We start from the raw sequence: 49,208 nt of genomic DNA, 5'->3' as shown, positions 1-49,208 counted from the left end.
GCGGTTACCGCGCGGGACGCGTGGCCGCCACCAACTCCCGCCGAGCCGCTCCTACCTGGTGCCAGTGGCCTGCTGTCCGCTTCGGTGCGGAGCCCGAGCTGCGCAGGGATCAAGCCTGACCGCCCGGAGCAGCTCGGGCTCCGGCGAAAACCCACGGCCGCAACCAAGAACAAGCTCAGAGAACGAGCCGAGCCTTCTGGAAAGCCTCCGCCTCCTCCTCCGAACCGACCTTGCCGTACATGCCGACCATCAGCAGCACCAGGGCGACGGTCATCACGACGATGACCGTGACGATGCTGAAGTTGAGGACGTTGGCGTCGGTCCGGATGAAGGCGAGGCTGGCCAGGCTGATCACCATCAGGGCGTACGACAGCCACTGGTTGATCGCCACGTCGATGTTGCGGCCGAGCGCGGTGCCGACCAGCACGACGAGCCCGAGCAGCACGCTGAGCAGACCGAAGCCGAGGTTCGTGCCCTGGCCGAGGACCCGGGTGTCGTCCTGGGCGAGGATCTCGTTGCCGGTGCTCGCGATGATGCCGAGCACACCGAAGACCACCAGGTACAGACCGGTCAGCCCGCCGATCGCCCGGTAGATCGGCCGCGCGGGGTGGTTGACGGGGGTGTGGGCCATGTCTGAGTCTCCAACGCCGTGGGGTAGGTGTCGCCGACGATTGTCCCGCATGTGGCGGTGTGACGCCGCACACGGCCCCCGGACCGGTGCGTCCGGCCCGGTCAGCTCTCCGGAAGCTCCTCGGCGAGCGTCATCCAGGTCTCCTCGATCCGCTCCCGCTCGGCGCGCAGATCCTTGAGCTGGGTGTCCAGCTCGGCTACCCGGGCGTAGTCGGTGGCGTCCGCGGCGAGTTGGTCGAGCAGCGTGGTCTCGCGCTGGTCGAGCTTGCCGAGCTGCCGTTCCAGCCGGGTCAGCTCCTTGCGGGCCTGGCGCACCTCGGCGGCGGACATGCCGCCTCCCGAGGCGGCGGGCGCGGAGGACGACGTGCCGCCCGCCCGAGGAAGGCCCGCCCGTTCCGCGGTCCGGGCGAGGTATTCGTCCACACCGCCGGGCAGGTGCACCAGCCGGCCGTCGCCGAACATCCCGTACGCCGTGTCGGTGACCCGCTCGATGAGGTAGCGGTCGTGGCTCGCCACGATGATCGTGCCCGGCCACGAGTCGAGCAGGTCTTCCAGCGCGGCGAGGGTGTCGGTGTCCAGGTCGTTCGTGGGCTCGTCGAAGAGCAGCACGTTGGGCTCGCCGGCCAGCAACCGCAGCATCTGCAACCGGCGCCGTTCCCCACCGGAGAGGTCGCTGACCGGGGTCCAGAGCCGGCGGTCGTCGAAGCCGAACACCTCGGCGAGCTGCGCGGCGGAGACCTCCCGGTCGCCGAGCTGGACCCGACGGGCGACCTCCTCGACGGCTTCGAGCACCCGCAGGTGCCCGGGCAGCTCGCTGAGCTCCTGGGAGAGGAACGCGGGCCGCACCGTGGAGCCGGTGCCGAGACGACCGCCGTCGGGGCGGGTGATGCCGGCCAGCATCCGCAACAGCGTGGTCTTGCCGGCGCCGTTGGCGCCGAGGATGGCGATCCGGTCACCGGGGCCGACCAGCCAGGTGACGTCGCGCAGGATCTCCTTGGGGCCGGCGTGCAGCTCGACGTTCTCCAGGTCGTACACCTGCTTGCCGAGCCGGGAGGTGGCCATGCGCTGTAGCGACATGGTGTCGCGCGCCGGCGGCACGTCGGCGATCAGCGCGTTCGCGGCGTCGATGCGGAACTGCGGCTTGGAGGTCCGGGCCGGCGGCCCACGGCGCAGCCAGGCGATCTCCTTGCGGAGCAGGTTCTGCCGGCGGGCCTCGGTCGCGGCGGCGACGCGTTCGCGTTCGGCGCGGGCGAGGGTCCAGGCGGCGAAACCACCCTCGTAGGCGCGGACGGTCTGGTCGGCGACCTCCCAGGTGTTGGTGCAGACCGCGTCCAGGAACCACCTGTCGTGGGTGACCACGACCAGGGCGCCCTTGCGCCCGACCAGGTGCCGGGCCAGCCAGTCGACACCGCCGACGTCGAGGTGGTTGGTGGGCTCGTCGAGGATGAGCAGGTCGGAGTCGCGCACGAGCAGCGCCGCGAGCGCCACCCGGCGCCGTTCACCACCGGACATCGGGCCGACCGGTTGGTCCAGGCCGAGGTGCGGCATGCCGAGGCCGTCGAGGATGGCCCGCACCCCGGCGTCGCCGGCCCACTCGTGCTCGGCGCCCATGCCCTCGGCCAGCCAGGCGGTGCCGAGCACCACATCCCGGACGGTGGCGTCGGGAGCGAGGGTGAGCTGCTGGGGCAGCCAGAGCACGCGCAGGTCACGGCGGTGGGTGACCCGGCCGTCGTCGGGGTCCTCCTGCTTGGTGAGCAGCCGCAGCAGGGTGGACTTGCCGGCGCCGTTGAGACCGACCACGCCGATCCGGTCGGCGTCGTCCAGGCCGAGCGAGACGTCCGTGAGCAGCCGCCCTGCCGCGCCGTACCCCTTGGACACCCGGTCCAGATTGACGATGTTCGCCACGTTCCACCCTTCATGATCAAGGCGTCCGGGTGCCGGCGGGCACCTGGACGCCTGACCCAAGGGTACGCGGACGCCCGCGCTGCCCGTGCCGCGCGCCCACCGGCCCGCCGGGAGGTGCGGTCAGCCGACGCGAGCGCCGGCGACCGGACCGTGCGCGACCCGGGCCTGACGGCACACACCAGCAGCGGTCAGCTCGGCGGCGATCCGCTCCGCGTCGGCCGCGTCGGCGGCGAGGAACACGCAGGTCGGCCCGGAGCCGGAGACGATGCCGGTGAGCGCGCCGGCCGCCTCGCCGGCCTTGAGGGTGTCGGCAAGCGCCGGGCGCATGGCCAACGCGGCGTCCTGGAGGTCGTTGCCGAGCGTCCGGGCCAGCACCCGGGGGTCGCGTTGGCGCAGCGCGCCCAGCAACGCGTCGGTGCTGCCCAGCGGGGCACCGGCGGCACCGGAGTCGCGCAGCCGGTCCAGCTCCCGGTACGCGGCCGGGGTGGACAGGCCGCCGTCGGCGATCGCCACCACCCAGTGCCAGGAGGTGGGGCGGACCAGCACCGGGCTGACCGCCTCGCCCCGGCCGGTGCCCAGCGCGGTGCCGCCGTAGATCAGGAACGGCACGTCGGAGCCGAGGTCGCCCGCGATCTCGGCCAGCTCGTCGCGGGACAGCCCGGTGCCCCAGAGTGCGTCGCAGGCCACCAGGGCGGCTGCCGCGTCGGCGCTGCCACCGGCCAGCCCACCGGCGAGCGGAATCTGCTTGCGCAGGTGCAGTCGGGCGTGTGGCAGCACGCCCGCGTACCCGGCGAGGGCATGCGCGGCCCGGATCACCAGGTTGGTGTCGTCGAGCGCCAACTCGCCGGTGCCCTCGCCCTCCATGGTCAGGGCGAGCGTGTCGCCCCGGCGGGCCGTCAGCTCGTCGTAGATCGAGATGGCGTGGTAGACGGTGTTCAGCTCGTGGTAGCCGTCCCGGCGCAGCGGGCCCACCCCGAGGTGCAGGTTGACCTTCGCGGGCACCCGGACCTTCACCGGCCCGATGGCACCGCGTCGCTCGTCCTCGTCGTCCGGTCGCCAGGCCTCGGTCACTGGGTGATGTCCCGCACGCGCAGGCGGATGTCGAACGGCTTGGCCACGATCAGCTCCTCGGCGTCCTCGGCGGGCACGGCGTCAGCCTACTTCGCGGCCCGCGTACCGGCCGGAGCCGACGCGGCGATGGCGGCGAACTGCTCGACGGTCAGCGACTCCCCCCGGGCGCCGGGGTCGACACCGGCCGCGGTGAGCGCGGCGGCGGCCCGGTCCGGACCACCGGCCCAGCCGGCCAAGGCGGCGCGCAGCGTCTTGCGGCGCTGCGCGAACGCCGCGTCGACCACGGCGAAGACCTGCTCTCGGGGTACGTCGGTGCGGGGCGGTTCGTGGCAGGTGAAGGCGACCAAACCGGAGTCGACGTTGGGCACCGGCCAGAACACGTTCGGCGGCACCTTGCCGGCGCTTCGGGCCTGGGCGTACCAGGCGAGCTTGACCGACGGGATGCCGTACACCTTGGAGCCGGGACCGGCGACGAGCCGGTCGGCGACCTCCTTCTGCACCATCACCAGGCCGTGCCGCAGGGTGGGCAGCACGGCGAGCAGGTGCAGCACCACAGGCACCGCCACGTTGTAGGGCAGGTTCGCGACGAGCGCGGTGGGTGGCGGGTCGGCCAGCTCGGCGGCGTCGACGCGCAGCGCGTCGGCGCGGTGCACGGTGAGCCGGTCGGCGTCCGTGCCGGCGTGCCGGGCGACGGTCTCCGGGAGCGCCCCGGCGAGCACCGGGTCGATCTCCACCGCGTGCACGTGCCCGGCGACCGGCAACAACCCCAGGGTCAGCGAACCGAGACCGGGGCCGACCTCCAGGGCCACGTCGTCGGGGGTCAGGCCGGCGGCGGTGACGATCCGGCGCACCGTGTTCGGATCGTGCACGAAGTTCTGGCCCAGCTTCTTGGTGGGCGCGACGCCCAGCCGGGCGGCCAGCTCCCGGATCTCCGCCGGGCCGAGGAGACCGGTCATGCCGGGCAGCCTAGCGACGGGGTCGGTGCCGACCGTCGGGCCGGGCTCACCACGGGCCGAAGGCCCGGTCACCGGTGGCGGAGATGGCCGCGCACAGCTCGTCCAGGTCGGTGCCGGTGGTCGCGGCGAGCGCGCGGACGGTGAGCGGGATCAGGTACGACGCGTTCGGCCGGCCCCGGTGCGGCGTCGGCGTGAGGTACGGGGCGTCGGTCTCCACCAGGATCTGGTCCACCGGGGTGAGTGCGGCGGCCTCGCGCAACGCGGCGGCGCTGCCGAAGGTGACGGTGCCGGCGAAGCTGAGCAGGTAATCCCGACGAACGCACTCGCGGGCGAACTCGGCGTCACCGGAGAAGCAGTGCAGCACCACAGTGTCCGGGGCACCCTCGTCGTCGAGGATCCGCAGCACGTCGGCGTGCGCGTCCCGGTCGTGGATGACGAGCGTCCTGCCGTACCGCTTGGCGATGGCGATGTGCGCCCGGAAGCTCGCCTCCTGCGCGGCACGCCCCTCGTCGCCCGTGCGGAAGAAGTCCATTCCGGTCTCGCCGATCCCCCGGACCCGGTCGCGGGCGGCGAGGGACTCGATCTCCCGCAGCGCCTCGTCGAGGTCGGTCAGCCGGGGCGCCTCGTTGGGGTGCAGCGCCACGGTGGCCAGCACGGCGGGATACGCCTCGGCGATGTCCGCGCCCCAGCGCGAGGAGGCGACATCCACCCCCACTTGGACCAGCCGGTCCACGCCGACAGTGGTGGCCAACGCGATCGCCACGGCGACCGGGTCGTCGGCCGGCCCGCCACCTGGCACACCCGCCTCACTGACCGTGATGTCCAGGTGGGTGTGGCTGTCCAGCACCGGCCGGGGCAGCGGCTCGGGGGCGGGCGGAAACTCTCCGGCCCGCCGGGCGGCACGCTCACGACGGAATTCAGTGGGCTCGCTCATCAGCGACAGCATCACACACCGGGCCTGTCCATCCGCCCGCCACCCGACGTTCACCTCGACTACGCCGCGCGACTCTACCGTCGCCGCGTGAGCGAGCGCAGCGAGCGAACCATGAGGCGCAGCAGCATGGCGTCTCACGCCGCTGCCGAGCGGAGCGAGGCTGTGGCGTGAGCGTCACCCCCCAGGCCGGAGGGGCCGCCGGCGAACGCACCGGGCTGCACGTGGCGTTCGGCGGTGGCGTCTACCCGGCCGAGGAGATCGCCAGAGGCGCCGCGTACGAGCTGTTCAGCGCCGACGAGGTGGCCGGCTTCGAGTGGGCGCCCCGACCGGGCAGCGCCCTGCCGTGGCGGCGGTTCGCGCACGTCACCGAGGTGACAGCGGTGCACGGCGCCGGCGAGCCCTCCGACGAGCCGGAGACACCGCTGATGGTGCCTGCACACCGCGAGCGGGGTTGGGCGTACCTGCACCAGCTCAGCCAGCAGCCGGCCGCCGCGGGGGACCCGACGCTGACCGCGGCACGGGCGTCGGCGGTGGTGCGGCGCGGCACCCGGATGGTGAAGGTGCTCTCCGCCCAGCAGGTCGCCGGGTACCTGCGGGGCTGGCTGCCGCACGGCTTCTGCTACCGCGAACACGACGTGGCGCATCTGCGTACGCCGGCGACGACGGCGGTGCTGCGCACCGACGGTGAGGTCGGCCGGGACGGCCCGGAGGTGGCGTACGCGTTGCGCTGGCGGGCGTCCGACCCGGGCGACTACGACGTGCCCGCGGGCGAGGCGCACCTCGGTCTGAGCGCGTTGGCCGCCCGGGACCGGCTCGGTGCGCCGGTGCTGGGTACGGGCTTCGTGCCGAGTAACGCGCAGCTCATCCCGGAGTTCGTCACCCGCGACTTCGCCGACCTGCCGATGCCGGCGAACGCCACACTGCTCGCCTACCCGGCCCAGGGGGAAGAGGTGGTGCTCTACACCTACCAGGCCGAGCAGCGCGGGTGGCTGCGGATGGTGGGCCCGCAGTGGCGGCACCTGCTGGCCGCGGTGCCGGGCCTCTCCCCGGACCAGGAGTACGTGCCGAACGCCGACGCGCCGCGCTCCACCCAGTTGGTGGGGCTCTACGGCGACACCGAGTACGAGGCGGTGGCCGACCTGCCCGGCGGGTTCCGGGTGTTGGCGATGACCCGGGCGGCCCGTTACCCGGTCAGTGCGGTGGCCCGCCGGGTCCGGTTCGCCAGGTGGCGGGGTGTGCCGTGCCTGGTGCTGCGGGAGGAGGCCGGTTGGTTGCGGGTGCGGCTGCGCCACCCGAACCCGGACGCGGTGCTGACGACCGGCGCGCAGTGCCACGAACGTGGCGTCTACGAGGCCTGGGCACCGGGCGCCGAGGTCACCGACGACCAGGTGATGGACACCCGGTACGCGATGTGACGACCCCTGGGGCGGCAGGATGCCCTGCCGCCCGGGGCGTCGGGCGTTCAGTCGGCCAGCCGGGCCAACTCCTCGTCGACGATCGACGGGTCGAGCTTGCGGAACACCGGTTTCGGCGCGGCCAGCGGCCGGCCCGCCTCGATCGACACCGACTCCCAGCGCGCGCCGACCGTGTAGTCCCCGGTCAGCACCGGGTACGACGGGCCACCGTCGAGGTCGTCGACCTGCTCGATGACCGGCATCGGCGCGTGTACGCCGGTGCCGCCGAGCAGCTCGTGCACCTGCTGCGCGGAGTGCGGCAGGAACGGGGTGAGCAGCGTGTTGGCGTCGCTGATCACCTGGAGGGCGACGTGCAGGATGGTGCCCATCCGGGGCTTGTCCGCCTCGTCCTTGAGCTTCCACGGCGCCTGCTCGGACAGGTACCTGTTGGCCTCGGCGACCACCTTCATGGCCTCGCCGATGGCCTGCTTCTGCCGGTGCCGGCCGATCAGGTCACCGACAGTCGTGAAGCCGGTGCGGGCCACCGCGAGCAGCGCCGCGTCGGCCTCGGTGAGCCCGGCCGGGTCGACCGGCGGGATCACGCCGAAGTTCTTCGCCGCCATCGAGACGCACCTGTTGACCAGGTTGCCCCAGCCGGCGACCAGCTCGTCGTTGTTGCGGCGCAGGAACTCGGCCCAGGTGAAGTCGGTGTCGTTGCTCTCCGGGCCGGCGGCGGCGATGAAGTAGCGCAGCGCGTCGGCGTCGTAGCGCTCCAGGAAGTCGCGGACGTAGATGACCACCTTGCGGGACGAGGAGAACTTGCGCCCCTCCATGGTCAGGTATTCGCTGGAGACCACCTCGGTGGGCAGGTTGAGCCGGCCCAGCTCGCCCGGCTCACCGTCGCGGGAGCCCTCTCCGGAGTATCCGGAGAGCAGCGCCGGCCAGATCACCGAGTGGAAGACGATGTTGTCCTTGCCCATGAAGTAGTAGGAGCGGGCGTCCTTGCCCTCCCCGTCGGCGGACCACCACTTTCGCCACGCCTCCGGGTCGCCGGAGCGGCGGGCCCACTCGATGGAGGCGGACAGGTAGCCGATCACCGCGTCGAACCAGACGTAGATCCGCTTGTCCGGCCGGTCGCGCCAGCCGTCCAGCGGGATCGGCACGCCCCACTCCAGGTCACGGGTGATCGCCCGGGGCTGGAGGTCGTCGAGCAGGTTGCGGGAGAACCGCAGCACGTTGGGCCGCCACCCGTCCCTGGTGTCCAGCCACTGCCGCAGCACCTCGGCCAGGGCGGGCAGGTCCAGGAAGAAGTGCTCGGTCTCGACGAACTTCGGAGTCTCCCCGTTGATCCGCGACTTCGGGTCGATCAGGTCGATCGGGTCGAGCTGGTTGCCGCAGTTGTCGCACTGGTCGCCGCGGGCGCTGTCGTACCCGCAGATCGGGCAGGTGCCCTCGATGTAGCGGTCGGGCAGGGTGCGCCCGGTGGACGGCGAGATCGCGCCCATGGTGGTCTTCGGCACGATGTAGCCGTTGCGGTACATCCCCTCGAACAACTCCTGCACCACGGCGTAGTGGTTGCGGGTGGTGGTGCGGGTGAACAGGTCGTAGGAGAGGCCGAGGCCGTGCAGGTCCTCGACGATCACCCTGTTGTACCGGTCGGCCAGCTCGCGCGGGGTCACCCCGTCGGCGTCGGCCTGCACCTGGATCGGGGTGCCGTGCTCGTCGGTGCCGGAGACCATGAGCACGTCGTGGCCGGCCATCCGCATGTACCGGGCGAAGACGTCGGAGGGAACGCCGAAACCGGAGACGTGGCCGATGTGGCGGGGGCCGTTGGCGTACGGCCAGGCCACTGCCGCGAGAACGTGACTCATGAGCAGCAAGCCTAGTGACCCGGCCGGGGCGTCCGCGAACCAATAGGGGGTGCCCGGCCGGCGGACCGGACCAACCACCCCGGCCTTTGGTCCGATTTGTCGCCGACACGCGGCTCAACTGCCCGTTCCGCCCTCCCGGTCGGTGTGCAATGAACCTCGTGACTGGCAGACGAGCGGCGTGGGACCACGAGGACCGTCCCAGCGGCGCGGCGGTCGGCGGCGATCCCGGCAGCGAGCCTGCCCCGCCCCGCGGTGCCGGGGTCGCGCCGCAACCCCGGCTGGTGCCCGGCGTCGACCCCGGTGCGCAGCGCCCCACACCGGCGGGCAGGGCCGGTCCACCAGCCCGCCCCACGCCGGCAGCGCCGACGCCCACTCCGGTCCGTCCGACCCCGGCCGCACCGGTGCCCAGCCCAGCCCGACCCGGTCCAGCGGGCCCCCCGGTCGGCACGGCCACCGGCACGGCACCCGCCTCGGAGGCCGTCGAGGTGGAGCCGACCACCGGGGCGCCGGTGGACGCCGTGCCGAGTCGCGTGCCCGTCCGGCAGCAGAGCCGCCGGCACCGGGGCCGCCAGCCCGACAGCGACCCGCCGGACGACGACGGCGCCTTCTGGGCCCCGATCGAGCAGGTGCACTGGGACGGCACCCCGGTCCGGGAGGATCCGCCACCGGAGCGCGACCGCGGCTCACGACCGGCGGGGCGCCGGGCACCCGGCCGTGCCGTCCCACCGCCGGATCCGCTGCCCGGACTCGCCGCGCTGGTGGCACTGACACTGGTCACGGCCTTCTTCGCGTGGGTCAGCGCCGGCCCGTTCTGGCTCGCGGTCGGGCACGCCCGGCCGGGCACTGTGGTGATCACCGACTGCACCGGCGGCGGGCTCACCCAGCGGTGCCGGGGGATCTTCACGGCCGAGGACGGCCGGTTCGTCGCACACGGTGTGCGGGTCGGCGGCGTGCCCGCCGGAGGGGACGCCACGGGTACGCCGTTGTCGGCGCGGATGACCGGCCCCGACGGCGGCACCGCGTACGCGGACACCGGAGTGGGCCGACACCTGCGCTGGCTGCCCGGCCTGCTGGTGATGCTGGGCTGCACCGTCGGCATCGTGCGGTGGACCGGGTCGGCGCGGCTGCCCGGCCGCCGGCACCGCCGCTGGGCCGTGGCCGTCGCCGTCGCCGGGCCGACGCTGATCACCGTCGGTTTCCTGGCCGCCGCCTGGTGAGCCCGGGGGCCCCGCGCGACTCGGGAGCCTCGGTCAGCTGTGCACGATCGTGTAGACGTCCCGGCGGCGCAGCGCGTACTCGGTGGCGACGTCGGTGATGGCGTCGCGGCGCGACCGGCCGGCGGCCTCCCGCTCGGCGACCGCCGCGCGCAGGTTGTCGTCGTCGGGGCGTTCCGGGGCGGTCACCGGTGCCCCGGCCACGACCAGGGTGATCTCACCGCGCGGGTCTCCCTCGGTGGCCCACCGGGCCAGCTCGCCGAGGGGACGGCGGAGCACCTCCTCGTAGGTCTTGGTGAGCTCGCGGCAGAGCGCGGCCGGCCGTTCCGCGCCGAACGTGTCGGCCAGGTCGGTGAGCGCCGCGCCGATCCGGTGCGGCGCTTCGAAGAAGACGAGCGTGCGCTCCTCGGCGGCGAGCGCGCGCAGCCGGGATCGGCGGGCGCCGGGAGTGCGGGGCAGGAAGCCCTCGAAGCAGAACCTGTCGCAGGGCAGCCCGGACACCGCCAGCGCGGTGGTGACCGCGCTCGGCCCGGGAGCGACGGTGACCGGCGCACCGACGTCCAACGCGGCCCGGACCAGCCGGTAGCCGGGGTCGGAGACGCTCGGCATCCCCCCGTCGGTCACCAGGGCCACCACGTACCCGCCGAGGATGACCTCGACCAGCTCGGGCGTACGCCGTTCCTCGTTGCCCTCGAAGTAGGAGACGATTCGACCGCCGACGGTGATGTCGAGATCGCGGGCCAGCCGGGTGAGCCGGCGAGTGTCCTCGGCCGCCACCACGTCGGCGCTGAGGAGCACCTCCCGGAACCGGGCCGAGGCGTCGGCGGGGTTGCCGAGCGGGGCACCGAGCAGGATCAGGCGCCCAGCTTCGGACATTTCACCCACGAATTCGTCTCCTTCATCGACAGTTGATACCGGTATCGGGGACGACGGGCGCCACCGAGCACCTTGGCAGCCTACGATCGCCGGGTGACGAGTGCGTCGACAGCGCAGAGCCCGAGCGCCGATCCTGCCAAGATGGTCGAGGTGACGGGCGAGCCCAGCCCCAACCAGGAGCCGATGGCACCGCCCGCCGGCGCCGGCGGTGCGCCCGAGAAGATCCGGCGACGGTTCGCCACCGTCGACACCCAACTGGACCGGTTCTCCTGGGCGGCCACAGCGGTGGTGGTGGCCATCGCGGCGATCCTGCGTTTCGTCGGGTTGACGAACATCAAGGGCAAGATCTTCGACGAGACGTACTACGCCAAGGACGGCTACGGGCTGATCAGCCGGGGCGTCGAATGGAACTACAAGGACAACGGCCCGTCGTACGTCGTGCACCCGCCGCTGGGCAAGTGGCTGATCGGCCTCGGCGAGTGGGCCTTCGGCTACCAGGACGCCGACTCGAAGGTCTCCGTTCCCGGGCACCTGGTCACCGCCGCACCGGAGCTCGGCTGGCGGTTCTCGGCGGCCGTGATCGGCACCCTGTCGGTGTTGCTGCTGGTCCGCATCGGTCGGCGGTTGTTCCGCTCGACGGTGCTCGGCTGCGCGGCCGGCCTGCTGCTCGCCCTGGACGGCTTCCACCTGGTGCTGTCCCGCACGGCGCTGCTCGACATCTTCCTGCTGTTCTTCGTGCTGGCCGCGTTCGGCGCGTTGGTGCTCGACCGGGACGCCCGGCGGCGCCGCTGGGCGCGGGCACTCGACGACGGGCTCGACCCGAGCCAGCCGGGCCGGGCCGGGCGCCCGCCGACCGGTTGGCGCACCTGGCCGTGGTGGCGGCTGGCCGCCGGGGTCCTGATCGGGTGCGCCTGCGCGGTGAAGTGGAGCGCACTGTATTTCGTCCCGGCCTTCGCGCTGCTGGTCCTCCTCTGGGAGGTCGGCGTCCGCCGCTCGGCGGGGACCCGCCGACCCTGGCGGGACGCCCTGCTGGACGAGCTGCCCTGGCTGCTGCTGGCCGGTGTGCTCATGATCGGCACCTATCTCGCCACCTGGTCGGGTTGGCTGATCACCGACGACGGCTACTACCGGCTCGCGTCGGCCTACCCGGCCGCCCATCTCAGTGACCGCCCGGTGATCGGCCCACTGATCAACCTCTTCGAGTACCACCGGGCGGCGTACGGCTTCCATGCCCAGCTCGACGACGCGCACAAATACCAGTCGTGGCCGTGGCAGTGGTTGTTGCTCGGCCGCCCGGTCGCGTTCCACTGGTCCGGTGACGTCGGCTGCGGCGCGCCGTCCTGTGCCTCCGAGATCCTGCTGCTGGGCACCCCGCTGCTCTGGTGGTCGTTCCTGCCCGCCCTGGCGGCGCTGGCCTGGCTGGGGTTGGCCCGGCGTGACTGGCGGGCCGGCGCGATCCTGCTCAGCGTGGCCGCCGGGCTGCTGCCGTGGTTCTGGTTCGCGCTCGACGGCCGGACGATGTTCTCGTTCTACACCGCTCCGGCGCTGCCCTTCCTGGTGCTGGCCGTGGTCTACGTGCTGGGCGCGATGATCGCTCCCGCCGGGGGTGACGTGGGCACCGTGACGCCGCTGGTGCCCGGCGAGCCGGCTTACGAACGCCGACTGGTGGGCAGCGTCGCGGCCGGGGCGTACGTGCTGCTGGTCGGGCTCTGCTTCGCGTACTTCTATCCGATCTTCGTGGGCAAGAACATCCCGTACGCGGACTGGTTGTCGCGGATGTGGCTCGACGGTCGGTGGATATAAGCACCGACAGGCGACGCGCCGCACAGCGCGACGGAGAAGGGCCCGCACGCCGAAGCGTGCGGGCCCTTCTGCCATAGACGCGCGCCCCGATCGCCTGCCACGGGGGAAGCGGGCGATTGGGGCGCGCATGAAGAGCTTAACCACCGGGCACCACCGGCACAACGGGTCAACTTAAGTCAGATTTCTGACCGATGGCGCCCGAACCAATGCTTGCCATCGGGCAGTTGACCGAGGGTGACCCGGCGTGGACCCAGAGCGCGAAGTCGATCGGCCAGTGGTGGCCGTCGCCTCGGGCGGGACCGACCGGACTGGAACCCACACCCACCCCAGTGATCATCCAAAGTGGATCTCACTACACTGCGGGCCGTGATCAACTTCAGACGATCGGCGGCTGTCCTTCTCGGACTGTTGGCGACCACCGCGCTGACCGGGCCGGTCCCGGCGCAGGCAGACGAGGAACAGGCGCCGGAGCCTCCCCGGGTCGAGCTCGTGCTCGACGTCAGCGGCTCGATGCGGGCCGCCGACATCGACGGACGCAGTCGGATCTCGGTCGCACAGCAGGCCTTCAACGAGGTCGTGGACGCGCTGCCGGGGGAGACCCAGCTCGGCATCCGGGTGCTCGGGGCGACCTACCGCGGTCAGGACAAGAAGGTCGGCTGCCAGGACACCCAGCAGATCGTGCCGGTCGGTCCGGTGGACCGTCCCGCTGCCAAGGCCGCGGTGGCGACACTGCGGCCGACCGGGTTCACGCCTGTCGGCCTCGCGCTGCGCTCGGCCGCCCAGGACCTGGGCACCGGTGCCACCACCCGGCGGATCGTGCTGATCACCGACGGCGAGGACACCTGCGCCCCGCCGGACCCGTGCGAGGTGGCCCGGGAGCTGGCCGCCCAGGGCACCAGCCTGGTCGTCGACACCCTCGGCCTGGCCCCCGACGAGAAGGTCCGGCGGCAACTGCTCTGCATCGCCAGCGCGACCGGCGGCACCTACACCGCCGCCCAGAGCGCCGAGGAGCTGACCGGCCGGATCAAGCAGCTCGTCGAGCGGGCCGGTGACACCCACACCCGGGCACCGACGGTCGTCGGCGGCGCGAACGCCTGCGACTCGGCGCCACTACTCGCCCCCGGCGTCTACGCCGACCGGGAGGCGTTCTCCGAGCACCGCTACTACCGGGTGCCGGTACGCCCCGGCCAGGAGCTGCGCGCGTCGGTCAGCATGGCGCTGGACCGGCCCGTGAACCGGGACTACGGGGTGTTGCTGCGGGCCACCGCGGCGGACGGCCGGGAACTGGTCCGCGGCGCGGACGCCGGAAGCGGGCGGGCCGACGTGCTCTCCGCCGGGTTGCGCTGGTCCGCCACCGCCGACGACGAGGATGCCGCGCAGGCCGAGGAGACCGCCAACCCGGTCGCCGAACCCACCACCGTCTGCCTGGTGGTGAGCAACTCGTTCGCCCCGCGCCCCGGCACCGCGGCGACCCCGGGCATGCCCGTGGAGTTGACAGTCGACGTGGTCGCCGCCGCCCCCGCGCCGGACGGACCGGACCTCGGCCGGGGTTGGGTGCTGCTCGCCCTGCTCACCGTCGCCGGGCTGCTCACCGGTCTACTCGCCGGCCTGCTCACCCGCTGGTGGGTCGCCACCTGGAGGGAGAACTGATGCGTACCCCACTGCTGCGGTCGCTGGCGGCGCTGCTCGCCGCCGGCGGAGCCGCGCTGCTCCCTGCCACTGCCCTCGCCGCACCGACCCCCTCCCCCGGAGCCACACCGGTGAACCGGGCCGGTACGTCGTTCCTCGGCGCCACCCCGATCTCCGCCGGGCAACCGGTGCGGGTGGACGCGTCGATCGGCGACCACCTCTACTGGTCGTTGCCGGCGACCGCCGGTCAGGTGCGGGAGGTCACCGCCACCGTCACCTTCCCGAAGGGACGCAGCGGCCCCTCCACCTGGACCGTCGACGTCTTCGACGGGTTGCGGCGTCGCCAGGCGTGCACCGCCGGCGCGCAGACCCCGACTGTGGACGCCAAGGCGACGAGCGTGACGCTGGGCTGCACGCTGCGCGAGGTACGGCCGTGGGCCGAGCCCTGGTCGGCCGACCCGCTGCCCGGCACGTACGTCGTCCGGCTCTCCGTGATCGATCTGCCGGAGCCGGATCTGGGTGCGCCGATCGACGTGGACCTGCTGGTCGGCACCATCGCCGACCGGGGTTCCTCGGCCGACGACGGTGAGTTGGCCGCACCGCTGGTGCCGAACACCAAGGCGGGCACCGTGCTCAACGCCGTACCCCCTGTCGACCCGGAAGCCGACGACGAGAGCGACCCGCTCGCGGACTGGTTGCCGGACCTCGGCTCGCGCTGGGTCTGGACCGGCATCGGCGGCGTGCTCGCCGCGGTGGCCGGTGTGTGCGGTTTCGCGGTGACCCGACGGCCCCGTCGTCGCTGAACGACGCCCGGCTCCGCTGGTGGCCCTACCCGACGGTGGGGCCACCAGCGGCACAGGGCGTGTGTCAAACCCCTGGCCGGCCTGCGGCGGGCCCAGCTCGACCGAGGCTTTGACACACGCCCTAGGCGCGCCGGCGACCGCGTGGCAGCCAGCCGATGAACCGGGTCTGGAGTGACATCACCGGGGCGGCGCGCAGATCCTCGCTGGCGGCGGCGAGGCACGAGCCCAGATAGACGCTGAGCATCGCCCGGTCACTGCCGTACTCGGCCAGCAGCCGGCTGCGTTTCGTCGCGCACGGCCATTCGTCGCCGCAGGAGCCGCAGCTCCAGCAGGGCGTCTTCGGGGCATGATCATCGGCCCGCACGCCCGGCCGTTCAGCACCATCGGTCATCGCACGTCCTTCCAGATGTCCACGGGACTGGCCGGCAGCCGTGCCCGGCCAGGGTTCGATGGTCGTCCCCCCGAAGCCATCAGAGAGGGCGATGCGCGGCCCTCCGGTGATACATCCTTGCGGTACCTTCTCCGGTTGTGGGAGTCGGAAATTTGACGCTTGACCCGATGCTCCATTCCTACCGACGGGTAAGCCAGCGCGATGCGTGACCTGTTGCCGCCGACTGTCGCGGTGGCCGTCGCCGGCCCGGACGACTGGGTCGGCGAGCTGCTCGCCGCCGAGCAGGCGTGTCTCAGCGACCAGGCAGTGCCGACCCGTCGGAGGGACTTCACCGCCGGGCGGGTCTGCGCCCGCAGGGCTCTGACCGGCCTCGGCCTGCCACCGACAGCCGTGCCGGCCGCCGACCGCGCGCCGGTCTGGCCTGCGGGGGTGGTCGGCACCATCACCCACACCGCAGGCTACTGCGCCGCCGCGGCGGCGCACGTCAGCGACATCCGGTCCGTCGGAATGGACGCCGAACAACACCGCGAGATAAGCCCGGGAGTACGCAGACTCGTGCTGCTGCCCGAGGAGGAGGCCAGCCTCGCGCGGTTGCCCAGCGACATCTTCTGGCCGGTGGTGCTGTTCAGCGCGAAGGAGACCGTCTACAAGGTCTGGCATCCGGTCGTCGGGAGCTGGTTGGATTTCCAGGACGCCCGGCTCGACATCGACCCGGACGCGGGCACCTTCACGGCCCGGATCGCGCCGGCCCGGATCGCCGAGGCGCAGGTCGACGACCCACCGTCGACGATCAGCGGTCGCTTCGTCGTCGCCGACGGGCTCGTCCGCACCGCCGCGGTGCTCCCTCCGCGCTGAGCCCGGGGCGCTCGGCGCTGAGCCCGGGGCGCTCGGCGCGACGGCCCGGCCGCCGGCCACGCACGGTAGCGTCGGCGGGGTTCCCGGAACCGCACGTACCGAGGCGTCAAGGAGTACGGTGACCCACCCCCAGCCCCCCGTCGGGCCGCACCACCGCCAACAGTCGCACCAGGGTTCGTCTTTTGTGGCGACAACGCAGCCGCCGTTCTCGGGCGCCGCGTATCCGACGACTGGCGGTGGGCACCCGGGCACCGGCCGCCCGTTCCCGGTGACCGGTCTGCCGGGCTATCCGCTCGTCGCACCGGCGACGGCGCAGACGAACGCCTCCAAGCGAACCGCCGTTGTCGTCGCGATCACCACGGCGGTGCTCACCCTGCTCTGCTGCGCGGGTGGGATCGTGGCGGCGGTCGTCAGCACCAAACAGGACGACGACGCCAAGACCAACGCGATCGGCACCACCGGCTGGAAGTCGTAACGCGGGCGCGGGGCGACCGCACGAGCGGAGGGCGGGCACCCGTACGGGTGCCCGCCCTCAATGTCAGTTGCCTCCGACGTCAGCAGCCCGTCCAGCGCACCGGGGTGACTCGCTCCGCGTTGCGGAACCCGACGATGGTGCCCGTGTCCGAGATGGACCGGGCGCCGATGGTCACCCGGTCGCCGCCGCCCGGCAGCACCCGGGAGATAGCGCTGCGGGCGACCCGGTCACCACCCACCACGACACCCTTCGCGTTGACGTCGCCCAGCCACTCCAGCTGCTGGTCGAGCATCGTGTACGAGCCGTCCCGGAGGTTCCACCGCACCTTGTCCCAGCTGCCGTTCAGGTCGACATGGCCGATCGCCCAGTGACCCGCCGCCGTGTTGACCTGGGCCGTCTGCGCGCCGGGGACCGTCAGTGCGTCGTACCGGCCGTTCGGTCGGCGGACCCAACTGGTCCAGGCCGCGAATTCACCGGCGGAACCGACGATGGTCCCGTTGTCCGTGATCCCCTTCGGCTGGGCGTTGGCCGGGGCGTCGAGCACCTCGACGGTGCCCGGCCGGGTGGCCGGCCAGCGCAGCCCGACGTACTCCCCGGTGTTGACGTCCGTGCCGAGGCCGACGATGTCGCCGGCCTTGTTGATGGCGGTGACGGAGACACCCGTGAAGGACGGCACCACCGGCAGCAGCTCGACAGTGCCCTCGCGGTACCGCCGCCACGGCTGGCCCGGGCCGTTCCCGCCCCAACCGTTGCCGATCACGACGCCGTCGGCGTTGACGTCGGCGGGGGTCGCCACGCTCGGAGCCTCGACCTCGGTGAGCCGATCCCCGTCCCAGAACAGCAGCAGGTAGTGGTTGTCGGTGCCCTCCTTCCGCAGGGCCGAGCCGGCGACGAAGCGGCCCGTCGGGTCGATGGCGTTCGCGTCGGCACGATAGGTGTCGGCCGGGTACGGCAGTGTGCTGATCTTGCAGGTGCCGAAGGTCGTGGGCCTGGGCGCGGCGGTCGCCGGGGTGGCGACAGCGACGCCGAGAGAGGCGGCCAGCAGTCCGGCGGTGGTGATGCCGGTCAACGTCCGGCGTCGAGCGGTGTGTGTCATCTCTTCTCCCCGTATCAGCCCGGATGATCCCGAGCGCCGATTCCTGCCTGTGACACACGCGACCGGGCCACACGGTTGCAGCGCGTCGGGGAAAGAATCAGCGGAACTTTCGCGCCCCCGGTCGAGCAGCGGTGACGACCGGCCCGCCGGTGCGTACCGATTCCTCGATGGCGAGGCCGGTCAGATGGTCCTGACACGCCTCGGCCAGGGGGTACGGCGCCGGACCCTCGTCGCGCGCCCACGCACCGGTGCGCGCGACGATGTCCGCGACCGCGATGTCGTCGTCGGACATTCCACTGGCGACGAACGGGTTGCGATGGACCAGGACGCCGTCGAAGCTGATGTGCTTCAGGTCGAGCCCCTCCAGGTTCAGATCGAGTCCGGTCTGGCTGCGCAGCAGGGACGACTCCACTGGCGTTTCCGGGTCGACCAGGCGGACGACCCGGTCGTCCACCAGCTCGCCGAGCGACCCCCGGACCAGCAGCCGACGTGCGCGCAGCGGATTGTCGGTGAAGTCGTACAGGACCATCTGGGCTCCTCTCGTCGAGACCCGGATGCTGATCGCCGGACCCTCGACCGCCGGACGGATTCGGGCCGTACGGGTGGCTTGTCTCCGTTGTGCGATCTGTCGCACCGGCCGAATATGACCATCGATCCGTGCCGTAATTGGCGGACAGTAACCGCCAGGCAACCGCCAGTGCGGCTGTCTCGCTTCAGAGAGGAACGGGATGCAAGGATCCTGGCGTAAGGCGGCACTCGCGGCCGCCCTGTCGATAGTGGGCGTATCGGCCGGGTTGGCCCTGACGGCACCCGCACAGGCGCAGACCGTGGAGTCCGGTTCGGTTTCCTTCAGCGGCGACCCCGGCGACTACATCACCGGTGGCGACTCCTACTCGTACTCCACGATCGACGGCGACCAACTCAAGGTGGACAGCCCGCTCGACAGCAGCCGCGTGTCGGTCAGCATCAGCGGCTACAACGGCGACCAGTGGTCCCTCACCTTCGACGCACCCGGCAGCGCGGCACTGGCTCCGGGCACCTACCAGACAACGAACCGATACCCGTACAACGGGGCCGGCCCCGGCCTCGACCTGTCCGGCAACGGGCGGGGCTGCGACGACGCCACCGGCACCTTCACGATCATCAACGCGGTGTTCGGCCACAAGGGCTACCTGCGGACCTTCGACGCCACCTTCGAGCAGTACTGCAACGGCGCGACGGCTGCTGCTCGCGGCGAGGTGCACATCGCCAACCCGCCGCCGCCCGAGCGGCTGACAATCTCCCTCGCCGTGGCGACCGACGGCATCGCCCACCGGGTGAACGGCAACGCGGTTCTACACGGCACTGTGACCTGCAATCAGCCCGTCTCGGTGTCGCTGGACGGCACTGTCACGCAGATCGTCAGGAAGGTGCTTGTTCGTGGCAGCTTCTCCACCCAGGTGACCTGCACCCCGGGCAGCGCAGTCCCGTGGACGGCCGCAGCCGTCCCGACCGGCACCACCCCGTTCGCCAAGGGCCTGGCCGAGGCCATCACCCGGGCCCTCGGTTACGACATCCCCTACGACGAGTACGTCTTCGTGACCGACACCTCGACCGTCAAGCTCACCCGGTCCTGACCCGTTGCCGCCTGGCGGTCGGGCACTGCCCGACCGCCAGGCACCACGGCGGCCGAGCGCGCCTGGCCGCCAGGTGGTGACGGCCGCCAGGCGCTACGGTGGCCAGGTCCGCGACGGAAGCACGACGAAAGATGTCACAGATGGCTGCCAACCCCGTGCACACCGCGCCTCGTCAAGCGGTCACCGCGGCGAACCAGTCTCGGTCCTCGTTGGACTACTACCTGATCCTGCCTCGACCCGACGACCCCGACCCCACCAGCGCGGCCGGAGGGCTCGTCGTCGAGGAGTTCACCCGTGAGCACGACCACGTCAGCACGGGCCTGGACAGCGCGGGCTGGACACCGACCACCGGCTGGTGGAGTTCCGCCTCGCTCAGCCGGGGCATCCGCACCGACCCGGACACACTGGCGCGGGTGGTGCCCACCTCTCGCACCGAGGCCGAGGGTCACTACCGCGCTCTCGACGGCGGGCAACTGCCCGACGAGGCGGTGCTGCGCTCGTACTTCCTCGCCCACCAGCCGATCCCGACCGCCGCGCCACTGCGACTCGGCCCCGCCCAACCGCCGGCCGGCTGCCACGAGCGACGCGTCTACCGCGTCCTCTTTGCCAAGGATCTCCACCCGGACCAGGTGGCGAACCTCCGGGCGAGCTGGCGTACGCCGGTTGACGCCACCAGCACATCAGCCGCGAGCGGCCACCTGGAGACGGACGCCGACCGGTTCAGCTGGGAGCTGCGGCGGGTCGGCCACACTCGTGGCTGGGCTCTCGACGTGACAGTCCTGCTGGGCACCGCCGCCGACGACGCGGTGGGTACGACAGTGTCCGACCTGACGAGCGTCCTGCGACAGCACGGTCTGATACCGGTGACGACCGAGCGCTTCAGCTAGGAGCAGCGGGGACGTCACATTCCGCCTCACGGCGGTGCCAAAAAGTCCGTTCCGATGGCTGAAATGGTCAGCGCGCATGGCTAAGCAAATTTCGGTAGGTCACATTCTGAAGATTGGCATGGCCATTGGTGTGATCCCAGAAGCAGCGACGGTGGATCGCAAGGGACGCGCTATGTGGTCTTCGGATGAGCTGGCGCTGGTGGCGATGCTGGAGCGACGCCCCGATGGCCGGCTTGGCTGGCACATTTTCGTTGGCGACCTCAAGCTCGGCCCGGCGTTGTCCAGCTTTGGCAGCCTGACGGTCGCGATCGACCCCGCGGTAGATGATGCCATCGATTGGCCAACCACGAACGAATCCGTCGAATCTGTCGAGCAATTCTTGCGCGATGGCATCGGGATTGCCCGAGGGTTTGTTGTGGACCGTCTCGATCTCGCCCAACTGCTCGCCTCGGAATTGAACGTGCGACGAGGGAGCCTGACCACCTGGCTTCCCTTGGCCAACTATCCCGCGCGACTCGTCCAAGCACTGATCCTTGCTCGCGACCTGGGAGCGACCGAACTCGAAGCTGAGATCCAGGAAAAGCTAGGGTCCGGGACGCTGCTGCTGCCCGGCGGGCAGGAAGTCGATGTTGCGAGGTCGGCGAAGCGCTGGGCGAAGCAGTACGCGAAGGCCCTCGGTCGCGAGGTCCTGGTCTAGTCGCTGTCGGCTATATCGGAGTCTTGTCGCCGTGCTCGGACCGACGCCGTGCAGGTTCGTCGGATAAGGGTCCAACGCAGGGAACGTTGGCGCTTTCCGCACCACCCGAGGCCACGGGGCCCCGTCGACTCAACCGCGTCGGCCGTTCTCGTTGAACTCACCCGTTCGGCGTGAGTTCTGCCGCCCGGTGCTGTGGTCGTCGGGCTCCGTCCGACGGTCGAAGAATCAAAGGGTAGGTTCCCTCTCACCGGGAACCTACCCTTTTGACCTGCTGTTTCTTGGTGGAGCTGAGGGGATTTGAACCCCTGACCCCCTCGATGCGAACGAGGTGCGCTACCAGTCTGCGCCACAGCCCCCCGCCGGCGAACCGGCTTCGGTCCCACCCGGCTTACACCGGGCGGGCCGGCAGCAAGGCTAACAGGTCACCGGCCCCCACCGCGAATCCGCCCCCGGTGCGGCGCTCCACCCGGCCCGGAGATCCACTCGGGTTCCTGCAAACCGCGGCATCCGGGACGCCCCGACACCGCGCTTTTCAGAAGACCGAGTCGATCAAGCCGCTGTTCGGGCCGCCTTCCTGAAACCCGAGTCGATCAAGCCGCCGGTCGGGACCCCGGCACGAGCCACCGACCAAGACCCCCACACGAGCCGCCGACCAAGACCCCGGCCGGGGCACCCAGGCCAGGACCCAGGCCAGGACACCGGCCCGGAGCGCAGGCCAGGACACCAGCCCGGGGTGCCGGCAGGCACGCCTGGCGGTCAGGCTCCTCGGCCGGCCTCGTAGGGGCGCCCGCGTAGTCCGCCGGACCGCCGGTACGAGACCGAGCCACCGTTGACCGCCGCGGGCAGGTCGCCGGGGCGGTCCAGGCCCATCGCGGCTCGGCGTACCCCCTCGCGTTGGGCCGCCAGGCGGCGCTGCGCCTCTCGGCGGGCCGCGGCGCGACGGGCCTGTTCCCGGCGCACCTCGGCCTGCCGGGCGGCCAACCAGGCGGCCTCGCGGGCCCGGGCGCGGCGGCGGCGACGCCCGGCGAGGGCGCGAGCGCGCAGGTGGACGACGTAGACGGCCAGGAGCAGGAAGGTGACCGCGAAGCCGATCCAGAAACCGGGGCTGGCGAACAGCACGCCGACCAGCTCGACAACGTTGAGCAGCAGCAGAGCGGCGAGCACGCGACGACGCCGGTAGACGGCGGGGGTGTGCTGACGGCGGGACGGTGGGCGGCGGCGGGACCGCTTCGGTGCGGGTGGCACGGCGCGCAGGCGACCGGAGCGGCGACCGGCCGGTGGTGCGGAGACCGGCGCGGTCAACGCTCCGGTGGTCGCATCCTCGCTCAGGGTGACGACAAGTGCGCGCGGAGGGTGGACCGGGCGCCGGCCCGGCACAGTACGGCGCCGCCGGCGGCGCTGGAGCACCCGCGCCGTCGACTGCGCCCGCTCCGCCACCAACCGCTCGGTGGCGTCGTACCGGCGAACCAGCGCCGGGGCCAGGGCGAGCAGGCCGGCAGCGGCGAGGACGGCGAGGAGCACCGAGGTCGGCACCCTCACCCCTCCCGTCACCGAATTCGGAGCAACCGCCACCCGACCGCAGGATCTTCCACCGATCGCGCCTGGGTGCGTGGATCGTCCGGCCGGGGAGCGCTTGCCGCAGCTTGCAGTTACTTGAGGTTACGGCGCGTCGACCAGGATCCCGCCACGCCGCGCCGATCCCGTCCGTGGGACAGCCTCTACCGGGCGTCGGCGCGTACCCGATGCCAGCGGGCCAGCAGGCCACCCTCGGCGGCGATCTCCTCGCTCGTCAGCGCGTATCCGATGTGGTCGCGCCACGCCCCGTCGATGTGCATGTAGCGCACGTGGTACGACTCCTCGCGGAAGCCCAACTTTTCCACCACCCGCCGCGAGGGGCGATTTTCCGGGCGGATGTTGACCTCCACCCGGTGCAGCCCGCCCGGGCCGAACGCGTGGTCCACGGCAAGGGCGAGCGCCGTCGGGATCACGCCCTGCCCGGCGACCCGGGCGTCCACCCAGTAGCCGACATAGCCGGAGCAGAGCGCCCGTCGCACGATGCTGCCCACGTTGATGTGCCCGACCAGCCGGTCCCGGTTGGCCTCGCGCAGGCACACCGCGAACGGCATGCCGTCGCCAACACGGGCCGAGCGCCGCTGGTCGCGGTGCACCCAGCGGAATGCGGCAGGTGAGTTCAGCTCGTCCCAGCCGCCGGGCAGCGACGACTCCCAGGGTGCCAGCCAAGCCCGGTTGGCCCGCCGGATCTCCGACCACGCGGCGGCGTCGGAGCGCCGGTAGGGCCGCAGCAACACCGGGCCGTCGGCCAACTCCACAGGCCAGCCGGGTGACCGCGCGGGTCCGAAGAGACTCACCCGCACAGTCTCCCGCGCGGGACCGTGTCGTGCGCAAGTGGACCCGCGGTGATCCGGCGACCCCGCGACGCGGAGGCCGACAGTGAGCGGACGCGGCGGACCGAGCGGAGACCCGTCACCGGCGACGGTCGAGCAGGAGGACGTCCACTGTCGAGCCGGCGGCGGCGGTGGTGACCCGCTCACCGAGCACCAGCAGCCCGTTGGCCTCGGCCAGCCCGGAGAGGGTGAAGGGCCCACCGCTGAGGGGCTGGACCGTGTAGCCGCCACCGCGCCGCTCGGCGACGTGCGCCGGGCGGAATTCCCGCAGCCCCGCCGGGGACGACACGGTCTCCAGCAGGTGCGCCCGCACGCTGGGGCGGAACACCGGCTCGGCGCCGGCGAGCAGTTGGATGGCGGGACGGGCCAGCACCTCGAACCCGATCAGCGCGGCGCCCGGGTCGCCGGGCAGGCAGACCACCGGCACCTCCTCGGCGCCGACAGTGCCGAACCCGAGCGCGGTGCCGGGATAGAGCGCCACGTCGGTGAACGTGACAGGCCCGGCACGGCCGCCCTCGCGGCGGGACAGGATTCGGCGCACCATGTCGCCGGGACCGGTGCCGGTGCCCCCGGTGGTGATGATGAGGTCGGCGCGCAGGGTCTGGTCCTCCAGCAGCCCGCGCAGCCCCTCCGGGTCGTCGTCGCAGATGCCCACCCGGTACGCCAGTGCGCCCACCTCGGCCGCGGCGGCGGTCAGCGCGTGCGAGTTCGCGTCGACGACCTGCCCGGGTTGACTGCCCCGACCCACGTCGACGAGTTCGTCACCGGTGGCCACGATGACCACCCGCGGACTGGGCCGGACCACCACGTGCCCGATGCCGGTGGCGGCGAAGACCGCGACCAGGGCCGGGGACACGTACGTGCCGGCGCGCGCGAGCAGGGTGCCGGCGGGCAGTTCCTCGCCAGCGCGGCGTACACCGTACCCCCGTTTGGGGGTGCGGAAGATCTCCACCGCGGCCATGCCCTGGTCGGTCCACTCCACCGGGACCACGACGTCGGCGGCCACCGGCAGCGGTGCCCCGGCGGCCACCGAGAAGCACGAGCCCGGGGTGAGCCGCACCGGTCGCCAACTCGCCGCCCCGAGGTCGCCGACAACGTTGAGCCGGATGGTCCGGCCACCGCGGGTGCCGGAGGGGGCCGGGACGTAGCTCGGGCCCCGGCCCCCTCCGGAAATGTCCTCCCAGCGTGCCGCGTAGCCGTCCACGGCCGCCTGGTCGAAGGCCGGAAAGGCGTGCGGCGCGACGACGTCCTCGGCGAGGACGTTGCCGTGCGCCTGGGTGAGCTCGAGGTCGAGTGGCGGCAGCGCACGTAACCTGCGCAGCACGCTGCCCAGGTACTCGGCGAGCGGCGTCAACTCGTTCGCGGCCGCCTCGGCGTCGGCCGTCGCGGTCATGTACCAGATCCGCCTGCCGCGTCGGCCTTGACGAAGTCGGCCAGCCAGGACCGGAACTCGGCGCCCAGGTCCTCGCGCTCGGCGGCGATCTGCACCACCGTCTGGAGGTAGCCCAGCGGCATGCCGGTGTCGTAGCGGGTGCCCCGGTAGACGATCGCGTGCACCGGAGTGCCCTCGGTGCGCAGCAGCTCCATCGCGTCGGTCAGCTGGATCTCGCCGCCGCTGCCCGGCTTGGTCCGCCGGATCGCGTCGAAGATCTTGCCGGGCAGCACGTAACGGCCGAGCACCGCGAGGTTGCTCGGGGCCTCCTCCGGCTGCGGCTTCTCCACCATCCCGGTCACCTTGACGACCTCGCCGATGTCGGTCAGCTCCGCCTCGGCGGGCTCGACGGAGGCGATGCCGTACCGCTTGGTCTCGGCCGGGTCGACCTCGAAGAACGCGAGCACCACACCGCCGGTGCGGGCCTGCAACTCCAGCATCGCCGGCAGCAGCGGCTCCGACGGCTTGACGAACTCGTCGCCGAGCAGCACCGCGAAGGGCTGGTCGCCGACGTGGGACTCGGCGTACCCGACGGCGTGGCCGAGCCCGAGCTGCTCGGGCTGACGCACTGTGTAGATCTCCGCCAGCTCGCTGGGCCGACGCACCGCGGCCAGCCGCTCGGTGTCGCCCTTCTCCTCCAGCCTGGTCTCCAGGTCGGGGCGACGATCGAAGTGGTCCACCATCGACGTCTTACCCCGACCGGTGATCAGCAACACGTCACCGATGCCGGCCTGGGTGGCCTCTTCGACGATGTACTGCAACACCGGCCGGTCCACCACCGGCAGCAGCTCCTTGGGCACCGCCTTGGTGGCCGGCAGGAACCGGGTGGCCAGTCCGGCGGCCGGGATGACGGCCTTGACCGCCAGGGGACGGCCGGTCGCGGCGGCCGTCGATGAGGGGTTCGCTGAGTGCTCCGACATGCCGCGAGACTATCGGCCACGGCTCTGCCGCGGCGGGTGTGGCCCAGAAGACGCGCCGCCACCCGGCCCCGGCCGCGCCGCGTCCGGCCCGGCTCGGGCCGCATCCGCGTCGATGTCCGCCGGGTCGTCGGCCGAGTCGGGCCAGGCGTGCGCGGGCGACCCCTCCGGTACGCCCACCGCCGGCTCCGACCGGGCGGGCCCGCCCGGCTCCCGGTTCACCTGCACGGGCTGGCCGGCGCGCGGCAGCCCGTCGGGTGGGCTCACGGCCCCCGCGAGCACCGGTATCTCCCGCGTCGCAGCCTCCTCGCGTACCTCGGCGACCCGGTACGTGTCGCGGCCGGCGGCCTTGGCCGCGTAGAGCGCGTCGTCGGCGGCCTCCAGCACCTCCCGCCCGGTGCTGCCGTTGTCCGGGTAGACGGCGATGCCCACCGACACGGTCACCACCACCGGCCCGGCGTACGCCTCGACGGCGATCGGCGTCTCGCGGATCGCCGCGCCGAGCCGCTCGGCCACTATCGCCGCACCCCGCGCGTCGGTCTCCGGCAACAGGAGCACGAACTCCTCGCCGCCCTGCCGGAAGGCCAGGTCGACCTCACGGATCTCGCCGCGCACCCGCCTGGCGAACTCGGCCAGCACGGTGTCCCCCGCGGCGTGCCCGTACGTGTCGTTGACGTCCTTGAACCGGTCGAGGTCCAGGGCGAGGACGCTGAGCATCCGCCCGAAGCGGCTGGCCCGTTCCACCTCCCGCCGGATCGACTCGCGCAGGTAGCGGTAGTTCCACAGCCCGGTCAGCGGGTCGGTGAGGGAGAGCCGTTGGGCCTCCTCGTGCACCCGGACGTTGTCGACCGCCACCGCCGCGTGGCCGGCGAAGGTGCGCAGGGTGACCAGGTCGTCGTCGTCGAACTCGTCGGCGCCCAACCTGTCGTACAGGGCCAGCACGCCGAGCGCCGCCGCCACACCGGCCTCGTCGGCGGGGCATCCGCCAAGGGTGGCCGCGGTAGCTTTCGGGGTCGCGAACGGGACCGCCACGTAGGTGCGGCAGCGTGGCTCGACCGACGGGGCGTCAGTCGGCTCCACCCTGCCCCGCTGCGGTTCCCCGGTGGCGGCGACGGCGCCGACCACGCCGACGCCCACCGGCACCCGGAGCGTCGGCGACCCGTCGGCGTCCACCTCCGGCCAGCGCCCGTCCAACCCCTCGGTGCACTGTGCGACAAGCACCCCACCGGGCTCCACCAGCAGCACCGCGCCCGCACGCGCGCCGGTGGCGCCGATGGCGCTGCGCAGGATCACCCGCAGGATGCGTTGCAGGTCGTGCGTGCTGGCCAGGGTGTCGCCGAGCACCGCGAGGTGACCGCGGAGCTGGTCGCGGTTGCTGGTCAGCGCCGCGACGTAGGAGCCGGTCTCCCGGGTCATCCGGTTGAACGCGGCGGCCAGCCGGCCCAGCTCGTCGCGGCTGCGCACCGGCACGCGGGCGGTCAGGTCGCCGTGGGCCACCCGGTCGACCGCGCCAGCCAACTCCAGCAACGGTCGGGTGGTCACCCGGGCCAGCCGCCAGGCGGTCAGCACGGCGAGCAGCGCGGCCACCACGACCACCCCGATCAGCGTGGCGTGCAGCCCCGGTGGTCGCTCGCTGGGCACGGAGACCACAAGTGGCAGCGGCTGCGCGTCCGACGGCCCGATCCTGCGCACGTACCGGCCCTGGCTGGTCTCGGTCACCCGCTCGCCGTCGGCGGTGCTGGCGGCGGCCAACACCGCGTCGCGTACCTCGCGGGACTCGGTCGTGTGGGTGACCCGGGCGGCGCTGGCTTCGCTGTCGAGCAGGGTGACCGCCACCCCGGTCACCGCCGCCAGCCGGGCCACGAAGGCCGAGTCGACGAGTTGCGCGGCGGTCACGGTGCCCAGCGGGGCGCCGGCGCGGTCGCGGAGCTCGACGTGGGCGGCCAGCGCGCGGACCGGACTTGTCGCGTCAGTGGTCGGGCCGGAGCAGTCCCGCCACGGAGTCGACGGCGCGCCGGGCGAGACGTAGGTGACCCGGCCGGTCACGTCGGTGATCAGCACCGCGGTCACCAGACCCCGGCCGACCAGTTGGGCGGCGGCGACGGCCGGATCGGTGGTGAGGGCCACCACGTCGGCGGTGGCCCGGAGCTGCTGGCAGAGCGCGTCGACCGAGGTGCGGACTGTGGACGCCGCCACCGCCAGGCGCTCGGTGGAGCGGCTGCGGTCGACGGCGGTGACGGTGGAGGCGACGAAGAGCGCGCCGAGCAGGACCGGGCCGAGCACCACCACGAGGAAGGCTGCCGTCAACCGCCCGCGTAGCGTCACTCGGTCCCCCCGGAAGTTCCGCCTCCGTTGCTTGCGATGCTGACACAGTGCAACCGTGGGAGAGGCGTTGCGTCAGGAGTGTTGCGTGGCGGAATTTTCTGATGAAGCGGAAGTGACACGTGCGGCGAAGCGGGACGCCCGGGTCGAGCTGCTCGCCCGCCGCCGGTCACTGAGCGGTCCGGCCCGGGCCGTCGCCGCCGGGCGCGTGCGGGCCGAGCTGGTCACGCTGGTACGCCGGCTGCGCCCGCGCAGGATGACGGCGTATGTGCCGGTCGGCTCCGAACCGGGCGGCGCGGACCTGCCGGAGGTGCTGTGGTCAGCGCTTCCCGCCGACGCCGAGTTGCTGCTGCCGGTGCTCCTCGACGACCTGGATCTGGACTGGGCGGCGTATACCGGGCCGGGGGCCTTGATCGCCGCTGGTCGGGGTATCCGGGAGCCGTCCGGTGCCCGCCTCGGGGTGGCCGCCGTGGCGGAGGCGGAGCTGGTGGTCGTACCGGCTCTCGCTGTCGACCGCGGCGGCCGGCGACTCGGGCGCGGCGGCGGCTCGTACGACCGGGCACTCGCCCGGGTGCCCGAGGCGACGCTGACGGTGGTGCCCCTGCACGACGGCGAGCTGGTCGAGGCGCTGCCGGCCGAACCGCACGACCGCCGTGTCCGCGCGGTCGTCACCCCCGCCGACGGGGTGCGTACGCTTGACGGCGGCCCGGGTGCCCCGCACGGTGTCGCGCCCCACACGTCCGCTGGACGAACCCGGGGCGAATGACGCACCATTGGCACTCGAATACGTCGAGTGCCAAACTGGCTGAGCCCAGATCCGGAGGAGAACGTGCCCACGTACCAGTACGCCTGCACCACGTGCGGTCACCAGCTCGAGGCGGTGCAGTCCTTCTCTGACGAGCCGCTGACCGAGTGCCCGGCGTGTCAGGGGCGGCTGCGCAAGGTCTTCAACTCGGTCGGCATCGTCTTCAAGGGCTCGGGCTTCTACCGCACCGACTCGCGGGCGTCCGGCTCCGAGGCGACCGCCGGCGGCACGAGCAGCAAGCCGGCGAAGTCCGAGTCGTCGTCCTCGGGTGGCGACTCCGGGTCGTCGGGTTCGTCCTCGTCGTCGGGTTCGTCCTCGTCGTCGGGTTCGTCCTCGTCGTCCGGCTCGTCCTCGTCCGGGTCGTCCTCGTCGGGTTCGTCCTCGTCCGGCGGGTCGAGCGGCGGCAAGGCCCCGGCGGCCAGCTCCGCGTCCTGACCCACCCGCTCCGCCTCGATCGGCAGCAAGCCTTGATCAACTCGGGTTCATGGAAGTCGCGCTCTCCAAGCTGGGCGGACACCCCGGCTTCCGTGAACCCGAGTTGATCAGCGGGCGGACCGCCGCCGGTCCCACCACCGGGGGCGGGCGGTCAGCCCCAGTGCGGAGGGCGTTCGGCGAGCAGCCAGTCGTCGTTGCCGCCCGCCCGCTCGCCCCAGCCCCGGTCGGTGTCGTCGGAGGTCTGCTCGGGCAGCACCACGAGGTCTTCGCTGAGATCGACGGTGCGGTCGTCGTCGCCGTGCGCGGTTGGGGTGCCGGGGTCCATGGTGCTCACGACCGGCAAGACTAGCGCAGCGGACCGTCGCCGACGGTGGCACGCCGTGCGGAAACGGACGGGCCGCCGGCCGCGTTGGTAGCGTCGGACGGCGTGACGACCCTCAGCGGTGGCAGCAACCCGGACGACTACTGGCGACGGCCCGGCACCGGTGACGACGCGGTGGCCGACCAGCCCCCCGCCCCGGCCACCACCAACCCCGCGAGCGGGTATGCCGGTCCGCCGCCGAGCGTGCCGCCGCCGAGCGGTTGGCGACCACCCGTACACCTTCAGCCGGCACCGCCGCGGCGGCTGCCGCCGCAGGACATGGCCGACCTGGACGTGGCTGAGCAGCGCTCGCAGCGGGTCACCTACGGCTTCGGTGTGGCGGCCGGCGTGGTGCTGGTGGTCGTGGTCTGCCTGCTCTGCTCGCGGATCCTCTTCTGAGTCTCGCCCTGCCCGGCGGTCAGAGGGTGGTGCCCCAGACGGCCTCGGCGCCGCTGTGGCCGGTGAGGTAGACGTAGACCAGGGCGGCGACGGACAGCGCCACGGCCGCCACCGCCAGCACGGGGGTGACGAGCGCCGGCAGTCGCGGCACCCGGGGGTGGCCGCTTGTCGCCACCAGCAGCAGGATGGCCACGATCCCGAGCGGCACCACGATGCGGAACAGGATGTCGCCGTAGCGGGAGTGCTCGAAGATCTGGTCGAGGATCTGCCCCTGGAAACCCCGCGCGACGAGCGCGTCGGTGAACGCCTCACCCGACTGTACGGCCGCGAAGGCGGTCACCGGCGCGGCCACGGCGAGGAGGCCCAGGGCCCAGTCCAGCCGGTGCCGCCACCGCGGCAGCCCCACGTAGGCCAGGGCCAGCACCGCCAGCAGCGGCACGAACACGACAACCGCGTGGACCACCATCACGTGCGCCGGTAGACCCAGGATCTCCTCGAACATCGAACCCCTCCAGGTGGATCGTGGTCAGGAGAGCGTCAGCGTACGGTCCGCCGGCCGCCCCCAGGCTCTCGACCGGTCACACGCGCCCGGCGTCGATAGGGTTCACCGTTGGAGGGCCGCGCCCCTGATCGTCGTGGCTGTGTCGGTGACCACCCGAGTCGGACGACGGTTGTCGATGCTGGCCGCGCGTGCTGTCATTGGCCAATGTCCGCCGAGGAGCTGCTGCGATCGAAGGGCCTGCGTGTCACGCGGCCTCGCCTCGCGGTGCTCGACGTGCTGGCCGGCGGTGGCCACCTGGAGGTCGACGAGATCAGCCGGCGCGTCCGGGAACGCCTCGACTCGGTCTCCACCCAGGCGGTGTACGACGTGCTGGGTGCCCTGTCCCGGGCCGGGCTGTCCCGACGGATCGAGCCGGCCGGCGGTCCCGCCCGTTACGAGGCACGCGTCGGCGACAACCACCATCACGTGGTGTGCCGGAGCTGCGGCGAGATCGCCGACATCGACTGCGCGGTGGGCAGCGCACCCTGTCTGGAGCCGAACGTGTCGCACGGGTTCGAGGTGGACGAGGCGGAAGTGACCTTCTGGGGTCTCTGCCCGGACTGTCGGGCGCGCCGCTCCGCCGACGTCTGAGCCGACGTGCGAGCCGACGTCTGAGCCGACGTGCGAGCCGACCGGATCGACGGGACGTGCCCGACGGGGTCGGCCCGCGCGTGGCACTCTTGGGCGGTGGACTCCGATGACCTCGGCCTCTTCGGTCCGGGTTCGGTCACGTGGAAGGTGCACGAGGAGCCGATCCTGATCGTCGCTGGCCTGCGCTCGCTCTACCTCCAGGCGTTGCATCCCCGGGCGATGGCCGGGGTCGCGCAGAACAGCAACTACCGGGCCGACGCCTGGGGTCGCCTGGTCCGCACCTCGACCTACGTCGCGACCACCATCTACGGGACCACCGCCGAGGCCGAGGCGGCCGGCGCCCGGCTGCGCCGGCTGCACGAGCGGCTGCGCGCCACCGACCCGTTCAGCGGCGAGGAGTTCCGGATCGACGAACCGGACCTGCTGCGCTGGGTGCACGTCACCGAGGTCGAGTCGTTCCTCAGCACGGCCCGGCGGGCCGGGCTGCCGCTCACCGACGACGAGGTGGACGGCTACTACACCGAGCAGCGCCGCGCGGCCGCCCTCGTCGGCCTGGACCCGGCCACAGTGCCGGGCACCGCGGCCGAGGTCGCTGACTACTACGAGACGGTACGCCCGCAGTTGCGGATGACCAGGGAGGCCGCCGAGACGGCGCTCTTCCTCACCGCCCCGCCGCTGCCGTGGAAGCTCAGCCTGCCGGCCCGGTTGGGGCTCACCCTCGGCCCGCCGCGCTGGGCGTACCTGGGGATCGCCGGCACCGCCCTCGCGCTGTTGCCGGCCTGGGCGCGCCGGATGTACGGCGGGCTCGGTCTGCCCACCACTGCGGTGTCGGCGGACCTGACAGTGCGCGCGCTGCGGCTCGCGTTCGCTGCCGTGCCCCGTCGTTATCTGGAGGGGCCGCTGATCCAGGCCGCCAAGGACCGGGCCGCCAAGGACCGGGCCGCCAAGGAGCAGGCCGCCACCCCGCTGGCCGGCTGACCCGACCTCCGCAGTCGGAGGTCAACCCTCGGCGTGCCGGTCCATGGCCGCCCACGGCTCCTTGCCCGGCACCTGGGCGCCGGTCGGGCAGTGCCGCCGGAAGTCGCACCAGCCGCAGCGAGGGCCGGGTGCCACCGGGAACGCCTCGTCCGCGTCGGCGCCGTCCGCGACCGCCCGTTCGGCGGCCATGATGTCGCGGGCCGTCTCTTCCGCGCGGGTCAACTGCCGGGCCAGCGACTCGACGGTGTGCTCGTGGCCGGCGACCGTGCCGGTCGGCAGGTGGTGCAGTTCCACCCGACGGCACGGCTTGCGGAACACCCGCTCGGCCGCGTACGCGTAGAGCGCCAACGCCTGCGAACCCCGGGCGTCGTCGGTGTCCAGACCGGTGCGACCGGTCTTGTAGTCGACGATGACCAGCTCGGGCCCTTCTGGCCCAGACCGTGAGTCGATCCGGTCGGCCCGACCGTTGAACGCCAGCACGGCGGTCTTGACCGCCACCACCCGCTCCACGCCCAGCGGGTCGGCATCCGGCTCCAGCGTCTCGACGTAGCCCTCCAACCAGCCCAACGCCCGCCGGAAGGCGGCCCGCTCCTGCTCGTCGTCGCGGTAGCCCTCGCGGACCCAGGTGCCCTTGAGCAGGGTGGCCAACGCCTCGGGGCGGCGCCGGTCGGCAGGCAGCGCATACCAGTTTTTCAGGGCTGTGTGCACGCTGGCACCGAGCGAGTTGTGCGCCCACGGCGGCCCCTTGGGCGGGGCCGGTCGGTCGACGTAGGAGTAGCGGTAGCGGCGTGGGCAGTCCGCGTACGCGCCGAGTTTGCTCGGTGTGCAGACGAAGAGGCGCTCCGGCATGCCCTCGAAGCCAAGCTGCTCGGCGCCGCCAGCGCGCTGTCGGGGAGCCCGGCCGCCGGCCGCCGGCCGTCCCGCTGAGGAGGATCGTCGCACGCCTGCGATCCTGCCACCCACCCCCGACACCGTGCGGGAGGCGGTCAGGTCATGTTCACGTACTGGGTGACGAAGGCGAACACCGCGTCGGCGATGAGCTGCACGGCGATCGCGGCCAGCAGCAGGCCGGCGATCCTGGTCAGCACCTCGATCCCGCCCGGCCGGAGGATCTTCACGATGCCGCCGGAGAAGCGGAGGACGATCCAGACCGCGAGCATCACGGCGAGGATCGCCACGGCGATGGCCGTGAAGTCACCGAACCCGTCGGCCTGCTGGACGAAGAGCATGGTCGCCACGATGGCACCCGGGCCGGCCAGCAGCGGAGTGCCCAGTGGCACCAGGGCGATGTTCGAGGTGGCGTCCGCGCTCGGGCCGTCGGTCTTCCCGGTGAGCAGTTCCAGTGCGACGAGTACGAGCAGCAACCCACCGGCCGCCTGCAACGCCGGCAGGTCCACGTGCAGGTAGTCCAGCAGGGTCTGCCCCGCCACCGCGAAGACCACGATCACGCCCAACGCCAGCGTGACGGCCTGCCAGGCCGCCCGGTTACGGTCACGGGCGGGCAGCGGGCCGGTCAGCGCCAGGAAGATCGGCATCATGCCCGGCGGGTCGGTGATCACCAGCAGAGTCACGAAGACCTCGCCGAACAGCTTCAGATCCACGTGATCAACCTAGCCGCGCCGCGGTGGGCAAAATACCCGGATCACCCCGAAGCGACCTCGGTCACCCCGGCGGCGACGATCCGCTCGTACGCATCGGCGCCCGTCGTGAAGGCCCCGAGCTGGACGGTCTTGTGGGTGCCGTGGAAATCCGACGAGCCGGTGACGAAGAGGCCCAGCTCGGCGGCGAGCGCCCGGACGTGCTCTCGTTCGGCCGGGCTGTGGTCCTCGTGGTCGGCCTCGAGCCCGGCCAGCCCCGCGGCGGCCAGCTCGGCGATCAGCTCGTCGGGCACCACCCGGCCACGCCGGGTGGCCCGGGGATGGGCGAAGACCGGCACGCCGCCGGCCGACCGGACCAGGTGGATCGCCTGGAACACGTCGATGTCGTCCTTGGGCAGTCGGTAGCGTTCGCCCAGCCAGTCCGGGCCGAACGCCTCCCGGGTGCTGCCGACCAGACCGGCCCGGATCAACGCCTGCGCGATGTGTGGGCGGCCCACGGTGCCGCCGCCGGCACGCGCCAGGATGTCGGGCCAGCTGACGTCGATGCCGTCGGCGCGCAGCAGCGCGACGATGCGTTCGCCGCGTTCCTCCCGGGCGGCCCGCACCCGGCCCAGCTCGGCCACCAGTTCCGGGTGCTCCGGGTCGAACAGGTACGCGAGCAGGTGCAGCGGCACCGCCGGCCGAGTGCCGGACCACCGACAGGACAGCTCCGCGCCCCGGACCAGGCGTAGCCCCGGCGGTAACGCGTCCACGGCCGGCGCCCAGCCGGCGGTGGTGTCGTGGTCGGTGATCGCGAGCACGTCCAGCCCCGCCGTGGCGGCGGCGCGTACCAGGTCAGCCGGAGGCAGCGTGCCGTCGCTGGCCGTCGAGTGGGTGTGCAGGTCGATGCGCGGGGCGGAGCCGGTACGCGAGGTCACCGCCCGACGCTACCGAGGAACATCCGAGCCCGGCTCACGGAGGCCACCTCGACCGCGCGGGTCAGAAGTCGGCCACCAGGACCGGCCGGTCCCCGGCCGACACGCCGGGTACGGCGGCGGGGCTGGCGGGTGTTCCTGCCCGCGCCTGGCCGACGTCGACCCGGACCAGCGCACCGGAACCATCGAGGTAGGAGGCGTGGGACTCGTCGCTCCAGACGATCGCGCCGGTCATCGGCGGCCCGGCCGCAACGGCTGTCGTGTTCGGCCCGAGCCGCCGCAGGTCGACGAGCAGCGCGCTGTCGACCTCGCCGACCCGCCCGTTCACCAGCAGCCACCGCCCGTCGGCGGAGACCCCGCCGACTCCGTCCTGGCTGAGGTCCGGCCCGCAGCCGGTCTGGACCGGGTTGAGACGACGTGTCGGGTCGAGCAGGGCCAGGCAGGTCCGGCCGGCCCTGGAGATCTGCCCGACGAGCCGCCCGTCGGGCAGCCGGCCGTAGAAGTTGAGGCTTTCCTGGTCGACGGCCTCGGTCAACTGCCCCACGCCGGGCCGCCACAGGGTGTGGCCGGCCTCCGCCGGGTCTGGTCGGACCAGCACGCTGTCGTCGACGAACCGGACGGGCACCGCCCCGGCGGGTGCCGGGGTGCGCGCCGCCCCGATGAGCTGGTTGCCGACCACCCCCGCCACCAACAGGTCGCTGCCGTCCCGCCAGGCGACCTGGCCGCTCTCCGCCGCCAGGACGATCGCACCGGCTCCGGCCAGTAGCACCTGCACGAGACCGTCGTCCTGCACTGTCCAGAGGGAGCGCCCGGCGGCGGTCGGCGTACCGACCACCAGCCAACCGTTGCCACCGGGCAGGAGTTGGACGCGTTCGGCCGGCCCGACGTCGGGCAACACCAGCCGTCGGCCGTCGGCGCTGACAAGCGTCTCGCTCCCGAGCAGACCCGCCGACGGCCCGGGTGCGGGATCGACGCCGGGAACACTTGCCGTCGGGATCGGCCGACTGGCCTGGTCCGGGTCACCGATCACCACGATTGGTGACCCGTCGCGCCCGGTCTCGGTACCGAGCCGCGCCATGCCGGCGCTGAGCAGGACGGTGACGACCGCCGCGACGGCGACACCAGCCCCGGTACGCCGACGCCGGATCCGGTTCGCGCGGCGGATGGCCTGGCCCGCCGGGTCGACGCCCAGTGGGCGGGCAAGGGCGACCTGGTGCGAGAGGGTCTCCCGCACCGCACCTTCCAGCTCGTCCGGCCGCACCTGGTAGGAACGCCGCGGCCCGTCCGTCAGGTTGTCGGGTTGGCCGGGAAAAGCGTTCACTGCGGCTCCCCGGAGCCCGTGCCGACGGGCACGGCCGCCGGGGCGGAGGGAAGCACGGCCGCCGGGGCCGACGGGAGCACGACCTGCGGACCGATCGGCTGCGGCGCGGCCGGACGGGGCACGGGTCGGTCGACCGCCGACCGGGCTGTCGGCGTGGCGGCGGCACCGGCGGCCGGGACCCAACCGCTCGGGGCACCCGAGCCACCGGACCGGGCGGCACCGGCTGGCGCGGACCGACCGGCGCTGCCGGCGGTGGCCGACGGAGCGACGTCACCGGCGGTGCCCGACCGAGCGGCAGCACCGGCCGCAGCCGGCCGAGCGGTGCCGCCCGCTGTGGCCGACCGAGCGGCAGTGCCGGACGCAGCCGACCGACCGGCACTGCCGGCGGTGGCGGTCAGGTCCGGTGCGTCGGCGCCCATCCGACGGCGCAGCGTGGCCAGCGCCCGGGAGGCCTGGCTCTTCACAGTGCCCGGGGAGATGTCCAGCATCGCGGCGGTCTGCGCCTCCGACATGTCCTCGTAGTAGCGGAGCACCAGCACCGCCCGCTGCCGGTGGGGCAACTGCCGGAGATGACGCCAGAGCAGGTCCCTGTCGAGTTGCTGCGAGATCTCGTCGACACCGGCCCGCTCCGGCAGCACCTCGGTGGGGCGTTCACCGTGCCAGCGTCGGCGCCACCAACTCGTCGATGTGTTGACCATCACACGTCGGGCGTACGGCTCGACGGCCTCGATCCCCCCGAGCCGCTTCCACGCCAGGTAGGTCTTGGTCAGTGCCGTCTGGAGCAGATCCTCGGCCGTGGCCCAGTCGCCGGTGAGCAGATAGGCGGTGCGCAGGAGCGCGGCGGAGCGGGCCGCGACGAACTCGCGGAACTGCTCCTCCAACGAGTCCCTGCTCGCCACCGCCCACCTCCACACCCCAGCCGTCCTGGCAGAGTGCCACGTCAGAGGCGGTCTGGTCCATGACGAAAGGTGCGCACTTGCTCCGATGTTCGGTCGAAAACCTTCACGCCCCGTCGTCGGCCTTGGCCTCGTCGGCCTCCTTGCCGAGCCGGGCCTCGACCGCCTGCGGCTCGTACATCTCCTCGACCACACGTAGGTAGAGCTCGTTCGGGTTGGGCAGATTCTTGATCTCGCGGAGGGCCTGCTCCTGGCCGGCGGACTCCAGCACGAAGGTGCCGTAGTTGAGCGCGCGACCGGTCGGCGACTGCTCGTACTTCATGTCGGTGACCCGGACCAGCGGCATCATCGCCACCTTGCGAGTGACGATGCCGTTGACCACCATGACCCGCTTGTTGGTCAGGATGAAACGGTCATACCACCAGTCGGCGACCTTCCACGCCACCCAGCCCATCACCCCGAACCAGAGCAGCACGGCGATGGTGGTCAGCGCGCCGACGTCGTTTCCGGCGAGGAAGCCGGAGAGATAGCCGAGCACGAAGGTCGCCGCGACGCCGATGAGCAGCGGGTTGGTGAGGTGGATCCAGTGCCGCTTCCACTCACCCCGGTAGCGCTCGGTGGGGAAGAGATAGCGGGCGACGAGCGAGCTGGGCTCGTCTTCCAGGGGCAGCACCCGCCGTGGAGTCGCACCCGTCGCGTCGGCGCGCAACCCGGCCAGCTCGTCCTCGGAGATCTGCGGCTGCTGGTAGCCGGCCTCCGGATCACGAACCCACGCTCGACCCGACCGGCCCTGGCCGGCATAGCCGGGCCCGTCGCCATAGCCGACGTCGTCCGAAAGGGACGGACCGTCGGACAGGCCGGGACCGGCCCCGTAGCCCGGGCCGTCATCAGGCCCGATCCGCGGGATCGGCTCGGTGTCGCGCTCGCGACGCTCCCGGTCGGGGTCGTCCGGGTCGAAGGGTGGTCCGGAGGGGCTGCCCATCGGCGGTTAAGCGACGAGACTGGTGAAGAAGTCGCCGAACCCTTGGGCAATATCCATGATCCCGCCGCCGAGCGACTTGAACACGTCTGCCGCAGAGTTTGGCCGGTAGGCGACGAAGAAGATCAAGAATGCAACTCCGGCCCAGGTGAGGACCTTCTTGACCATGGCGGGCCATCCTCTCGCGCGGCGCCGGGTCCCATTACCGCAGCGGCACCCAGAGTATCAGTGTGGTGTCGTACAGTGAATATCTGCGTCCGTTCTCCGTCAATCCGGATGGGTTGTCAAGCCCTCCCGGGTAGATACGGGGACGGTGCGCCGTACACGAGCTCGGGCGGAGTCCACTCGGTCAGGTCGTGTAACACGACATCTTCCGCGAGCAGATGACCCGCACTCGCCGGCCAGGCTATCGCATGGAGCCACATTCCCCGAGCCTCGCCGGCGTACGCGCTTCGATCTGTCGGAGAATTCACCAACCACAGTGGAGTGGGGTGCCCGCCGACCCTGATCCTGGCCTGGCCCACATGGTCGGGGTGACCCGGCCCCGGGTCGGTCAACGCGTCGGCCAGCTCGGGCCCCGGATCCGGGCCGGCCAGGCCGGCGAGCCGGGTGCCCAGGCCGACGCCCGGCTCCTCGGCCACGAAGACCAGATCGGCCGGGCCGCCGCCGAGTGGCGCCGGGCCCGCGCAGGCCACAGCGGTCGCCCGCACGCCCGTCCGCTCGTCCCCGGCGTACGCCACGCCGGTGAGAGTCCAGCCGGTCGGCAGCGGCCACGGGCACCACAGCGGCGTCACCGGCGGATCCGCGGTCGTGGTGATCCGTTCCACCACACTCGCCACGATCTCCGCTCCGATGTGCTCGGGCACGTGCAGCGGCGGCACCGGGCCACACCGCAGGCACCTCGAGTCGGGGTGCATCAGATCCGGCGCCCGTACCGGGCCCCCGCATCTCGGACAACTCACCGCGACACTCACATCCCCACCGTTCTCCGGTACCGCCGGCACGTCAAGCCGGAACGTCCGATTCGGCCCCCGGGCACGGGTCAGTCCGGTGGCGCGCCGGCGTGGGCACGAATCCAGGCGTGCATCGCGATGCCGCTGGCCACGCCCGCGTTGATCGACCTCGTCGAGCCGTACTGGGCGATGGAGTAGAGCGTGTCGCACGCGGCGCGGGCGGGCGCGGAGAGACCGGGCCCCTCCTGGCCGAACAGCAGCACACAGTTCCGGGGCAGGGCGCCGGTCTCCAGCGGGAGCGAGCCGGGCAGGTTGTCGATGCCGAACACCGGCAGCCGGCGCTCCCCCGCCCAGGCCACGAACTCCTCGATCGTCTCGTGGTGCCGCACGTGCTGGTAGCGATCGGTCACCATGGCGCCGCGCCGGTTCCACCGACGCCGCCCGACGATGTGCACCTCGGCGGCGTTGAACGCGTTGGCGTTGCGGACCACTGTGCCGATGTTGAAGTCGTGCTGCCAGTTCTCGATCGCGACGTGGAAGCCGTGCCGGTGCCGGTCCAGGTCGGCGACGATCGCCTCGTGCCGCCAGTAGCGGTAGCGGTCGACGACGTTGCGCCGGTCCCCCTCCGCCAGCAACTGCGGGTCGTACCGAGGGTCGTCCGGTGGGTCCCCCGGCCAAGGGCCCACGCCCACCTCAAGCTGGTCGTCGGTCACGGTCATCAGAGGGTACGGACCGGGCCGGCGCGCGGCGCGACGGCCCGCCGGATCAGCCCAACCCGAGCGCCGCACCGAGGTGGGCCAGGAAGCGTCGGTCCGCCGGGGTGGTGGGTTGGTCCTCCCGGCGCTCGCCGGGGCCGGGCACCGCCCGGCAGACCCGGGCCGCGACCGACTGCACCCACTGGCGGTACGCGGCCGAGTCCGCCGGGTCGGCGTGCCGCCTGAGGACCCGGTTCGCGGCCCGACAGGCGGCCAGCAGGTCCATCGGGTCGGTGAGCCGTTCGGCGGGCGGTGGGGGGCCGTCGGGACGGGAGTAGATCGCGGCGACCACCGCGCGGACCAGATCGCTGTCGAAGACGCGGCCCGCGGCCACTGCGTCCAGGCCGGCCAGACCCGCCAGGACGCCCCGGTCCGTGCGATCGGGGCCGGAGGCCGCCACGGCCACGAGCACCCGACCGGGCAGGCTGATGAGCAGATCCCACTCGGTGGCTGAGTAGACAGCGGTGGTCAGGGGTGCGGCTCGGCGGCCGGCAGAGGGCGGCTCTCCGGCGACGGAGTGGCTCATCGGAACCTCCGGCGCCAGCATATGTCCCCCGCGACCCGGACAGCGCCCCTTCCCCACAGAACCCGCCGTCGCGACTGGTCACCTGGACGTTGCGTCGGCCGCCCCGGTCAGCGTGGCTCGGGGAAGCTGGGCCGCTCCGGATCCACCCCGTCGGGGACGGCGCTGGCCGCGTACTCCCGTGTGGGGACCATGACCCTGCGCCGGAAGACGCAGACCATCGTGCCGTCCTGGTTGTAGCCCCGGGTCTCCACCGACACCACGCCGCGGTCGGGTTTCGAGTCGGACGCACGCTTGTCCAACACTGTGGTCTCGCCGTAGATCGTGTCGCCGTGGAAGGTCGGCGCGACGTGCCGCAGCGACTCGACCTCGAGGTTGGCGATCGCCTTCCCGCTCACGTCGGGCACCGACATGCCGAGCAGCAGCGAGTAGATGTAGTTGCCGACCACGACGTTGCGCTTGAACTGGCTGGCCGTCGCCGCGTAGTGCGCGTCCATGTGCAGCGGGTGATGGTTCATGGTGAGCAGGCAGAAGAGGTGGTCGTCGTACTCGGTCACGGTCTTGCCCGGCCAGTGCCGGTAGACCGCGCCGACCTCGAACTCCTCGTAGTAGCGGCCGAACTGCATCCTGGTCCCTTCGACGGGCGGCGATGGAGTTCGGCACAGCATGCCTTACCGAAGGTTAAGGAAACCCGCAGGGAGCGGTGCCGGCGGAAATGTCACACCGGTCACTCACCAGGGGGGAGACGCAATGAGCGGCGGGGCCCTCCCCGGCACCCGCCGCCCACGCTCTGATGCGGAGAATTCTGCCCTACGGAAGCGTAGGTCCGACAGAGATCGAGGTCACATTTATCTTTTTGTAACACTACTCTCGGTGACGATCCGGAGGTTGATCGGCGATCTCCGCAGGCCGGATACCTCCTTGTCAGGTGCCAAGTTACCGATTCGTAGTGCTCGGCGGGGTGGATCTCCCTGGAAACGCTCCCATCACCGCAGGTCACGCAAGTGCGACATGCATTTGCGTTCCGCAGATCGAGATGAACAGACGTCGGTCGATGACACCCAACGTCCCCCGGCAGGCCGGGCACGTTTCGGGCCCGACCGCCCGGGAATTCGATACGGTCAGCCCTGGTTCTACGGGACGTAGACAAACCGCGGTGATCGGAGAGTGCAATGGCAACCGTTGAGCTGACCTCGGCGAACTTCGATGAGGTGACCGGCAACGACGGCATCGTCCTGGTCGACTTCTGGGCCGACTGGTGTGGTCCGTGCAAGCGGTTCGCCCCGGTCTATGAGCGCTCCTCGGAGAAGCACCAGAACATCGTCTTCGGCAAGGTCGACACCGAGGCTCAGCAGGAGCTGGGCGCCAAGTTCGACATCCGGTCGATCCCGACGATCATGGCGATCCGCGACGGCGTGATCGTCTTCGCCCAGCCGGGCGCCCTTCCGGAGTCCGCTCTGGAAAACCTGATCGAGCAGGTCGAGGCCCTGGACATGGACGACGTCCGTAAGCAGCTGGCCGAGCACAATCACTGAGTCGTCGCCACGACGGCATCCGAAGGCCGGGCCCCACGGGGGCCCGGCCTTTGTCGTACCCCCTCGTGATCACCTGCCTGGGCAGGCCGAACTGACCGTCGGAGGGACCCGACGCGGCCGGTACATCCCGTATCGTCACGACCTGATGGAGACCCTGACCACCCGCGGGCGCGTGACCCGGCTGGGCGCGACCGCACTCGCTCTCGTCCTGCTGCTGGTCGGCACCTTCTGGGGCAGCGACGACGACTTCCCGTTCGGCCCGTTCCGGATGTACTCCACCTCCAACCCGCCGAACGCACCAGCCCCGGACACCCGCGTCGAGGGGGTGAACAGCACGGGCGCCGTGGTCGACCTCGACCAGGCCGCGACCGGCATCCGCCGGGCCGAGATCGAGGGGCAGCAGAGCCGGTACGCCGCCGACCCGGCGCTGCTCGCCGAGGTCGCCGACGCGTACGCCGAACGCCACCCGGATGCCGCCGCGCTGGTCGAGGTCCGCATCGTCATCCGCTGGCAGGGCATCCGTGCCGGCCGGCCGACCGGCCAGCACACCGACGAGACAGTGGTCCGTTGGCAGGCCCCGCGATGAGCCGCTGGCTGACCGAGGCGGTGCCGCGCGGTCGCATCGCCGCGTTCCGCACCGTGATCTACCTCTTCGTCGCCGCCGACCTGGTGATCTTCACGCCCTGGGTCCGCACCCGCGTCAGCGTGCCCGGCGAGCTGTACCAACCACTGCTTGTCGGCCGGCTGCTCCCGCTCCCGACGCCGACCCCGGCGCTGGTGGCGGTGATCTTCTGGTCGCTGCTGCTGCTCGCGGTGCTCGCCGCGACAGGCCGTGCGCCCCGACTGCTCGGCTGGGCGGTCTGCGCGCTGTACCTGCAATGGATGATCATCGCGATGAGCTACGGGAAGGTCGACCACGACCGATTCGGGCTGCTCGTCGCACTGGCCGTCCTGCCCACCGCCGGTAGAGCCCGGCACGGCGACACCACCCGTACCGAGGCCGGCGGCTGGGCGCTGCGCGTCACCCAGATCGCGGTGATCTGCACGTACTTCCTTGCCGCCTTCGCCAAGCTGCGCTTCGGCGGCCTGGACTGGCTGACCGGCTCGGTGCTGGCCCGCGCGATCATCCGGCGCGGCACCGACCTGGCCGACCTGATCGCCCAGGTGCCGCACCTGCTGATCGTCGCCCAGTTCGGCATCGTGGCGTTCGAACTACTCAGCCCGGCGGTCTTCCTGTTGCCGGCCCGCTGGCGACTCGCCATGGTCGGCTTCTTCTACTCGTTCCACGTGGTCACCATCGCGACCATCACGATCTCGTTCGCGCCGCACCTGGCCGCGATGACCAGCTTCCTGCCGCTGGAACGGGTGCGCCCGGTGGTGTGGACCCGCCGACTCCTCGGCCGCGACCCCGCCGCGGCGGAAACCCCGGCCCCGGCGCCGCTTGGCGATCCGGCTCCGGTGCGGGCTGGTGCGGACGTGGCAGCGCTTGGCGATCAGGCTCCGGTGGTCGGGCGGCCGGCCGGGCCGTAGAGCCGGTCCCGCGCCTCCTGCGGCAGTGAGCAGGCCGCCGTACCGCCCGGCAGGCGGTGCCGGTTGCGCGCCACCCAGCGGTACACCGGCCAGGCCGCCGCGCGCACCGGCGGGAACCGCAGGCCCGCACCGGCGATCCGCCAGAGCGGGCCACTGTCGGCGAGCAGTTTGGCGATGGCATCCGGGCCGGCGGCACGCGCGCCGTCCGCACCGACCCACTGCACGGCCTCCTCGCACTCGGCCACGGTGAGGCCGAGCGCGTCCAGGTCGGAGAACTGCCAGGGCACCACCCGCGCGCCAGTGGGGATCCGGCGAGCGATGAACTCGGCGCACTGCGTGCAGAACGCGCAGTCCCCGTCGTAGACGAAGGTCGACGTCTCCATGGTGTCCATCCTCCCCTCCCCGACCACCAGAACCACCACCGGTGTACGGCGGGTCACTTGCACTCCACTCGTACGCGTGTTCGAATAGTGGTCATGCGCTGGGACAACCTCACCGCTCCCCCGGCTGAGGGAGATCCCGAGCGGGCAGCGCCAGCGACGCCACCCCTGCCGCTGGCGCTGCCCGGCGCCATCGTGCGCACCTTCGACACCCCCGAGTTCGCCGGGATGACCTTCTACGAGGTGCAGGCCAAATCCCTCCTCAACCGGGTGCCCGGCCAGTCCCGCGTCCCGTTCGAGTGGACGATCAACCCGTACCGGGGCTGCTCTCATGCATGCCGCTACTGTTTCGCGAGGAATACTCACACCTATCTCGATCTCGATGCCGGTGCGGACTTCGACCGGAAGGTGATCGTCAAGGTCAACGCCGGTGAGTTGGTCCGGCGCGAGTTGGCCGCGCCAAAGTGGCGGGGCGCGCACGTGGCGATGGGCACCAACGTCGACTGCTACCAGCGCGCCGAGGGCCGCTACCGGCTGATGCCGCAGATCATCAGTGCCCTGCGGGACTTCGCCAACCCGTTCTCGATCCTCACCAAGGGAACGCTGATCCTGCGCGACCTGCCCTTGCTGCGGCAGGCCGCCGAGGTGACCACGGTGGGCATCTCCTTCTCGGTGGGGTTCGTCGACGAGCAGCTCTGGCGCACCGTCGAGCCGGGCACGCCGCACCCGCACCGCCGACTGGACGCGGTCCGGGCGCTCACCGACGCCGGCTTCTCCGTCGGCGTGCTGATGGCCCCGATCCTGCCCGGCCTCAGCGACAGCGACGAGTCGATCGACGCCACCGTCTCGGCGATCGCCGCCGCCGGTGCGACAAGCGTGACCGCCCTGCCCCTGCACCTGCGTCCCGGCGCCCGGGAGTGGTACGCGCACTGGCTCGCCAGCGAGCACCCGCACCTCGTGCCCCGCTACCGCGAGCTCTACCGGGCCGGTGCGTACGCGCCGCAGTCGTACCAGCGGGAGTTGACCGCGCGGGTGCGGATTGCGTCCCGCCGGCACGGCCTGCACCGCGCCGAGGTGGGCGACAACCGCCAACTGCCCGAGCCGCCCCCTGCGCCGACCGCCGAGCAGCTGACCCTGCTCTAGCCTGACGTGCCGGGCAGGGACGCCTCTACCTGCCCGAACGCTGATCGGTCGCACCTGCTTCGCGCACCGCGGCACGTGGGCGGTCAACGGGAAGTGGTCGGTGCGACACGTAGCGCTCGCGTGGGCCTCGGGCCGGAGATGACGGGAACCTGGCGTCGGCGCCGGACAAGAACCAGGTATGAACACACCGTCGAACCAGGGGGCCATCGGGACATGACTGTGACCGAGCGCTCCGACGCACTGTTGGTAACGGGGGCGCCTGAACTGTTCGGGGAGCTGTACGAGCGGTACGGCGGTTGGCTGTACGACTTCAGCGCCCGGCGGGTCGGGCGACAGCTCGCCGAGGATCTGGTCGCCGAGACGTTCCTGGTGGCGTTCTCGCGACGCGACAGGTACGACACGTCGGTGGCCAACGCGCGCCCGTGGCTGTTCGGCATCCTGACCAACCTGCTGCGCAACTACCACCGTGCCGAGGTGCGGTGGCTGCGGGCACTGGAGAAGTCGGGTTCGGACCCGCTCGGCGGTTCCGGTCAGCACAACTTCGCCGACCGGGCCAACGAACGGCTCGACGCCAAGGCCGCCACGCAGGCACTGGCCGGCGCGCTCGCCGCGATGCCGCACGACCAACGCGATCTGCTCCTGCTGCATGTCTGGGCCGGCCTGGACTATCCGGAGCTGGCCGCCGCGCTCGGCCTGGCACCGGGCACCGTCCGGTCCCGCCTCCATCGGGCCAAGGCACGCCTGCGCCTCGCGATGCCCGCGCACTACGCACCGTCCACGTCTGCGAACGAGGGAACCGCATGAACATCAATTCTGATTCCGACAATTCGGGCGTCGACCTGCTTGTCGGCTTCCGCGAGAACCTGACCGGCGCTCCGGCGGACGCCACCGACCGGATGCGGCACGCGATCCTCAACGGGTCGGTGTACCAGCGCCCGGCCCCGAAGCGCTGGTTTCTGCGCCGGCCGGCGATTGCGACCGCGACCGCTTTCGCTCTCGCGGGTCTCGCCGTCGGCGGTGTCGCGCTGAGCACGGCCGACGGCGGCACCGGTCAAGCGGGCGGAGCCTCGGCCAGCTCGACGGACACGTCTCGCCAGTGGCAGTTGCGCGACATCACCTACGTCAGCGCACAGACCCAGGCCGCGCTTGGCGACGCGGACGACTACGTCGTGAAGGTCCGCGACGCCTACCCGGGCGGCCGGATCGACTACTGGACGGACAAGCAGACCGGACGCTCCCGGGTCGACATCTACCGGGGCGACGGCAGCCCGGACTCCTCCCTGGTGACGATCGTCGCCGACGGGAAACAGCGCGGCACCCAGATCAGCCACCCCGAGCGGACGTACTTCGAGTTCGTCGGTTCTGCGAAGGACGCGACAGGCACGGTCTTCGTTCCGAACGACCCGGCGAGCATCAGGGACTGGCTCGCCAAGGGGAGCCTGGAGATCGTGGGCCAGGAGAAGGTGGATGGGCACAACACCGTGCACCTGCGGTTGAAGCCGGGAACGGCGACCTACAGCGCCGAGCTCTGGGTGGACGAGACCTCGTTCCTGCCGTACAAGACGGTCGCCGACAAGAGCGGAACGGTGACCGACAGGGCAGAGGTCAGCACCTTCGAGTGGCTGCCCCGCACGGCCGAGAACCTGAGCCACTTCGACCTGACGCCGCCCGCCGGTTACACGAAGTTCGAGGGCAGGACCAAGGGCGACTCGACGAGCACCACTGGCGCCGCCCCGACCCTTCCCGGCGGGCCGACCAACTGACGGTCCGGCTGCTCGTCGGCGGTTCTGCGTCTGCCTCCGTCGGGCGGACGGCGCTACAGTCGGCGGGTGCGTACCGCTCAGCAGATCCTCGCCGAAGCCGCCGTGATCGCCGTCGTGGGCGCGTCCCGCGACCCCGGCAAGGCCGCGCACGGCGTGCCGTTGCAGATGCAGCGGTACGGCTGGCGCATCATCCCGGTCAACCCGACCGTCGACGAACTGTTCGGGGAACGGGCGTACAGGTCGCTGGCCGACATCCCGCACCCGGTCGACCTGGTGGACGTGTTCCGGCCGGCGGCCGACGCCGTGCAGGTGGTCCGGGACGCGGCGGCGATCGGCGCCCCGGCGGTCTGGCTACAACTGGGCATCGTCTCGGCCGAGGCACGGCGAATCGCCGAAGAGGCCGGCATGGACTATGTCGAGGACCGGTGTCTGATAGTCGAACGAGCCGCCGCCAACCTGACCCGCCTCACCTAACCCGAACCCGCCCCGCCGGGCCCCGGTGGTCGGCGGCAGGGACACGGCGGTGCCGGCGAGCACCGGAGACGAGTGGTCCGTCTGCGCGGACAGCCTCGGTCAGGAGCGTGATGCCCCTGAGTCATCTTGATGCCTCACAGTCATCACGCTCCTGACCGACGGCGCGGCCAGACCGACCGGAGGACGACGGCACGGGCGACCGATCAGCAGGCGCGGATCAGAGCTTGTACTCCTTGAGCAGGCCTCGGGAGATGATTGTCTTCTGGATCTCCGAGGTGCCCTCGCCGATGAGTAGGAACGGGGCCTCCCGCATCAGCCGCTCGATCTCGTACTCCTTGGAGTAGCCGTAGCCGCCGTGGATGCGGAACGCCTCCTGGACGACCTCGGCGCAGTATTCGGAGGCGAGCAGCTTGGCCATCCCGGCCTCGACGTCGTTGCGCTGGCCGGCGTCCTTGAGGCGGGCGGCGTTGACCATGAGGGCGTGCGCGGCCTCGATCTTCGTGCCCATCTCGGCGAGCTTGAAGGCGATCGCCTGGTGCTTGGCGAGCGGTTGGCCGAAGGTCTTGCGCTGCTGGGCGTAGCTGACGGCCAGCTCGAAGGCGCGGATGGAGATGCCGCAGGCACGGGCGGCCACGTTGACCCGGCCCACCTCGATGCCGTCCATCATCTGGTAGAAGCCTCGGCCCACCTTGTCGGCCCCACCGAGGATGGCCGAGTCGGGCACCGTCACGCCGTCGAGGATCATCTCGGTGGTCTCGACGCCCTTGTAGCCCATCTTCTCGATCTTGCCGGGGATGGTCAGGCCGGGTGCGGTCTCGCCGAAGCCCGGCTCCTTCTCCAGCAGGAAGGTGCTCATGTTGCCGTAGACGGACTCGGCGCCGGTGTCGGTCTTGACCAGGGTGGCCACCACCGAGGAGTACGCCCCGTTGGTCAGCCACATCTTCTGGCCGTTGAGCACGTAGTTGTCGCCCTCCCGTACGGCGCGAGACGTGATCGCCGAGACGTCGGAGCCGGTCTCGGGCTCGGACATGGAGAACGCGCCGCGCACCTCGCCGGTGGCCATCCGCGGCAGGAGGCGGGTCTTCTGCTCGGCGGAGCCGTGCTGGGAGATCAGGTACGCCACGATGAAGTGCGTGTTGACGATGCCGGAGATCGACATCCAGCCCCGGGACAGTTGCTCCACCACCAGCGCGTAGGTGAGCAGAGACTCGCCGAGCCCGCCGTACTCCTCGTCGATGGTGAGGCCGAACAGCCCCATCTCGCGCATCCCGTCGAGGATGTCGGTGGGGTATTCGTCGGCGTGCTCCAGCCGTTGCGCGTGCGGGATGATCTCCTTGTCGGCGAACTCCCGAACGGTCTCCAGGATCGACTGTTGCACGTCGGTCAGACCGGGCGTCTGGGCGAGTCGGGCCATCTCAGCCTCCGGGGATCCGCGCACTACTCGTGGGTAACTGGACGCCGGGTCAGTATCTGTCTCCGCGCCGACCGGGCCAAGGTGACCAGTCCCCACAACCGCTGTGAAAAGGTTCACCGCTGCGGGTAGCGTCCGGCAAGAGGGACTTTTCCGGCACCGGCAGGAGGAGTACAGCTGTGAGCTACCCCCCGCCGTCGGGACCGCCGGCAGACGATCAACCGCCGTCACCCTACGAGCCACCCCGGGACCAGTCACCGTACGCGCCACCGTCGGGCGGCCAGTCACCGTACGCGCCGCAGGGTCCGCAGCAGTCGGCGCACTGGAGTCAGCAGCCGCCATACCCTCCGCAGGGCCCCTACGCCCAGTACGGCCCGCCCCCGTCCGGCCCCGGCCGGGGCACCAACGTGCTGGCGATCCTGTCGCTGGTCTTCGCCTTCGTCTTCCCGCCGGCCGGCGCCGTCCTCGGTCACGTCGCGAAGCGGCAGATCCGCACCAGCGGCGAGGAGGGCGACCAGCTCGCCACCTGGGGGCTGATCCTCGGGTACGTGTTCACCGGGCTCACCCTGCTGGCCTGCTGCGGTTGGCTGGCCCTGGTGGCGCTGGGCAACACCGGCGACGGCGGCGGCTACTGACGAACGGGCCGGTGCGACCCCGCGCCGGTCAGCGGAAACGGGCCTCGCGGACACTGTTGCCGCCGTCCACCACGAGCATCTGACCGGTGATGTACGAGGCGGCCGGCGA

The 49,208-nt window shown here is 72.0% G+C and carries 54 protein-coding genes, 1 tRNA gene and 1 pseudogene (1 of these 56 only partly in view); 23 read left to right on the top strand and 33 right to left on the bottom strand.

Annotation, left to right across the window (positions count from 1 at the left end):
* Positions 1 to 175: 175 nt before the first annotated feature.
* From AB0A95_RS22290 to AB0A95_RS22270, 5 genes are all read right to left on the bottom strand, one after another.
* Complete coding sequence (locus tag AB0A95_RS22290; protein WP_357557669.1) at positions 176 to 631, bottom strand: DUF4383 domain-containing protein; 456 nt, start codon at positions 629 to 631, stop codon at positions 176 to 178.
* 101 nt (positions 632 to 732) lie between these two features.
* Positions 733 to 2,535, bottom strand: a complete 1,803-nt coding sequence (locus AB0A95_RS22285; RefSeq protein ID WP_357557668.1) for an ABC-F family ATP-binding cassette domain-containing protein — start codon at positions 2,533 to 2,535, stop codon at positions 733 to 735.
* 120 nt (positions 2,536 to 2,655) lie between these two features.
* The gene (locus AB0A95_RS22280; protein ID WP_357557667.1) at positions 2,656 to 3,606 is read right to left on the bottom strand and encodes a 4-(cytidine 5'-diphospho)-2-C-methyl-D-erythritol kinase; all 951 of its coding nucleotides are present in this window, start codon (positions 3,604 to 3,606) and stop codon (positions 2,656 to 2,658) included.
* Between the two features lie 86 nt (positions 3,607 to 3,692).
* Positions 3,693 to 4,562 (bottom strand): 16S rRNA (adenine(1518)-N(6)/adenine(1519)-N(6))-dimethyltransferase RsmA, encoded by an 870-nt coding sequence (gene rsmA, locus AB0A95_RS22275; RefSeq protein WP_357557666.1) that lies wholly within the window; start codon positions 4,560 to 4,562, stop codon positions 3,693 to 3,695.
* A gap of 46 nt (positions 4,563 to 4,608) precedes the next feature.
* Complete coding sequence (locus AB0A95_RS22270; RefSeq protein ID WP_357557665.1) at positions 4,609 to 5,508, bottom strand: TatD family hydrolase; 900 nt, start codon at positions 5,506 to 5,508, stop codon at positions 4,609 to 4,611.
* Positions 5,509 to 5,663: 155 nt separating this feature from the next.
* Here AB0A95_RS22270 and AB0A95_RS22265 point away from each other — a divergent pair, with 155 nt between their 5' ends.
* Positions 5,664 to 6,911, top strand: coding sequence for a hypothetical protein (locus AB0A95_RS22265; RefSeq protein ID WP_357557664.1), 1,248 nt, complete (start codon positions 5,664 to 5,666; stop codon positions 6,909 to 6,911).
* Between the two features lie 47 nt (positions 6,912 to 6,958).
* Here the strand turns inward: AB0A95_RS22265 and metG are convergent, their stop codons facing one another.
* Positions 6,959 to 8,761 carry a methionine--tRNA ligase gene (gene metG / locus AB0A95_RS22260; RefSeq protein ID WP_357557663.1) on the bottom strand — a complete coding sequence of 601 codons (1,803 nt, stop codon included), beginning with the start codon at positions 8,759 to 8,761 and terminating at the stop codon, positions 6,959 to 6,961.
* Positions 8,762 to 8,919: 158 nt separating this feature from the next.
* Here metG and AB0A95_RS22255 point away from each other — a divergent pair, with 158 nt between their 5' ends.
* Positions 8,920 to 9,978 (top strand): hypothetical protein, encoded by a 1,059-nt coding sequence (locus AB0A95_RS22255; RefSeq protein WP_357557662.1) that lies wholly within the window; start codon positions 8,920 to 8,922, stop codon positions 9,976 to 9,978.
* Between the two features lie 33 nt (positions 9,979 to 10,011).
* Here AB0A95_RS22255 and rsmI read toward each other — a convergent pair whose 3' ends face one another.
* Positions 10,012 to 10,860: a 16S rRNA (cytidine(1402)-2'-O)-methyltransferase gene (rsmI, locus tag AB0A95_RS22250; protein WP_357557661.1), complete on the bottom strand. Its 849-nt coding sequence runs from the start codon at positions 10,858 to 10,860 to the stop codon at positions 10,012 to 10,014.
* Between the two features lie 174 nt (positions 10,861 to 11,034).
* On the opposite strand from rsmI, the gene AB0A95_RS22245 reads away from it, so the two are divergent.
* From AB0A95_RS22245 to AB0A95_RS22235, 3 genes are all read left to right on the top strand, one after another.
* Positions 11,035 to 12,654 (top strand): phospholipid carrier-dependent glycosyltransferase, encoded by a 1,620-nt coding sequence (locus AB0A95_RS22245; RefSeq protein ID WP_357557675.1) that lies wholly within the window; start codon positions 11,035 to 11,037, stop codon positions 12,652 to 12,654.
* Between the two features lie 366 nt (positions 12,655 to 13,020).
* A complete protein-coding gene (locus AB0A95_RS22240; protein ID WP_357557660.1) occupies positions 13,021 to 14,304 on the top strand; it encodes a VWA domain-containing protein in 1,284 nt (427 codons plus the stop codon).
* A complete protein-coding gene (locus AB0A95_RS22235; RefSeq protein ID WP_357557659.1) occupies positions 14,304 to 15,086 on the top strand; it encodes a peptidase in 783 nt (260 codons plus the stop codon). Before AB0A95_RS22240 ends, AB0A95_RS22235 begins: the two co-directional genes overlap by 1 nt.
* Before the next feature lie 121 nt (positions 15,087 to 15,207).
* Here AB0A95_RS22235 and AB0A95_RS22230 read toward each other — a convergent pair whose 3' ends face one another.
* Positions 15,208 to 15,477, bottom strand: a complete 270-nt coding sequence (locus tag AB0A95_RS22230) for a hypothetical protein (protein WP_357557658.1) — start codon at positions 15,475 to 15,477, stop codon at positions 15,208 to 15,210.
* Positions 15,478 to 15,678: 201 nt separating this feature from the next.
* Between AB0A95_RS22230 and AB0A95_RS22225 the strand changes: the two genes are divergently transcribed.
* Together AB0A95_RS22225 and AB0A95_RS22220 are read left to right on the top strand one after the other, a co-directional pair.
* Complete coding sequence (locus tag AB0A95_RS22225; RefSeq protein ID WP_357557657.1) at positions 15,679 to 16,332, top strand: 4'-phosphopantetheinyl transferase superfamily protein; 654 nt, start codon at positions 15,679 to 15,681, stop codon at positions 16,330 to 16,332.
* A 184-nt stretch (positions 16,333 to 16,516) separates the two neighbouring features.
* Positions 16,517 to 16,807 (top strand): hypothetical protein, encoded by a 291-nt coding sequence (locus AB0A95_RS22220; RefSeq protein ID WP_357557656.1) that lies wholly within the window; start codon positions 16,517 to 16,519, stop codon positions 16,805 to 16,807.
* Between the two features lie 79 nt (positions 16,808 to 16,886).
* Here the strand turns inward: AB0A95_RS22220 and AB0A95_RS22215 are convergent, their stop codons facing one another.
* Entirely contained in the window at positions 16,887 to 17,903 is a 1,017-nt protein-coding gene (locus AB0A95_RS22215; protein WP_357557655.1) for a hypothetical protein, read from the bottom strand.
* A gap of 97 nt (positions 17,904 to 18,000) precedes the next feature.
* Positions 18,001 to 18,432 carry a hypothetical protein gene (locus tag AB0A95_RS22210; RefSeq protein ID WP_357557654.1) on the bottom strand — a complete coding sequence of 144 codons (432 nt, stop codon included), beginning with the start codon at positions 18,430 to 18,432 and terminating at the stop codon, positions 18,001 to 18,003.
* 199 nt (positions 18,433 to 18,631) lie between these two features.
* Here AB0A95_RS22210 and AB0A95_RS22205 point away from each other — a divergent pair, with 199 nt between their 5' ends.
* The 3 genes from AB0A95_RS22205 (at position 18,632) to AB0A95_RS22195 (ending at position 21,103) form a co-directional block, all read left to right on the top strand.
* Complete coding sequence (locus AB0A95_RS22205; protein ID WP_357557653.1) at positions 18,632 to 19,519, top strand: hypothetical protein; 888 nt, start codon at positions 18,632 to 18,634, stop codon at positions 19,517 to 19,519.
* Positions 19,520 to 19,659: 140 nt separating this feature from the next.
* Positions 19,660 to 20,406 (top strand): hypothetical protein, encoded by a 747-nt coding sequence (locus tag AB0A95_RS22200; protein ID WP_357557652.1) that lies wholly within the window; start codon positions 19,660 to 19,662, stop codon positions 20,404 to 20,406.
* Between the two features lie 76 nt (positions 20,407 to 20,482).
* Positions 20,483 to 21,103 carry a hypothetical protein gene (locus AB0A95_RS22195; protein WP_357557651.1) on the top strand — a complete coding sequence of 207 codons (621 nt, stop codon included), beginning with the start codon at positions 20,483 to 20,485 and terminating at the stop codon, positions 21,101 to 21,103.
* A 279-nt stretch (positions 21,104 to 21,382) separates the two neighbouring features.
* Here the strand turns inward: AB0A95_RS22195 and AB0A95_RS22190 are convergent.
* From AB0A95_RS22190 to AB0A95_RS22165, 6 genes are all read right to left on the bottom strand, one after another.
* Positions 21,383 to 21,459 (bottom strand) — tRNA-Ala (locus AB0A95_RS22190).
* 400 nt (positions 21,460 to 21,859) lie between these two features.
* Positions 21,860 to 22,642, bottom strand: a complete 783-nt coding sequence (locus tag AB0A95_RS22185) for a hypothetical protein (protein ID WP_357557650.1) — start codon at positions 22,640 to 22,642, stop codon at positions 21,860 to 21,862.
* Positions 22,643 to 22,821: 179 nt separating this feature from the next.
* Positions 22,822 to 23,472: a GNAT family protein gene (locus AB0A95_RS22180; RefSeq protein WP_357557649.1), complete on the bottom strand. Its 651-nt coding sequence runs from the start codon at positions 23,470 to 23,472 to the stop codon at positions 22,822 to 22,824.
* A gap of 115 nt (positions 23,473 to 23,587) precedes the next feature.
* A complete protein-coding gene (gene glp / locus AB0A95_RS22175; RefSeq protein WP_357557648.1) occupies positions 23,588 to 24,901 on the bottom strand; it encodes a gephyrin-like molybdotransferase Glp in 1,314 nt (437 codons plus the stop codon).
* A complete protein-coding gene (locus AB0A95_RS22170) occupies positions 24,898 to 25,860 on the bottom strand; it encodes a UTP--glucose-1-phosphate uridylyltransferase (RefSeq protein ID WP_357557647.1) in 963 nt (320 codons plus the stop codon). The genes glp and AB0A95_RS22170 overlap by 4 nt, the downstream gene beginning before the upstream one ends.
* Before the next feature lie 9 nt (positions 25,861 to 25,869).
* Positions 25,870 to 28,182 (bottom strand): diguanylate cyclase, encoded by a 2,313-nt coding sequence (locus AB0A95_RS22165; protein ID WP_357557646.1) that lies wholly within the window; start codon positions 28,180 to 28,182, stop codon positions 25,870 to 25,872.
* 85 nt (positions 28,183 to 28,267) lie between these two features.
* On the opposite strand from AB0A95_RS22165, the gene AB0A95_RS22160 reads away from it, so the two are divergent.
* Together AB0A95_RS22160 and AB0A95_RS22155 are read left to right on the top strand one after the other, a co-directional pair.
* Complete coding sequence (locus AB0A95_RS22160; RefSeq protein WP_357557645.1) at positions 28,268 to 28,945, top strand: 5-formyltetrahydrofolate cyclo-ligase; 678 nt, start codon at positions 28,268 to 28,270, stop codon at positions 28,943 to 28,945.
* Positions 28,946 to 28,972: 27 nt separating this feature from the next.
* A pseudogene (locus AB0A95_RS22155) lies at positions 28,973 to 29,149 on the top strand (FmdB family zinc ribbon protein); the annotation flags it as partial.
* Between the two features lie 14 nt (positions 29,150 to 29,163).
* Here the strand turns inward: AB0A95_RS22155 and AB0A95_RS22150 are convergent.
* On the bottom strand, positions 29,164 to 29,448 hold the full coding sequence (locus AB0A95_RS22150; RefSeq protein WP_357557676.1) for a hypothetical protein: 285 nt from the start codon (positions 29,446 to 29,448) through the stop codon (positions 29,164 to 29,166).
* Positions 29,449 to 29,570: 122 nt separating this feature from the next.
* Positions 29,571 to 29,753, bottom strand: coding sequence for a hypothetical protein (locus AB0A95_RS22145; protein WP_357557644.1), 183 nt, complete (start codon positions 29,751 to 29,753; stop codon positions 29,571 to 29,573).
* Positions 29,754 to 29,846: 93 nt separating this feature from the next.
* Between AB0A95_RS22145 and AB0A95_RS22140 the strand changes: the two genes are divergently transcribed.
* Complete coding sequence (locus tag AB0A95_RS22140; RefSeq protein ID WP_357557643.1) at positions 29,847 to 30,179, top strand: hypothetical protein; 333 nt, start codon at positions 29,847 to 29,849, stop codon at positions 30,177 to 30,179.
* 19 nt (positions 30,180 to 30,198) lie between these two features.
* Here AB0A95_RS22140 and AB0A95_RS22135 read toward each other — a convergent pair whose 3' ends face one another.
* Positions 30,199 to 30,681, bottom strand: a complete 483-nt coding sequence (locus AB0A95_RS22135) for a DUF2231 domain-containing protein (protein ID WP_357557642.1) — start codon at positions 30,679 to 30,681, stop codon at positions 30,199 to 30,201.
* 204 nt (positions 30,682 to 30,885) lie between these two features.
* On the opposite strand from AB0A95_RS22135, the gene AB0A95_RS22130 reads away from it, so the two are divergent.
* Together AB0A95_RS22130 and AB0A95_RS22125 are read left to right on the top strand one after the other, a co-directional pair.
* Positions 30,886 to 31,311 carry a Fur family transcriptional regulator gene (locus tag AB0A95_RS22130; RefSeq protein WP_357557641.1) on the top strand — a complete coding sequence of 142 codons (426 nt, stop codon included), beginning with the start codon at positions 30,886 to 30,888 and terminating at the stop codon, positions 31,309 to 31,311.
* Positions 31,312 to 31,407: 96 nt separating this feature from the next.
* A complete protein-coding gene (locus tag AB0A95_RS22125) occupies positions 31,408 to 32,289 on the top strand; it encodes an oxygenase MpaB family protein (RefSeq protein ID WP_357557640.1) in 882 nt (293 codons plus the stop codon).
* Between the two features lie 21 nt (positions 32,290 to 32,310).
* Here the strand turns inward: AB0A95_RS22125 and AB0A95_RS22120 are convergent, their stop codons facing one another.
* From AB0A95_RS22120 to AB0A95_RS22070, 11 genes are all read right to left on the bottom strand, one after another.
* On the bottom strand, positions 32,311 to 33,231 hold the full coding sequence (locus AB0A95_RS22120) for a PD-(D/E)XK nuclease family protein (RefSeq protein WP_357557639.1): 921 nt from the start codon (positions 33,229 to 33,231) through the stop codon (positions 32,311 to 32,313).
* 44 nt (positions 33,232 to 33,275) lie between these two features.
* The gene (locus AB0A95_RS22115) at positions 33,276 to 33,890 is read right to left on the bottom strand and encodes a MarC family protein (protein WP_357557638.1); all 615 of its coding nucleotides are present in this window, start codon (positions 33,888 to 33,890) and stop codon (positions 33,276 to 33,278) included.
* A gap of 41 nt (positions 33,891 to 33,931) precedes the next feature.
* Positions 33,932 to 34,804, bottom strand: coding sequence for a PHP domain-containing protein (locus AB0A95_RS22110; protein ID WP_357557637.1), 873 nt, complete (start codon positions 34,802 to 34,804; stop codon positions 33,932 to 33,934).
* 61 nt (positions 34,805 to 34,865) lie between these two features.
* Positions 34,866 to 36,122: a hypothetical protein gene (locus tag AB0A95_RS22105; protein ID WP_357557636.1), complete on the bottom strand. Its 1,257-nt coding sequence runs from the start codon at positions 36,120 to 36,122 to the stop codon at positions 34,866 to 34,868.
* Complete coding sequence (locus AB0A95_RS22100; protein WP_357557635.1) at positions 36,119 to 37,021, bottom strand: SigE family RNA polymerase sigma factor; 903 nt, start codon at positions 37,019 to 37,021, stop codon at positions 36,119 to 36,121. The genes AB0A95_RS22105 and AB0A95_RS22100 overlap by 4 nt, the downstream gene beginning before the upstream one ends.
* 103 nt (positions 37,022 to 37,124) lie before the next feature.
* Positions 37,125 to 38,000: a PH domain-containing protein gene (locus AB0A95_RS22095; protein WP_357557634.1), complete on the bottom strand. Its 876-nt coding sequence runs from the start codon at positions 37,998 to 38,000 to the stop codon at positions 37,125 to 37,127.
* A gap of 6 nt (positions 38,001 to 38,006) precedes the next feature.
* Positions 38,007 to 38,165: a hypothetical protein gene (locus tag AB0A95_RS22090; protein WP_170285364.1), complete on the bottom strand. Its 159-nt coding sequence runs from the start codon at positions 38,163 to 38,165 to the stop codon at positions 38,007 to 38,009.
* Positions 38,166 to 38,281: 116 nt separating this feature from the next.
* Positions 38,282 to 38,959: a DUF6758 family protein gene (locus tag AB0A95_RS22085; protein ID WP_357557674.1), complete on the bottom strand. Its 678-nt coding sequence runs from the start codon at positions 38,957 to 38,959 to the stop codon at positions 38,282 to 38,284.
* An 80-nt stretch (positions 38,960 to 39,039) separates the two neighbouring features.
* Positions 39,040 to 39,663 (bottom strand): RNA methyltransferase, encoded by a 624-nt coding sequence (locus tag AB0A95_RS22080; protein ID WP_357557673.1) that lies wholly within the window; start codon positions 39,661 to 39,663, stop codon positions 39,040 to 39,042.
* A 52-nt stretch (positions 39,664 to 39,715) separates the two neighbouring features.
* Entirely contained in the window at positions 39,716 to 40,252 is a 537-nt protein-coding gene (locus AB0A95_RS22075; protein WP_357557633.1) for a hypothetical protein, read from the bottom strand.
* Positions 40,253 to 40,338: 86 nt separating this feature from the next.
* Entirely contained in the window at positions 40,339 to 40,854 is a 516-nt protein-coding gene (locus AB0A95_RS22070) for a MaoC family dehydratase (RefSeq protein WP_357557632.1), read from the bottom strand.
* A 546-nt stretch (positions 40,855 to 41,400) separates the two neighbouring features.
* On the opposite strand from AB0A95_RS22070, the gene trxA reads away from it, so the two are divergent.
* The 3 genes from trxA to AB0A95_RS22055 all read left to right on the top strand — a co-directional run bounded on the left by trxA (position 41,401) and on the right by AB0A95_RS22055 (position 43,293).
* On the top strand, positions 41,401 to 41,763 hold the full coding sequence (gene trxA / locus AB0A95_RS22065; RefSeq protein ID WP_030329190.1) for a thioredoxin: 363 nt from the start codon (positions 41,401 to 41,403) through the stop codon (positions 41,761 to 41,763).
* 145 nt (positions 41,764 to 41,908) lie between these two features.
* Entirely contained in the window at positions 41,909 to 42,349 is a 441-nt protein-coding gene (locus AB0A95_RS22060; protein WP_357557631.1) for a hypothetical protein, read from the top strand.
* Positions 42,346 to 43,293 carry an HTTM domain-containing protein gene (locus AB0A95_RS22055; protein WP_357557630.1) on the top strand — a complete coding sequence of 316 codons (948 nt, stop codon included), beginning with the start codon at positions 42,346 to 42,348 and terminating at the stop codon, positions 43,291 to 43,293. The genes AB0A95_RS22060 and AB0A95_RS22055 overlap by 4 nt, the downstream gene beginning before the upstream one ends.
* On the opposite strand, the gene AB0A95_RS22050 is transcribed toward AB0A95_RS22055, so the two are convergent.
* Complete coding sequence (locus AB0A95_RS22050) at positions 43,257 to 43,676, bottom strand: DUF393 domain-containing protein (protein WP_357557672.1); 420 nt, start codon at positions 43,674 to 43,676, stop codon at positions 43,257 to 43,259. The two genes, AB0A95_RS22055 and AB0A95_RS22050, sit on opposite strands and share 37 nt — an antisense overlap.
* Before the next feature lie 93 nt (positions 43,677 to 43,769).
* Between AB0A95_RS22050 and AB0A95_RS22045 the strand changes: the two genes are divergently transcribed.
* The 4 genes from AB0A95_RS22045 (at position 43,770) to AB0A95_RS22030 (ending at position 47,053) form a co-directional block, all read left to right on the top strand.
* Positions 43,770 to 44,816 (top strand): Rv2578c family radical SAM protein, encoded by a 1,047-nt coding sequence (locus AB0A95_RS22045; RefSeq protein ID WP_357557629.1) that lies wholly within the window; start codon positions 43,770 to 43,772, stop codon positions 44,814 to 44,816.
* A gap of 213 nt (positions 44,817 to 45,029) precedes the next feature.
* Positions 45,030 to 45,620, top strand: a complete 591-nt coding sequence (locus AB0A95_RS22040) for a sigma-70 family RNA polymerase sigma factor (protein ID WP_357557628.1) — start codon at positions 45,030 to 45,032, stop codon at positions 45,618 to 45,620.
* A complete protein-coding gene (locus tag AB0A95_RS22035; protein ID WP_357557627.1) occupies positions 45,617 to 46,579 on the top strand; it encodes a hypothetical protein in 963 nt (320 codons plus the stop codon). The genes AB0A95_RS22040 and AB0A95_RS22035 overlap by 4 nt, the downstream gene beginning before the upstream one ends.
* A 66-nt stretch (positions 46,580 to 46,645) precedes the next feature.
* Positions 46,646 to 47,053 carry a CoA-binding protein gene (locus AB0A95_RS22030; RefSeq protein WP_357557626.1) on the top strand — a complete coding sequence of 136 codons (408 nt, stop codon included), beginning with the start codon at positions 46,646 to 46,648 and terminating at the stop codon, positions 47,051 to 47,053.
* Positions 47,054 to 47,270: 217 nt separating this feature from the next.
* Here AB0A95_RS22030 and AB0A95_RS22025 read toward each other — a convergent pair whose 3' ends face one another.
* On the bottom strand, positions 47,271 to 48,467 hold the full coding sequence (locus AB0A95_RS22025) for an acyl-CoA dehydrogenase family protein (protein WP_357557671.1): 1,197 nt from the start codon (positions 48,465 to 48,467) through the stop codon (positions 47,271 to 47,273).
* A 176-nt stretch (positions 48,468 to 48,643) separates the two neighbouring features.
* Between AB0A95_RS22025 and AB0A95_RS22020 the strand changes: the two genes are divergently transcribed.
* The gene (locus AB0A95_RS22020) at positions 48,644 to 49,099 is read left to right on the top strand and encodes a DUF4190 domain-containing protein (RefSeq protein ID WP_357557625.1); all 456 of its coding nucleotides are present in this window, start codon (positions 48,644 to 48,646) and stop codon (positions 49,097 to 49,099) included.
* Positions 49,100 to 49,127: 28 nt separating this feature from the next.
* Here AB0A95_RS22020 and AB0A95_RS22015 read toward each other — a convergent pair whose 3' ends face one another.
* On the bottom strand, positions 49,128 to 49,208 hold the 3' portion of the coding sequence (locus tag AB0A95_RS22015) for an SDR family NAD(P)-dependent oxidoreductase (protein WP_357557624.1). 825 nt of this gene lie beyond the right edge of the window; only the last 81 of its 906 coding nucleotides appear in the window; the start codon falls outside the window, past its right edge; the stop codon is at positions 49,128 to 49,130.

The organism is Micromonospora sp. NPDC049230, from assembly GCF_040647875.1.
In the GTDB taxonomy this organism is placed as follows: Bacteria; Actinomycetota; Actinomycetes; order Mycobacteriales; family Micromonosporaceae; genus Micromonospora.
The sequence above is the reverse complement of the archived record's forward strand: the minus strand, read 5'-3'. Positions and strand labels throughout refer to the sequence as shown.

Bases quoted from the DNA above. Each gene is read 5' to 3' on its own strand.
- AB0A95_RS22050 (WP_357557672.1), bottom strand. From the start codon at position 43,676: ATGGAGACGTCGACCTTCGTCTACGACGGGGACTGCGCGTTCTGCACG.
- trxA (WP_030329190.1), top strand. From the start codon at position 41,401: ATGGCAACCGTTGAGCTGACCTCGGCGAACTTCGATGAGGTGACCGGC.
- AB0A95_RS22270 (WP_357557665.1), bottom strand. From the start codon at position 5,508: ATGCTGTCGCTGATGAGCGAGCCCACTGAATTCCGTCGTGAGCGTGCC.
- AB0A95_RS22075 (WP_357557633.1), bottom strand. From the start codon at position 40,252: ATGCTGGCGCCGGAGGTTCCGATGAGCCACTCCGTCGCCGGAGAGCCG.
- AB0A95_RS22070 (WP_357557632.1), bottom strand. From the start codon at position 40,854: ATGCAGTTCGGCCGCTACTACGAGGAGTTCGAGGTCGGCGCGGTCTAC.
- AB0A95_RS22060 (WP_357557631.1), top strand. From the start codon at position 41,909: ATGGAGACCCTGACCACCCGCGGGCGCGTGACCCGGCTGGGCGCGACC.
- rsmA (WP_357557666.1), bottom strand. From the start codon at position 4,562: ATGACCGGTCTCCTCGGCCCGGCGGAGATCCGGGAGCTGGCCGCCCGG.
- AB0A95_RS22035 (WP_357557627.1), top strand. From the start codon at position 45,617: ATGAACATCAATTCTGATTCCGACAATTCGGGCGTCGACCTGCTTGTC.
- AB0A95_RS22090 (WP_170285364.1), bottom strand. From the start codon at position 38,165: ATGGTCAAGAAGGTCCTCACCTGGGCCGGAGTTGCATTCTTGATCTTC.
- AB0A95_RS22225 (WP_357557657.1), top strand. From the start codon at position 15,679: ATGCGTGACCTGTTGCCGCCGACTGTCGCGGTGGCCGTCGCCGGCCCG.
- AB0A95_RS22230 (WP_357557658.1), bottom strand. From the start codon at position 15,477: ATGACCGATGGTGCTGAACGGCCGGGCGTGCGGGCCGATGATCATGCC.
- metG (WP_357557663.1), bottom strand. From the start codon at position 8,761: ATGAGTCACGTTCTCGCGGCAGTGGCCTGGCCGTACGCCAACGGCCCC.
- AB0A95_RS22235 (WP_357557659.1), top strand. From the start codon at position 14,304: ATGCGTACCCCACTGCTGCGGTCGCTGGCGGCGCTGCTCGCCGCCGGC.
- AB0A95_RS22195 (WP_357557651.1), top strand. From the start codon at position 20,483: ATGGCTAAGCAAATTTCGGTAGGTCACATTCTGAAGATTGGCATGGCC.
- AB0A95_RS22040 (WP_357557628.1), top strand. From the start codon at position 45,030: ATGACTGTGACCGAGCGCTCCGACGCACTGTTGGTAACGGGGGCGCCT.
- AB0A95_RS22055 (WP_357557630.1), top strand. From the start codon at position 42,346: ATGAGCCGCTGGCTGACCGAGGCGGTGCCGCGCGGTCGCATCGCCGCG.
- AB0A95_RS22095 (WP_357557634.1), bottom strand. From the start codon at position 38,000: ATGGGCAGCCCCTCCGGACCACCCTTCGACCCGGACGACCCCGACCGG.
- AB0A95_RS22200 (WP_357557652.1), top strand. From the start codon at position 19,660: ATGGCTGCCAACCCCGTGCACACCGCGCCTCGTCAAGCGGTCACCGCG.
- glp (WP_357557648.1), bottom strand. From the start codon at position 24,901: ATGACCGCGACGGCCGACGCCGAGGCGGCCGCGAACGAGTTGACGCCG.
- AB0A95_RS22210 (WP_357557654.1), bottom strand. From the start codon at position 18,432: ATGGTCCTGTACGACTTCACCGACAATCCGCTGCGCGCACGTCGGCTG.
- AB0A95_RS22045 (WP_357557629.1), top strand. From the start codon at position 43,770: ATGCGCTGGGACAACCTCACCGCTCCCCCGGCTGAGGGAGATCCCGAG.
- AB0A95_RS22290 (WP_357557669.1), bottom strand. From the start codon at position 631: ATGGCCCACACCCCCGTCAACCACCCCGCGCGGCCGATCTACCGGGCG.
- AB0A95_RS22025 (WP_357557671.1), bottom strand. From the start codon at position 48,467: ATGGCCCGACTCGCCCAGACGCCCGGTCTGACCGACGTGCAACAGTCG.
- AB0A95_RS22205 (WP_357557653.1), top strand. From the start codon at position 18,632: ATGCAAGGATCCTGGCGTAAGGCGGCACTCGCGGCCGCCCTGTCGATA.
- AB0A95_RS22135 (WP_357557642.1), bottom strand. From the start codon at position 30,681: ATGTTCGAGGAGATCCTGGGTCTACCGGCGCACGTGATGGTGGTCCAC.
- AB0A95_RS22170 (WP_357557647.1), bottom strand. From the start codon at position 25,860: ATGTCGGAGCACTCAGCGAACCCCTCATCGACGGCCGCCGCGACCGGC.
- AB0A95_RS22215 (WP_357557655.1), bottom strand. From the start codon at position 17,903: ATGACACACACCGCTCGACGCCGGACGTTGACCGGCATCACCACCGCC.
- AB0A95_RS22245 (WP_357557675.1), top strand. From the start codon at position 11,035: ATGGCACCGCCCGCCGGCGCCGGCGGTGCGCCCGAGAAGATCCGGCGA.
- AB0A95_RS22130 (WP_357557641.1), top strand. From the start codon at position 30,886: ATGTCCGCCGAGGAGCTGCTGCGATCGAAGGGCCTGCGTGTCACGCGG.